This is a genomic window from Sphaerisporangium rhizosphaerae (assembly GCF_042665155.1).
GTDB classification, from domain to species: Bacteria; Actinomycetota; Actinomycetes; order Streptosporangiales; family Streptosporangiaceae; genus Sphaerisporangium; species Sphaerisporangium rhizosphaerae.
The window spans coordinates 226,972-284,642 of the sequence record NZ_JBHTCG010000008.1 but is presented as its reverse complement, the minus strand read 5'-3'; the positions used below and the strand labels follow the sequence as shown (position 1 = coordinate 284,642).

At 72.2% G+C, this 57,671-nt stretch carries 47 protein-coding genes and 1 pseudogene (1 of these 48 running past the window's edge); 31 read left to right on the top strand and 17 right to left on the bottom strand.

Features of this window, described 5'->3' with window-relative positions; genetic code table 11:
• A protein-coding gene (gene pgm / locus ACFQSB_RS15130; protein WP_380827045.1) for a phosphoglucomutase (alpha-D-glucose-1,6-bisphosphate-dependent) crosses the window boundary here: on the top strand, positions 1 to 1,647 show its 3' portion. It extends 3 nt beyond the left edge of the window; only the last 1,647 of its 1,650 coding nucleotides appear in the window; its start codon lies beyond the left edge, outside the window; its stop codon occupies positions 1,645 to 1,647.
• Positions 1,648 to 2,057: 410 nt separating this feature from the next.
• On the opposite strand, the gene ACFQSB_RS15125 is transcribed toward pgm, so the two are convergent.
• Entirely contained in the window at positions 2,058 to 2,705 is a 648-nt protein-coding gene (locus tag ACFQSB_RS15125) for a hypothetical protein (RefSeq protein WP_380827044.1), read from the bottom strand.
• A gap of 184 nt (positions 2,706 to 2,889) precedes the next feature.
• On the opposite strand from ACFQSB_RS15125, the gene ACFQSB_RS15120 reads away from it, so the two are divergent.
• Positions 2,890 to 3,609, top strand: a complete 720-nt coding sequence (locus ACFQSB_RS15120; protein WP_380827041.1) for a response regulator transcription factor — start codon at positions 2,890 to 2,892, stop codon at positions 3,607 to 3,609.
• Between the two features lie 10 nt (positions 3,610 to 3,619).
• A complete protein-coding gene (locus ACFQSB_RS15115; RefSeq protein WP_380827040.1) occupies positions 3,620 to 5,518 on the top strand; it encodes a HAMP domain-containing sensor histidine kinase in 1,899 nt (632 codons plus the stop codon).
• Positions 5,519 to 5,749: 231 nt separating this feature from the next.
• Here the strand turns inward: ACFQSB_RS15115 and ACFQSB_RS15110 are convergent, their stop codons facing one another.
• The 5 genes from ACFQSB_RS15110 to ACFQSB_RS15090 form a co-directional block, all read right to left on the bottom strand.
• Complete coding sequence (locus ACFQSB_RS15110; protein ID WP_354841707.1) at positions 5,750 to 6,427, bottom strand: uracil-DNA glycosylase; 678 nt, start codon at positions 6,425 to 6,427, stop codon at positions 5,750 to 5,752.
• A 103-nt stretch (positions 6,428 to 6,530) separates the two neighbouring features.
• Positions 6,531 to 7,433 carry a carbohydrate ABC transporter permease gene (locus tag ACFQSB_RS15105; protein WP_354841710.1) on the bottom strand — a complete coding sequence of 301 codons (903 nt, stop codon included), beginning with the start codon at positions 7,431 to 7,433 and terminating at the stop codon, positions 6,531 to 6,533.
• The gene (locus ACFQSB_RS15100; protein WP_380827137.1) at positions 7,430 to 8,806 is read right to left on the bottom strand and encodes a carbohydrate ABC transporter permease; all 1,377 of its coding nucleotides are present in this window, start codon (positions 8,804 to 8,806) and stop codon (positions 7,430 to 7,432) included. The genes ACFQSB_RS15105 and ACFQSB_RS15100 overlap by 4 nt, the downstream gene beginning before the upstream one ends.
• A gap of 197 nt (positions 8,807 to 9,003) precedes the next feature.
• Positions 9,004 to 10,329 (bottom strand): ABC transporter substrate-binding protein, encoded by a 1,326-nt coding sequence (locus ACFQSB_RS15095; protein ID WP_354916398.1) that lies wholly within the window; start codon positions 10,327 to 10,329, stop codon positions 9,004 to 9,006.
• 83 nt (positions 10,330 to 10,412) lie between these two features.
• Complete coding sequence (locus ACFQSB_RS15090; RefSeq protein WP_354841715.1) at positions 10,413 to 11,672, bottom strand: ABC transporter substrate-binding protein; 1,260 nt, start codon at positions 11,670 to 11,672, stop codon at positions 10,413 to 10,415.
• Positions 11,673 to 11,804: 132 nt separating this feature from the next.
• Between ACFQSB_RS15090 and ACFQSB_RS15085 the strand changes: the two genes are divergently transcribed.
• The 4 genes from ACFQSB_RS15085 to ACFQSB_RS15070 all read left to right on the top strand — a co-directional run bounded on the left by ACFQSB_RS15085 (position 11,805) and on the right by ACFQSB_RS15070 (position 16,603).
• Complete coding sequence (locus tag ACFQSB_RS15085) at positions 11,805 to 12,311, top strand: PadR family transcriptional regulator (RefSeq protein ID WP_354841717.1); 507 nt, start codon at positions 11,805 to 11,807, stop codon at positions 12,309 to 12,311.
• Between the two features lie 33 nt (positions 12,312 to 12,344).
• Entirely contained in the window at positions 12,345 to 13,115 is a 771-nt protein-coding gene (locus ACFQSB_RS15080; protein WP_354841720.1) for an ABC transporter ATP-binding protein, read from the top strand.
• Between the two features lie 203 nt (positions 13,116 to 13,318).
• Positions 13,319 to 15,583 carry an ABC transporter permease gene (locus ACFQSB_RS15075; RefSeq protein ID WP_380827037.1) on the top strand — a complete coding sequence of 755 codons (2,265 nt, stop codon included), beginning with the start codon at positions 13,319 to 13,321 and terminating at the stop codon, positions 15,581 to 15,583.
• Positions 15,584 to 15,748: 165 nt separating this feature from the next.
• Positions 15,749 to 16,603 (top strand): SAM-dependent methyltransferase, encoded by an 855-nt coding sequence (locus ACFQSB_RS15070; RefSeq protein WP_354841724.1) that lies wholly within the window; start codon positions 15,749 to 15,751, stop codon positions 16,601 to 16,603.
• A 160-nt stretch (positions 16,604 to 16,763) separates the two neighbouring features.
• Here ACFQSB_RS15070 and treS read toward each other — a convergent pair whose 3' ends face one another.
• Together treS and ACFQSB_RS15060 are read right to left on the bottom strand one after the other, a co-directional pair.
• Positions 16,764 to 18,452, bottom strand: coding sequence for a maltose alpha-D-glucosyltransferase (treS, locus tag ACFQSB_RS15065; protein ID WP_380827036.1), 1,689 nt, complete (start codon positions 18,450 to 18,452; stop codon positions 16,764 to 16,766).
• Between the two features lie 304 nt (positions 18,453 to 18,756).
• Complete coding sequence (locus ACFQSB_RS15060) at positions 18,757 to 20,496, bottom strand: asparagine synthetase B family protein (protein ID WP_380827035.1); 1,740 nt, start codon at positions 20,494 to 20,496, stop codon at positions 18,757 to 18,759.
• 114 nt (positions 20,497 to 20,610) lie between these two features.
• Here ACFQSB_RS15060 and ACFQSB_RS15055 point away from each other — a divergent pair, with 114 nt between their 5' ends.
• The gene (locus ACFQSB_RS15055; protein ID WP_380827034.1) at positions 20,611 to 22,749 is read left to right on the top strand and encodes a hypothetical protein; all 2,139 of its coding nucleotides are present in this window, start codon (positions 20,611 to 20,613) and stop codon (positions 22,747 to 22,749) included.
• 322 nt (positions 22,750 to 23,071) lie between these two features.
• On the opposite strand, the gene ACFQSB_RS15050 is transcribed toward ACFQSB_RS15055, so the two are convergent.
• On the bottom strand, positions 23,072 to 23,704 hold the full coding sequence (locus ACFQSB_RS15050) for a Uma2 family endonuclease (RefSeq protein ID WP_380827032.1): 633 nt from the start codon (positions 23,702 to 23,704) through the stop codon (positions 23,072 to 23,074).
• Between the two features lie 183 nt (positions 23,705 to 23,887).
• Here ACFQSB_RS15050 and ACFQSB_RS15045 point away from each other — a divergent pair, with 183 nt between their 5' ends.
• The 4 genes from ACFQSB_RS15045 (at position 23,888) to ACFQSB_RS15030 (ending at position 26,035) form a co-directional block, all read left to right on the top strand.
• Complete coding sequence (locus ACFQSB_RS15045) at positions 23,888 to 24,229, top strand: VOC family protein (RefSeq protein WP_380827031.1); 342 nt, start codon at positions 23,888 to 23,890, stop codon at positions 24,227 to 24,229.
• Between the two features lie 176 nt (positions 24,230 to 24,405).
• Positions 24,406 to 24,834: a hypothetical protein gene (locus ACFQSB_RS15040; RefSeq protein WP_380827029.1), complete on the top strand. Its 429-nt coding sequence runs from the start codon at positions 24,406 to 24,408 to the stop codon at positions 24,832 to 24,834.
• Positions 24,828 to 25,061: a helix-turn-helix transcriptional regulator gene (locus ACFQSB_RS15035; RefSeq protein WP_380827027.1), complete on the top strand. Its 234-nt coding sequence runs from the start codon at positions 24,828 to 24,830 to the stop codon at positions 25,059 to 25,061. Before ACFQSB_RS15040 ends, ACFQSB_RS15035 begins: the two co-directional genes overlap by 7 nt.
• Positions 25,058 to 26,035, top strand: a complete 978-nt coding sequence (locus ACFQSB_RS15030; protein ID WP_380827025.1) for an NAD(P)-dependent alcohol dehydrogenase — start codon at positions 25,058 to 25,060, stop codon at positions 26,033 to 26,035. Before ACFQSB_RS15035 ends, ACFQSB_RS15030 begins: the two co-directional genes overlap by 4 nt.
• 46 nt (positions 26,036 to 26,081) lie before the next feature.
• Here ACFQSB_RS15030 and ACFQSB_RS15025 read toward each other — a convergent pair whose 3' ends face one another.
• Positions 26,082 to 26,549: a VOC family protein gene (locus ACFQSB_RS15025; protein WP_380827024.1), complete on the bottom strand. Its 468-nt coding sequence runs from the start codon at positions 26,547 to 26,549 to the stop codon at positions 26,082 to 26,084.
• 361 nt (positions 26,550 to 26,910) lie between these two features.
• Here ACFQSB_RS15025 and ACFQSB_RS15020 point away from each other — a divergent pair, with 361 nt between their 5' ends.
• Complete coding sequence (locus ACFQSB_RS15020) at positions 26,911 to 27,750, top strand: helix-turn-helix domain-containing protein (RefSeq protein WP_380827023.1); 840 nt, start codon at positions 26,911 to 26,913, stop codon at positions 27,748 to 27,750.
• Positions 27,751 to 27,904: 154 nt separating this feature from the next.
• On the opposite strand, the gene ACFQSB_RS15015 is transcribed toward ACFQSB_RS15020, so the two are convergent.
• The 6 genes from ACFQSB_RS15015 to ACFQSB_RS14990 form a co-directional block, all read right to left on the bottom strand.
• Positions 27,905 to 31,588 carry a S8 family serine peptidase gene (locus tag ACFQSB_RS15015; protein ID WP_380827021.1) on the bottom strand — a complete coding sequence of 1,228 codons (3,684 nt, stop codon included), beginning with the start codon at positions 31,586 to 31,588 and terminating at the stop codon, positions 27,905 to 27,907.
• 278 nt (positions 31,589 to 31,866) lie between these two features.
• Positions 31,867 to 32,295, bottom strand: a complete 429-nt coding sequence (locus ACFQSB_RS15010; RefSeq protein ID WP_354841761.1) for a VOC family protein — start codon at positions 32,293 to 32,295, stop codon at positions 31,867 to 31,869.
• Positions 32,296 to 32,356: 61 nt separating this feature from the next.
• The gene (locus tag ACFQSB_RS15005) at positions 32,357 to 33,265 is read right to left on the bottom strand and encodes a hypothetical protein (RefSeq protein WP_380827019.1); all 909 of its coding nucleotides are present in this window, start codon (positions 33,263 to 33,265) and stop codon (positions 32,357 to 32,359) included.
• A gap of 164 nt (positions 33,266 to 33,429) precedes the next feature.
• On the bottom strand, positions 33,430 to 33,651 hold the full coding sequence (locus ACFQSB_RS15000; RefSeq protein WP_380827018.1) for an SDR family oxidoreductase: 222 nt from the start codon (positions 33,649 to 33,651) through the stop codon (positions 33,430 to 33,432).
• Positions 33,588 to 33,755 (bottom strand): SDR family NAD(P)-dependent oxidoreductase, encoded by a 168-nt coding sequence (locus tag ACFQSB_RS14995; protein ID WP_380827139.1) that lies wholly within the window; start codon positions 33,753 to 33,755, stop codon positions 33,588 to 33,590. Before ACFQSB_RS14995 ends, ACFQSB_RS15000 begins: the two co-directional genes overlap by 64 nt.
• A gap of 35 nt (positions 33,756 to 33,790) precedes the next feature.
• Positions 33,791 to 34,750: an NADP-dependent oxidoreductase gene (locus ACFQSB_RS14990; protein WP_380827017.1), complete on the bottom strand. Its 960-nt coding sequence runs from the start codon at positions 34,748 to 34,750 to the stop codon at positions 33,791 to 33,793.
• 159 nt (positions 34,751 to 34,909) lie between these two features.
• Here ACFQSB_RS14990 and ACFQSB_RS14985 point away from each other — a divergent pair, with 159 nt between their 5' ends.
• The 9 genes from ACFQSB_RS14985 (at position 34,910) to ACFQSB_RS14945 (ending at position 45,106) form a co-directional block, all read left to right on the top strand.
• Positions 34,910 to 35,293: a winged helix-turn-helix transcriptional regulator gene (locus ACFQSB_RS14985; RefSeq protein ID WP_380827015.1), complete on the top strand. Its 384-nt coding sequence runs from the start codon at positions 34,910 to 34,912 to the stop codon at positions 35,291 to 35,293.
• 145 nt (positions 35,294 to 35,438) lie between these two features.
• Positions 35,439 to 35,960: an SRPBCC domain-containing protein gene (locus ACFQSB_RS14980; RefSeq protein ID WP_380827013.1), complete on the top strand. Its 522-nt coding sequence runs from the start codon at positions 35,439 to 35,441 to the stop codon at positions 35,958 to 35,960.
• Between the two features lie 101 nt (positions 35,961 to 36,061).
• A complete protein-coding gene (locus ACFQSB_RS14975; protein ID WP_380827012.1) occupies positions 36,062 to 36,187 on the top strand; it encodes a hypothetical protein in 126 nt (41 codons plus the stop codon).
• 5 nt (positions 36,188 to 36,192) lie between these two features.
• Positions 36,193 to 36,951, top strand: coding sequence for an anticodon-binding protein (locus ACFQSB_RS14970; protein ID WP_380827010.1), 759 nt, complete (start codon positions 36,193 to 36,195; stop codon positions 36,949 to 36,951).
• A gap of 127 nt (positions 36,952 to 37,078) precedes the next feature.
• The gene (gene lysA, locus ACFQSB_RS14965) at positions 37,079 to 38,461 is read left to right on the top strand and encodes a diaminopimelate decarboxylase (RefSeq protein ID WP_380827009.1); all 1,383 of its coding nucleotides are present in this window, start codon (positions 37,079 to 37,081) and stop codon (positions 38,459 to 38,461) included.
• The gene (locus ACFQSB_RS14960) at positions 38,458 to 39,876 is read left to right on the top strand and encodes a homoserine dehydrogenase (protein ID WP_380827007.1); all 1,419 of its coding nucleotides are present in this window, start codon (positions 38,458 to 38,460) and stop codon (positions 39,874 to 39,876) included. The genes lysA and ACFQSB_RS14960 overlap by 4 nt, the downstream gene beginning before the upstream one ends.
• Before the next feature lie 136 nt (positions 39,877 to 40,012).
• Entirely contained in the window at positions 40,013 to 41,287 is a 1,275-nt protein-coding gene (locus ACFQSB_RS14955) for a family 2 glycosyl transferase (protein WP_380827004.1), read from the top strand.
• Between the two features lie 43 nt (positions 41,288 to 41,330).
• Positions 41,331 to 43,253, top strand: a complete 1,923-nt coding sequence (locus tag ACFQSB_RS14950; RefSeq protein WP_380827001.1) for a glycosyltransferase family 2 protein — start codon at positions 41,331 to 41,333, stop codon at positions 43,251 to 43,253.
• Between the two features lie 197 nt (positions 43,254 to 43,450).
• The gene (locus ACFQSB_RS14945; RefSeq protein ID WP_380827000.1) at positions 43,451 to 45,106 is read left to right on the top strand and encodes a glycosyltransferase; all 1,656 of its coding nucleotides are present in this window, start codon (positions 43,451 to 43,453) and stop codon (positions 45,104 to 45,106) included.
• A 45-nt stretch (positions 45,107 to 45,151) separates the two neighbouring features.
• On the opposite strand, the gene ACFQSB_RS14940 is transcribed toward ACFQSB_RS14945, so the two are convergent.
• The gene (locus ACFQSB_RS14940) at positions 45,152 to 46,180 is read right to left on the bottom strand and encodes a class I SAM-dependent methyltransferase (RefSeq protein ID WP_380826999.1); all 1,029 of its coding nucleotides are present in this window, start codon (positions 46,178 to 46,180) and stop codon (positions 45,152 to 45,154) included.
• A 302-nt stretch (positions 46,181 to 46,482) separates the two neighbouring features.
• On the opposite strand from ACFQSB_RS14940, the gene thrC reads away from it, so the two are divergent.
• From thrC to ACFQSB_RS14895, 9 genes and pseudogenes are all read left to right on the top strand, one after another.
• The gene (gene thrC, locus ACFQSB_RS14935; protein ID WP_354841803.1) at positions 46,483 to 47,541 is read left to right on the top strand and encodes a threonine synthase; all 1,059 of its coding nucleotides are present in this window, start codon (positions 46,483 to 46,485) and stop codon (positions 47,539 to 47,541) included.
• A gap of 240 nt (positions 47,542 to 47,781) precedes the next feature.
• On the top strand, positions 47,782 to 48,720 hold the full coding sequence (gene thrB, locus ACFQSB_RS14930; protein WP_380827135.1) for a homoserine kinase: 939 nt from the start codon (positions 47,782 to 47,784) through the stop codon (positions 48,718 to 48,720).
• 451 nt (positions 48,721 to 49,171) lie between these two features.
• Positions 49,172 to 51,217, top strand: coding sequence for a transcription termination factor Rho (gene rho / locus ACFQSB_RS14925; RefSeq protein ID WP_380826997.1), 2,046 nt, complete (start codon positions 49,172 to 49,174; stop codon positions 51,215 to 51,217).
• Between the two features lie 554 nt (positions 51,218 to 51,771).
• Positions 51,772 to 53,064 carry a sensor histidine kinase gene (locus ACFQSB_RS14920; RefSeq protein WP_380826996.1) on the top strand — a complete coding sequence of 431 codons (1,293 nt, stop codon included), beginning with the start codon at positions 51,772 to 51,774 and terminating at the stop codon, positions 53,062 to 53,064.
• 309 nt (positions 53,065 to 53,373) lie between these two features.
• On the top strand, positions 53,374 to 54,021 hold the full coding sequence (locus ACFQSB_RS14915) for a response regulator transcription factor (RefSeq protein WP_354916489.1): 648 nt from the start codon (positions 53,374 to 53,376) through the stop codon (positions 54,019 to 54,021).
• Positions 54,022 to 54,573: 552 nt separating this feature from the next.
• Positions 54,574 to 54,792: a 50S ribosomal protein L31 gene (rpmE, locus tag ACFQSB_RS14910; RefSeq protein WP_354841816.1), complete on the top strand. Its 219-nt coding sequence runs from the start codon at positions 54,574 to 54,576 to the stop codon at positions 54,790 to 54,792.
• Between the two features lie 120 nt (positions 54,793 to 54,912).
• Positions 54,913 to 55,965 carry a peptide chain release factor 1 gene (gene prfA / locus ACFQSB_RS14905; protein WP_380826995.1) on the top strand — a complete coding sequence of 351 codons (1,053 nt, stop codon included), beginning with the start codon at positions 54,913 to 54,915 and terminating at the stop codon, positions 55,963 to 55,965.
• Positions 55,966 to 56,048: 83 nt separating this feature from the next.
• Positions 56,049 to 56,903, top strand: a complete 855-nt coding sequence (gene prmC, locus ACFQSB_RS14900; RefSeq protein WP_380826993.1) for a peptide chain release factor N(5)-glutamine methyltransferase — start codon at positions 56,049 to 56,051, stop codon at positions 56,901 to 56,903.
• Between the two features lie 58 nt (positions 56,904 to 56,961).
• A pseudogene (locus ACFQSB_RS14895) lies at positions 56,962 to 57,588 on the top strand (L-threonylcarbamoyladenylate synthase); the annotation flags it as partial.
• Positions 57,589 to 57,671: the final 83 nt, after the last annotated feature.

Here is a 57,671-nt window from a genome sequence, read left to right as displayed (position 1 = left end):
GTGCACGAGCGCGCTGGGCAGCCGGCGCAGGCATCCGACCTGGTGGACGTGGCCCGTCTCGTGACGGCGTACTACAGCCTGCGCCCCGACCCCGGCCGCGCGGAGCAGCGGGTCTCCTTCGGCACCTCGGGTCACCGCGGGTCCTCACTGGCCACGGCCTTCAACGAGGAGCACATCCTGGCCACCAGCCAGGCCATCTGCGAGTACCGCGCGGCACAGGGCACCGACGGCCCGCTCTTCCTCGGCATCGACACCCACGCGCTCTCCGAGCCCGCCCGGGTCTCGGCCCTGGAGGTCTTCGCCGCCAACGGCGTGACCGTCCTGATCGACGACCGGGACGGCTACACCCCGACGCCCGCGGTGTCGCACGCCATCCTCACCCACAACCGCGGCCGCACCTCCGGCCTGGCCGACGGCGTGGTGGTCACTCCGTCCCACAACCCGCCCGCCGACGGCGGCTACAAGTACAACCCGCCGAGCGGCGGCCCCGCCGACACCGACGCCACCTCCTGGATCCAGGACCGGGCGAACGCCCTGATCGCCGACGGACTGAAGGAGGTCCGCAGGATCCCCTACACGCGGGCCCTGGCCGCCGACACCACCGGGCGGTACGACTTCCTCGGCGCGTACGTCGACGACCTGCCCTCGGTGATCGACGTCGAGGCGATCCGCGGCGCGTCGGTGCGCATCGGCGCCGACCCGCTGGGCGGCGCCAGCGTCGCGTACTGGGGCGAGATCGCCGAGAGGCACGGGCTCGACCTCACCGTGGTCAACCCCGTGGTCGACCCGGCCTGGCGGTTCATGACGCTCGACTGGGACGGCAAGATCCGCATGGACTGCTCGTCGCCGTACGCGATGGCCTCGCTCATCGCCGGCCGGACGGCCTTCCAGGTGTCGACCGGCAACGACGCCGACGCCGACCGGCACGGCATCGTGACCCCCGACGGCGGGCTGATGAACCCCAACCACTACCTGGCCGTCGCCATCTCCTACCTGTGGGCCCACCGTCCCGGATGGCCGTCGGGCGCGCGGGTCGGCAAGACCATGGTCAGCAGCGGCATGATCGACCGCGTGGTGGCCGACCTTGGCCGTGAACTGTACGAGGTGCCGGTCGGCTTCAAGTGGTTCGTCGGCGGGCTGCTCGACGGCTCGCTCGGCTTCGGCGGCGAGGAGAGCGCCGGCGCGTCCTTCCTGCGGCGCGACGGCTCGGTCTGGACCACCGACAAGGACGGCATCATCCTGGCGCTGCTGGCCTCGGAGATCGTCGCGGTGACCGGCCGGTCCCCGAGCGAGCACTACGCCGACCTGACCGCCCGGTTCGGCGACCCGGCGTACGCGCGGGTGGACGCGCCCGCCACCAGGGCGCAGAAGGCCGTGCTGGCCCGGCTGTCGGCCGGCGACGTCACGGCGGACACGCTCGCCGGCGCCCCCGTCACCGCCGTGCAGACCGCGGCCCCCGGCAACGGGGCCGCCCTCGGCGGGATCAAGGTCGCGACGGCCGACGCCTGGTTCGCCGCCCGCCCGTCGGGGACGGAGGACGTCTACAAGATCTACGCCGAGTCCTTCAAGGGCCCCGAGCACCTGGCCGAGGTCCAGGACGAGGCCCGCGCCCTGGTCGGCGCCGCCCTTACCGGCTCCTCCGGCTGAGCCGCGCCGCTCTTTTGTCCTGGCGCCCACCTTCCGCCATGCCACTGCGCCCCGCCCACCTGGCCGAGGTCCGGGAAGAGGCCCGCGCCCTGGTGGGCGCCGCCCTTACCGGCTCCTCCGGCTGAGCCGCGCCGCTCTTTTGTCCTGGCGCCCACCTTCCGCCATGCCACTGCGCCCCGCCCACCTGGCCGAGGTCCGGGAAGAGGCCCGCGCCCTGGTGGGCGCCGCCCTTACCGGGTCCCGGCGCCCACCCACTCCGCCCCGCCCACCTTTTTCGGCCGGATGCCGCCGCTTCCCCCGGCCATGGGGTGGTGGTGATCGGCGCCGGGTCGGCGGGATGTGGTGCGGTGGATTCGGCGCCGAGATACGGCGCCCGGCCGTCGGGTCACGGGGCCGGGCGCCGTGGTGGGTCAGGCCGGACCAGGAGTGATGGCCGCCCCGCCGCCGTAGGCCTTCACACGGCACTCGTTCTGGATCTTCTCGATGTCCACGTCGTCCCCGGGAAGGCTGTCGTAGGTCCAGGAGATCGTGTTCGGGTCCGAGGCCTGCGGCGGTATCAGGTGCACCTTGAACCCGTGTCCCTGCAGGCACTTCACCTCACGCCGGACCGCATCGGCGTAGTGGGGGTTCTTCTTCGGATCCATCTCGGGCGGCAGCAGCGGTACCTTGTCCGCGCACGCCCGGCGCGCGGCCTCGTAGGTGGACTTCTCGGCCGGGGTCGGCTTCTCGCCGGCCCACTCGCCGGAACCGTGCTCCTTCAGGCAGTCGGCGTACGCCTTCCGGTAGCGGTGCACCTCCTCCTCGGTGCTGTCGAGCCGAAGCTGGGGACTTCCCTCGTCCGCCGCCGTCCGCCCGTCGTCGACGGCGGGCGCAGCCGCGGCCGCGCCCGCCGGCGACGACGCGGCGACGGGAGCCGGGTTCTGGGATCCGGAGTCCTGGGCCGCCGCGGTGCCGCAGGCGGCCAGTGCGAAGGAGCCGGCGACGAGTGCGGCGGCGAGGCCGGAGCCGCGGAGCCGGGACGTTCGCCCGCATGGGTCGGGTGCTGTGCGAAGAATCATGGGGACGAAGATGCCCGGCGGATGTGAGGAACCTGTCAGGAAACGATCAGGTGTTCTTGGTCCCGGCACCGCCCGCGGTCGAATGTCAGGAACCCGTCAGGAAGTGGTCACCGTCCTGTGATCCCCTCTCGCCTGGGGAGGAAGCGGGCGAAGCCTCGCCGCCGGGCCGCCTACGCTCACCATTATGTGCGCTTATGTCGTGGTCGCGGAGGACGACGTCAAACAGGCCGAGCTGGTCCGCCGCTATCTCGAACACGAGGGCCACGAGGTCGTCGCCGTGCACGACGGCCGGGCCGCGCTGGACGCCGTCCGCGACCGTGCCCCCGACCTGCTCGTGCTGGACGTCATGATGCCAGGAGTCGACGGGCTCGACGTGTGCCGCGTGCTGCGCGCCGAGTCCGACCTGCCGGTGCTGATGCTGACCGCCCGCGCCACCGAGGACGACCTGCTCCTCGGCCTGGATCTCGGCGCCGACGACTACATGACCAAGCCGTACAGCCCGCGCGAGCTGATGGCCCGGGTCCGCACGCTGCTGCGGCGCACCCGGGCGGCGGCCGCCGCCGCGCCCTCGCCGGCCGCGCCGCTGCGCGCGGGCGGGCTCAGCGTGGACCCGGCCCGCCACGAGGTGCGCGTGGACGGCGCGCCCGTCGAGTGCACTCCCGGGGAGTTCCAGCTGCTGGAGCTGATGGCGTCCCAGCCGGACCGGGTGTTCACCCGGCAGCAGATCCTCGGCCACCTGCACGGGTTCGACCGCTACATCACCTCCCGCACGGTCGACGTGCACGTCATGAACCTGCGCAAGAAGATCGAGCCGAACCCGCGCGCGCCCGTGCGGCTGGTCACCGTCTACGGGGTCGGCTACAAGCTGGCCGCGGTGGGCGGGCGGTCACCGGGCGATGCCTGAGGCGCCCCGTGTGATCCGGCGAGGCGGCCGGGTGCCGCCGGAGGCGGGACGGGCCGCGCGTGAGGTGCCGTTGCGGCGGAGCCTGCTGGTGCGGCTGCTGGCCGTCTCGGTGCTGGTGTCGCTGTGCTCGATCGCGGCGACCGCCTGGCTCACCGTCCGCAGCACGAGCGTCGCGATCAGGCAGGAGCAGGGGCAGGCGCTGGCCGACGACGCGCGGGTGTACGACGCGCTGCTCGGTTACGCGGCCGGCCACACCTCCTGGGACGGCGCCAGGCCGACCGTGGCCCGTCTGGCGGCGCGCATCGGACGCCGGATCACGCTGACCACCGAGGACCGCAGGACCCTCCTGGACTCCGACCGCGGCCCGCTCACGCTGCCGGCCCGCCCGGCGGCCGTCATCGAGCCGCTCGCCATCGACACCGCCCTCGCCGACACCGCGCTCGCCGCCGGCGCGGAGTCGGGCCGCATCGACCCGCGCGTCGTCGGGCCGTTCCGGCTGCCCGCGGGGGAGCGGCGGCGGCTCCGTGCCGCGGCCGAGCAGCGGGTGAGCTGTCTGCGCACGGTGTTCGGCGCCCCCGCGGAGATCGTGTACGGGCCGGGCGGTCGCCCGCGCGTCGAGACCCACGACGCCGGACTCGGCCTCGGCACGCGGTGCGCCAGTCAGGCGCTGGACAGGCCCACTCCGACCGAGGCCGCGGCGCTCGGCCGGCTCACCAAGCTGGTCAACACCTGCCTGGCCCGGCGCCGGGCGCCGGAGGTGCGGCTGGGCCTGGACTTCACCTGGACCCCGCTGCCCGGCCCCGCCCCGCGGATCCCTCCCGCGCGGGTGGCGGCGGTCGCGCGCGCCGCGTCGAAGGCGGGCGCCGCCCCCGTATCGGGCGAGTACGTGCCCGGGTGCATCGCCGCGAGCCGCCGCGAGCAGCTCGCGCCGTACGTGGCGCCGACCGCCCTGCTGTTCGTCAGCAGCCGCGGCGCGGACGCCTCGACGATCTTCGATCTGTCCCCGGCCAACCAGACGCGCATCGCCGGGGTCGCCGCGCTGGTGCTGCTGACCACCGTGACCGTGACCGCGCTGGCCGGCGTCCGGCTCGTCCGGCCGCTGCGCGCGCTGACCGGAGCGGCGCGGCGCATGGAGGAGGGGGACGTCACCGCCCGCGTCGCGGTGACCGGCGGGGACGAGATCGGCGCGCTCGCGGCGGCCTTCAACGCCATGTCCGAGCGGCGCGAGCGGCTCGAGGAACTGCGCACGGCGATGGTCAGCGACGTCGCCCACGAGCTGCGCACCCCGCTGAGCAACATCCGCGGCTGGCTGGAGGCGACCCAGGACGGCATCGCCGACCCCGACGCGGCGCTGGTGTCCTCGCTGCTGGAGGAGGCCCTGCTGCTCCAGCACGTCATCGACGACCTGCGCGACCTCGCCGAGGCGGACGCCGGCGAGCTGACGCTGCACAAGGAGCCCGTCGAGCCGGCCGAACTGCTGGAGCAGGTGGCCACCATGCACCGGGAGACGGCGCGGGCGGCGGGCGTCACGCTGTCGGCCGAGGTGGACGGCGAGCCCACGCTGGTCGCCGACCCGGTGCGGCTGCGCCAGGCGGTCGGCAACCTGGTGTCCAACGCGGTGCGGCACACCCCCGCCGGGGGAACGGTCGGCCTGCGCGCCCGCGGCGGGGACGGGCAGGTGGTGATCGAGGTCGCCGACACCGGGTGCGGCATCGCGCCGGAGGACCTCGCGCGGGTGTTCGAGCGGTTCTGGCGCGCGGACAGGTCGCGCAACCGGCGCACCGGCGGCAGCGGGCTCGGCCTCGCCATCGTCCGCAAGCTCGCCGAGGCGCACGGCGGCTCGGCCACCGTCGTGAGCGAGCCGGGCGCCGGCTCGGTCTTCACCCTCCGGCTCCCGGCCGGCGGCTGACCCGGACGAACCCCCGCCCGCCGTGGCAGGCGGGACGGAGGTCACCCGGCCGGATGGCCGAGGGCAGGACGGTCAGGGGCGGGATCGCTGAGTTCAGGGCCGGTCAGGTGGCGGGATCGCTGAGTTCAGGGGCGGTCAGGTGGCGGGATCGCTGAGTTCAGGGGCGGTCAGGTGGCGGGATCGCTGAGTTCAGGGGCGGTCAGGGGGCGGGATCGCGGGAAGGCGTGGCCGTCAGGGGAGCTTCCACTCGACGGGGGTGGCGCCCTGCTGCTCCAGGAGCTGGTTGGCGCGGCTGAAGGGCCGGCTGCCGAAGAAGCCGTTGCGGGCCGACAGCGGGCTCGGATGCGCGGACTCCACGCACGGCACCGGGCCGAGCATCGGCTTGAGCGAGCGGGCGTCGCGGCCCCACAGGATGGCGACCAGCGGAGTGCCGCGGGCGACCAGGGCGTGGATGGCCTGCTCGGTGACCTGCTCCCAGCCCTTGCCCCGGTGGGAGGCGGGCTTGCCGGGGGCGACGGTGAGGACCCTGTTGAGCAGCAGCACCCCCTGCTCGGTCCAGGGCGTGAGGTCGCCGTTGGAGGGCTGCGGGTGGCCGAGGTCGGCGGTGTACTCCTTGAAGATGTTGACCAGGCTACCCGGGATCGGGCGCACGTCCGGGGCCACCGAGAAGCTCAGGCCGACGGGATGGCCCGGCGTCGGGTAGGGATCCTGTCCGACGATGAGCACGCGCACCTGGTCGAAGGGCTGCTGGAAGGCCCTGAGCACGTTCTGCCCGGCGGGGAGGTACTGCCGGCCCTCGGCGATCTCCTGGCGGAGGAAGTCGCCGAGCGTCGAGATGCGCTGGGCGACCGGCTCCAGGGCGGAGGCCCACCCGGACTCGACGACTTCGGTTAATGGACGAGCGGTCATGCCGGGATCTTAGCCGCGTGGCGGCGCCCCCGAGTGCCCTTCCCGGCCGACCGGCGAGCCCGGGTGCCCGTCTGCCCCCGCGAGACGGGCACCCGGAGGGCGGTCACTTCACCGAGCCGGCGAGCAGGCCCTGGACGAAGTACCGCTGGAAGGAGAAGAACAGCACCAACGGGATGATCAGCGACAGGAAGGCGCCCGGCGCGAGGATGTCGACGTTGGTCCCGAACTGCCGCATTTGCGACTGCAGCGCCTTGGTCATCGGCTGGGCGTCGGTGTCGGCGAAGACCAGCGCGACGAGCAGGTCGTTCCACACCCACAGGAACTGGAAGATGCCGAGGGAGGCGACCGCAGGCTTGGCCAGCGGGAACACCACCGTCGCGAAGATCTTCCACTCCGCCGCGCCGTCCATGCGCGCGGCCTCCAGCAGCTCCTTGGGGATGCCGACGAAGAAGTTGCGCAGCAGGAAGATGGCGAACGGCAGCCCGAACGCGACGTGGAACAGCACCACGCCCGGGATGGAGCCGAAGATGCCCACCGCCCCGTACATCTTGGCGATCGGGATCAGCGCGATCTGGATCGGCACCACCAGCAGGGCGATGACCACCATGAACAGCGCGTCGCGCCCGGGGAACTCGATCCAGGCGAACGCGTACCCCGCCATGGCGGCGAACCCGATGACCAGGATGGTCGCGGGCACCGTGATCGCCACGGTGTTCCAGAACGACGAGGTGAACCCGGTCGCCAGCAGGTTGCTGTAGTTCTCGAAGGTGAGCTGTGCGGGCTTGGTGAAGAAGGTCCACCATCCGCTGGAGTTGTTGTCGGTGTCGCCGCGCAGCGACACCACCAGCAGGCCCAGCGTGGGCAGCAGCCAGAACAGGGCCAGCACGATCAGGACGAGCTGGACCAGCCCGCCGCCGGCCCGGTCGATGATCCGGGAGAGCATCCCGCGCCGGAGCGCGCCGGCGTTGCTGGTCGTGCCAGGCTGGGACGCGGTGAGGGTCGTCATGCCTGCTCCCTCCGGAACCGCCGGATATTGATGATCATGAATGGCAGGACCAGCACGAGCAGGAAGATCGCCAGCGCGCTGCCCAGTCCCTGGTTCCCGCCGCCGCCGAAGGAGACCCGCCACATCTCCAGCGCGATGACGTTGGCGTTCGGCTGCACCGATCCCGGGGCGATGACGAAGACCAGGTCGAAGACCTTCAGGGTGTTGATGATCATCGTGACCAGGACGACGAGCAGCACCGGGGACAGCAGCGGGATGGTGATGCGGCGGAACACCTGCCACTCGGTCGCGCCGTCGATGCGGGCCGCCTCCAGGGCGTCACGCGGGATGGCCGACAGGCCCGCCGCGATCAGCACCATGGCGAACCCGGCCCACACCCAGATGAACGCGCCGATGATGGCCGGAGTGATCAGTGCGGGGCCGAGCCAGGTGAGCCCGCCGAACGGCTGGGCGAAGTTCGACTGCGGCAGTCGCACCTGGTAGGAGCCCGCGGGGAGCCCGGAGAAGTGGAAGGTGCCGTCGGCCGCCGTCGTGGCGGTGGCCTTGACCGCGCCGCCCGAGACCGCCTCGACGGTCACCTCGGGCATGCCCTTCTCGTTGCCGTCGATCTGGTTGACCGTCCCCCCGCCGGGGGTGAAGTCCAGCCAGACCGTGCCGGACAGCTCTCCGGGCGCGGCGGCGGCGGGCTTGGCCTTGGCGGCGCCCGCGGGCAGGGCGTCCGGCTTCATGCCCACCAGCGGGATGACGACCTGCTGCCCCGCCTGGGCGGGCTGCCGGGTGAGCACCGCGCCCTTGTCCGCCACCACCGGCGCCTGGTCGTTCTCCCGGGGACGCGCGCCGGGGTAGCCGCTGCTGGAGGCGAACACGTCGTGCACCGAGGTGATGATGGCGTTGGCGACGCCCTTGTCGGGGTCCTGCTCGTAGACCAGGCGGAAGATGACGCCGGAGGCGAGCAGCGACACCGCCATGGGCATGAACACGACCAGCTTGAACGCGGTCGCCCAGCGCACCCGCTCGGTCAGCACCGCGAAGATGAGGCCGAGGACGGTGACCAGGCTCGGGGCGACCACGACCCAGATCAGGTTGTTCCTGATCGTGGTGAGGGTGCCCGAGTCGCTGAAGATGGCGCCGTAGTTCGAAAGGCCGACGAACGTGCCGCCGTTGGCGTCGTACAGGCTGCGGATGATGGAGTAGATGATCGGGTAGACCACCCAGGCGCCGAGCAGGACGAACGCCGGGAGCAGGAACAGCGCGGCCGCCTTGGGCGAGGGGCCGAGGTTGCCCGAGCGGCCGTAGGCCACCTTGGGCGCGGCGCTGCCCGTGGCGAGCTCCGGCGGCGCGGCGCTCGTCGTGCCGTCCTCGCCGGAGGCCACGTCCTCGAGCGTGGGATGCGCTTTCCCGGCCGGCGCGGCGGGGCCGGTCAGGTCGTTCGCCGTGGTCGGTTCCGTGGTCTCTTCTGGGGTCTCTTCTGGGGTCTCTTCTGGTCCGGGGGAGGCCCCGCGGGCGACGACCTCGTCGTCGCCGCGCGGGGTCTGCGGGCCGTCCAACCGTTCGGTCACGGCCTGCGTCCCTACTTCTTCCAGGCCTTGGCGGCGTCGGCCTCGAGCTTCTCCTGCGCGCCCTTGATGTCCTTGGGGTCGCGCAGGAAGTCCTGCAGGTCCTTCCACTCGCCCTTGCCGTCTGTGCCGCCGAAGGCGCTCGGCGCCAGGTCGGACATGTCGTACCGGACGGCCTCGCCGGCCGAGATGATCGTCTGCGCGAGCTGCTTGGTCAGCGGGTCAGGGTAGTTGTCGGGCGAGACGTTGCGGTTCGGGGACAGGTAGCCGGGGTTCTTCGCCCAGATCGAGCCGCCCTCGGCGGAGGCGAGGTACTCCAGCAGCGCCATGGCGCCCTTGGAGTCCTTCATCGCCACCGCGACGTCGCCGCCGAGCACCACCGGGGCGGTGTCGCCGGCCTTCGGGAACGGCATGATCTTGGCGTCCTCGCCGACCTTGGCGCCGGACTGGACGGCCGAGGAGGCGACGAAGTCGGCCTCGATCACCATGGCGGCCTTCTTCTGGCCGTAGACCTGGGTGGCGCAGGTCGGGAAGTCGGTCTGCAGGGCGCCGGAGGAGCCGCCGAGCATGAACTCCTTCTTGCCGAAGATCTGCGCCATCTTCTCCAGCGCGGTGGTCACCGAGGCGTCGGTCCACGGGATCTCGTGCTTGGACAGCTTGTCGTAGTTGTCCGGGCCCGCGGTGGAGAGGTAGACGTTCTCGAACAGGTCGGTGAGCGTCCAGCCGGAGGCGGCGCACAGCGCGAACGGGGCGGTGCCGGAGTCCGCCAGCGTCTGGGCGGTCTTGGTGATCAGCTCGTCCCACGTGGTCGCGGGCTGGGCGCCGGCGTCGTCGAAGGCGGGGGCGCGGTACCAGATCATGGACTTGTGTGCGGCCTTGACCAGCACGCCGTACACCTGGCCGCCGGCCGAGCCGAGGCTCTTCCAGTACGGGGTGTAGTTCTGGTCGATCTGGGCCTGCACCTCGGTCGACAGCGGCTTCAGGGCCTTCTGGTCGGCGTACTGCTGCACCAGACCGGGCTGCGGCAGGACCGCGACGTCGGGCGGGTTGCCGCCCTGGATGCGCGGGCCGAGGTAGGCGCCGGTGTCCTCACCGGTCGAGGCGTAGGTCACCTTGGCGCCGGTCTTCTCCTCGAAGGCGGTGAGCACCTTCTGGAAGTACTTCTGCTCGTCGCCGGTCCACTTGGCCGCGATCTCGATCGTCGTCCCCGCGAGGGACTTGGCGGCCGGGGCGCTGCTGCCGCCGGCGCTGGCGGAAGGCGTGGTCTCGCCGGACTGACCGCCGCACGCGGTGGCCGCGAGCATGAGCCCGGCCACCACCGCAGTCGTCTTGGCACGCATGATGGTGCTACCTCCTGTTGAGGCCCAGAAAGCGAATATCGGATTTTTGGGATGAAGGGATGCGCGGGGGGATCGCCCTCGCTCTATGGGGTGCGAATGATCTCGCTGAGCTGTTGCTTCAGGGTCGCGACGGTCTCGTCGCTGGGTTTCCTGAGGTTGAGCGCGTCGGAGACGGCGCTCGAGATCACCAGGCTGACCTGGTCGTATTTGGAGGAGACCGGCCGGGGCCGGGCGGACATGATGCTCTGCTTGAGCACCGGGAGATACGGATAACGCCTGATGAGGGCCGGGTCGTCGTACAGCTCGGCCCACACCGGGGGGAAGGAGCCCTCGGTGAGCACGCTGCGCTCGTTGGCCAGGCCGGTGAAGTAGCGGATGAAGTCCAGCGCCGACTTCTGGTGCTTGGAGTAGGCGCTTATGGCCAGGTTGAGCCCGCCGAGCGTGCTCGACCCCGGCCCGTCGAGGCCGGGCAGCCGGGTCACCGCGAACTTGCCGGCGATGCCGGACCGGGTGGCCGGCCCGTACGCGTGCGGCCAGTTGCGGGCGAACAGCAGCTTGCCCTGCTGGAACGCCAGCCGGGACTCCTCCTCCTTGTAGGAGAGGGACTCCTGCGGGATCCAGCCCTGGCGCAGCCCGCCGACCAGGAAGTCCAGCCCGGTGGCGGCGGTGCGGAGGTCGAGGGTGACCCTGGTGCCGTCCGGGCTGAGGATCTCGCCGCCCGCCGACTGCACGGCTTCGGCGAAGTTGACGGTGAGGCCCTCGTAGGGCAGGAACTGGCCGGCGTAGCCGTCCAGCTTGTACTTCCTGCCGAGGCGGACGGCCTGCTCGCGCAGCTCGGCCCAGGTCTTCGGCGGCTTGAGGTGCTCGGCGGACAGGATGTCCTTGCGGTAGTAGAGCAGCCCCGCGTTGCTGGTGTAGGGCACCGCGTAGAGCTTGCCCTGGTACAGGGCGGTGTCCACGACCGGCTGCAGCAGCTTGTCCAGGGGGAACATGCTGCGGTCGAGCGGGACGATCCAGCCCGCGTCGGCGAACTCCGCCGTCCAGACCACGTCGAGCCCGAGCACGTCGTAGCGCTCGCTCCTGGCCTGGAGGTTGGCCACCATCTGGGCCCGCTGCTCGTCGGCGGCCTCGGGCAGTTCCAGGAGGCTGACCTGCTCCTTGGGGTGCTCCCGGTTCCACTTGTCGATGAGGGGCTGCATGTAGCCGGTGGTGTCGCGCCCGGTGGCGAAGGTCATCGGCCCGGTGCCGTCGGTGCCCCCGGTCTGCACCGCGTCGCCCTCGCCCAGCCCGGCGCAGCCGCTGACCAGCAGCGCTGCGACGAGTACGGGGGCCAGGCGGCGCAACGTGTCCTCCGGATGTTGATTGGGTTACATGCGTGTTATGTAGATGCATGCATGTTATGCATAGCGATAATGTGGACGTCAACGGATTGGTCCGTAACACATAGGTAACGCGAGGCCCGAGGGAGGTGGGGCGTGCGGCTCCAGCTGCTGGCGCTCCTGGCGAAGGAACCTGCCCACGGGTACGAGCTGAAACAGGCGCTCGAACAGATCTTCGGCACCGCCTACCCGTCGCCCAACATCGGGCAGATCTACGTCACCCTCGGCAGGCTCGAGAAGGACGGCCTGATCCGCAGCGTCGACGTCGAGCAGTCCAACCGCCCGAACAAGAAGGTCTACTACTGCACCGCCCAGGGCCGCGAGGCGCTGGACGAGTGGGTCGACTCGCCCACCGAGGGGCCGCGGGTGAGGGACGAGTTCTTCATGAAGCTCGTGCTCGCCCCCATGACCGGCATCGCCGACCGCATGGCGCTGATCAACCGGCAGCGCCGGCATTACCTCGCTATCATGCGCGATCTGGTAGAACTCGCCGAACAGACCGATCAGGACAACCGCCCGGCGCACCTGCTGATCGAAGGCGCCATGCTCCATCTCCAGGCGGATCTCGACTGGCTGGAGCGCTGCCAGGAGGATCTGCTCTGACGAAGTGAACCAAGGAAAAGTGGTGAGTGACCAGTGACCACCGCGCCCCCCGGCCCGCCCCACCCGGCGACGCCCGCGTTGCACACGGTCAACCTGGTGAAGATCTACCAGACCGGCGGCCTGCCGGTGCCCGCCGTACGGAGCGTCGACCTGCGGGTCGAGCGCGGGGAGTTCGTGGCCATCATGGGGCCGTCGGGCTCGGGCAAGTCGACGCTGGTCCACATGCTCGGCGGCCTGGACACCCGCACCAGCGGCGAGATCTGGATCGACGGCCAGCGCGCCGACACCCTCAACGAGAGCGCCTGGGCCATCCTGCGCCGCCAGAAGATCGGCTTCGTCTTCCAGTTCTTCAACCTCGTCGACAACATGACCGTCGCCGACAACGTCGAGCTTCCCGCCCTGCTGGCCGGCGCGTCCCCCAAGCACGCGCGCGAGCGCAGGGAGTACCTCCTGTGCGAGCTGAACCTCACCGACAAGGCCGACTCCGCGCCGGGCCGGCTGTCCGGCGGCGAGCAGCAGCGCGTCGCCCTCGCCCGCGCGCTCGCCAACCAGCCGCAGGTCCTGCTGGCCGACGAGCCCACCGGCAACCTCGACAGCCGCAACACCCGCGACGTGCTGCGCCTGCTCGGCCAGGTCCACCGGCAGGGCCAGACGATCGTCATGGTCACCCATGACGCCCGCGTCGCCGGCCTGGCCGACCGGGTCGTCACCCTCCTGGACGGCCAGGTCGTCGACGACGGCGCCATCGCCCCGGTGCGCCGCCGCAAGGGCGGCCCCGGCGACGTAGTGGAGCTGCGCGGATGAGGCGTGCTCATGGCGCTCGCTGCGCTCGCGCGGGGCGAAGCCGCCCTTCAGCCGGCGCTCTTCAGTCGTCAGCCGGAAGCGCTCGTTCCTCGCACTTCCGGCTTCCTCCCTCAGAGCACCGGCGCGGCTTCGCCCGAGTGGGCGAGCGATATGAACACGGCTGAGGGGCGATCGCGCTCGCTTCGCCCGAGTGAGCCGGTGCTATGAATACTGCCGAGAGGCGGTGGATCAGGGCCGATCTGCGGGCGCGGCGGGCGCAGGCGGTGCTCACCGTGCTGGTGGTCGCCGGCATCGTCACCGCGCTGATCACCGCGGCCACGCTGCTGGAGGACGGCACCAACCCCTGGCGGGGCCTGTTCACGCGGGGCAACGGCGCGCACGTCTGGCTGCACACCAGGGACGCCCCGGACCCGGCGGCGCTCAAGGCGCTGGACGGCGTCACCGACGTGGCGGGCCCGTACCGCAGCGCGCCCGCGACGCTCGTCCAGGGAGGGAAGAAGACGCCCGTCGCCCTGCAGGAGATGAGCGCCGTCCTGCCCTCGGTGGGCCGGCCCGTCCTGCGGGAGGGCCGCTGGCTCGACCCGGGAGACGCCAACGGCGTGGTCGTCGAACGCTCCTTCGCCCGCGCGGCCGGGCTGCGCACCGGCGGCCCGTTCACGGTCATCGGCCTGAACGGCGCCACGCACGGCCTGCGGGTGATCGGGCTGGCCGAGAGCGGCGACCAGGGCTTCTACCCCGAATGGACGCCGGGCGTCGCCTGGACCCTGGCCGCGACGCTGGAGCAGGTCGAGCCGGCGCTCGGCCGCAGCGAGTCGGTGACCGGTCTTCGCCTGGCCGACCCGGACGACACCTCGCTCATCGTCCAGCGCACGATCACCAAGCTGGCCGGCCAGGTGCAACGCGTGTCTACCTGGCGCGAGGTGCAGGCGTCGATGGAACTGGACAACCGGCTGCTGGGCGTGCTGCTGGCGCTGTTCGGCGTCGCCGGGCTGGTGGCGGCGGCGCTCGCCATCGCGAACGCGACCGGCGCGCGGGTGCTCACCCAGCGGCGCGACATCGCGACGCTCAAATCCCTCGGGTTCACCCGCCGCCAGGTGGTCCGCATGCTCGTCGTCGAGCACGGCACGCTGGGGATGGCCGGCATCGCGGCCGGGGTGCTGATCGGCCGGCTGATCACCGCCTACGCGCTGGCGGACACGGTGGTGGTGCCGCTGTCCTCGGCGCCGCTGCTGGCGATCGCCTTCGGCACGGCGCTGGTGGTGCTGGTCGCGGTCTGGCTGCCCGCCTGGCGCGGCGGCCGCACGCCGCCGCTCCCGGCCGCGCCGGTGACCCCGCCGCGCGGCCATCTGTCGCGCATGGCCCGCCTGGCGCTGCTGGTACGGCTGCCGCCGGCGCTGGTGCTCGGAGCCAGGGACGCCTTCACCCGCAGGCTGCCGGCGCTGCTGACGGCGTTCGGGCTGGCCATCCCGATGATGCTGATCACCATCGGCCTCGGCGTCTGGGCGACGCTGGACGGCTTCAAGGCCCATCCGGAACAGGTCGGCCAGGCCGCCGTCCTGACCGTCCGGCCGGGGAGCGTGCCCGCGACGGACGCCGGCCGGCGCGCGCTGGCCGACGCCGACGTGGTGGCCGCCTATCCGGGGACGGAGGTCGACGCGCTGGTCCCCGGGCAGACGCGCACGGTGCGCACCCGCGCGCTCGGCACGGTCACCGACCCCTACCCGTACTCGGTGGTCGAGGGCCGGCTGTACCGCGACCGGGGCGAGGCCGTGGCCGGGCAGGGCCTGCTCGACCTGCTGCACGTGCGCATCGGCGACCGCACCCGGCTGACCATCGGCGGCACCCCGCTGATCGTCCGCATCGTCGGGCGGGTGCTGGAGCCCGAGCAGGACGGCGAGGTGCTCTCGGTGCCGCTGGACACCCTGGCGCCCAAGGACGCGCTGCCGCCGCAGTACTACAGCCTGGCACTGCGGCACGGCGCCGACCCGGCCGGCGTGCGCGCCCGCCTGCAGGAACAGGGGCTTGAGGTGTCGCAGGCGGTGAACCCGGCCGACCGGCTGTCGGTGATCCGGGTGATCATCGTGGCGCTCGTCGCGGTGCTGGCGTTGCTGGGGCTGGCCAACCTGCTGACGGCGAGCGCCGTGGGGCTGCGCGACCACGCCCGGGACCTGGCGGTGCTGAAGGCCATGGGCCTGACCCCACGCCAGGTCATGGGCACGCTGGTGACCGGCACGGGGCTGCTGGTGGCGCTCGGCGTCGGCGTGGGCGCGGCGGCGGGGGCACTGGTCTCCTCCGGCCTCATCGACCTGCAGGGCGCGGCCAGCGGCATCGGCGCGGGCATCGGACGGGCGCCCGGGCCGGCGACGCTGCTGCTGGCCATGGTCACGGCCATCGGGGCGTCCCTGCTGGTGGCCCTGATCCCCGCCCGTAAGGCCGCCCGCGCCAGGGTGCCGGTGACCCCGCGTTAGAGCGGGTCCCGCGATTCGACCGCCGGTGGCCATCCATTCTTCCCCGACGCCAGGGCGTTATCGGTGACTCAGTGGCGATATCCAGATAAATCTGGTTGTGCGCGCTAACATATGCCTCGATCCCGGTGCGTTTCGCGGGCCGGTGGAGACAGGGTGGGGATGAGCGTGTCCGATCGTGAAGACTGGAACTGGGCCAAGAGCGACGATGCCGGGCTGCCGCCCGAAATAGACACCTCTAAGCCGAGTATCGCCCGTGTTTACGATTTCTTCCTGGGCGGCAAGGACAACTTCGCCGTCGACCGGCAGATCGGCGAGATGACGCTGAGCATCGTCCCCGACGCCAAGGAGGCCGGCCAGGCCAACCGGCGGTTCCTGCGACGGGCCGTGCACTACTTGGCCGCAGAAGAGGGCATCCGCCAGTTCATCGATCTCGGATCCGGGCTGCCGACCCAGGGCAACGTCCACCAGATCGCCCAGGAGGTCGACCCGGCGGCGCGCGTGGTCTACGTGGACAACGACCCGATCGTCCTCGCGCACGGCCGGGCACTGCTGGCCACCAACGACACCACCACCGTCATCCAGGCCGACGTCCGTGAGCCGGAGGCGATCTACGCCAACGCCACGCTGCAAAGGTTCATCGACTTCAGCGAACCGGTCGGCTTGCTGCTGTTCAGCATCCTGCACCACCTGAACGACGACGAGGACCCGTGGAGCATCGCCGCCCGGCTGCGCGACCCGCTCCCGTCGGGCAGCTTCCTGGCCATGTCGAACTTCTTCGACGCGCAGGACGAGCACCCTGAGTCGCACAAGCAGGCCGAGGTCATGGAGAAGGTCTTCAACGAGCACCTGGGCACCGGAAGGTGGCGCACCCGCGAGGAGCTCATGGGCTTCATCGGCGACTTCGAGCTGCTGGAGCCCGGCCTGGTGCCGCTCGCGGACTGGCGCGCCGACCCCGGGGAGTCCTGGGAGCGCTCGGCCACCTACTACACCTTCAGCGGCGCCGTCGCCCGCAAGCCGTAACCCGCCGCATCCTGGGACGAAGCCGGCGCCCTCGCGCCGGCTTTCTTCTTCGACGATCGCGGGGCCGGAGCCGTCACCCCGCGGGCCCGGCGCCCGAGGCCGGTCCGCCTCGGAGTGGGAGAAGCCGTCGGCGCTTCCCCCACTCTTCCAGGGCCGTCCTCTAGGGGCGGGTGAGCGAGAACCAGTAGAAGCCGTGCCCGGGCAGCGTCAGCAGGTAGGGCAGCTCGCCGATGACCGGGAAGCTCACCCCGCCCCGGCACTCGACCGGCGTCATGCCCGTGAACCGGCGCAGGTCCAGCTCGACCGGCTGAGGGTGCTTGGAGAGGTTGTTCACGCACAGCATGCGGTCGTCGCCCTCCTCGCGCACGAAGGCCAGCACGCTGTAGTTCGGCGACCACAGCTCGGTGTAGGCGCCGGTGCCGAACACCGGGTGCTCCCGCCGCACCGCCAGCATCTTCCTGGTGAAGTGCAGCAGTGACGAGCCGCTCTTCATCTGGGCCTCGACGTTGACGGCCTGGTAGCCGTAGATCGGGTCCATGACGGCCGGCAGGTACAGCCGTCCGGGGTCACCGCCGGAGAAGCCGGCGTTGCGGTCCGGGCTCCACTGCATCGGCGTGCGGACCGAGTCGCGGTCCTCCAGCCAGATGTTGTCGCCCATGCCGATCTCGTCGCCGTAGTACATGACGGGGGAGCCCGGCATGGACAGCAGCAGCGCGGTGAACAGCTCGATCTGGTCGCGGTCGTTCTCCAGCAGCGGCGCGAGGCGGCGGCGGATGCCCAGGTAGGCGCGCATGCGCGGGTCCTTGGCGTACTCCGCGTGCATGTAGTCGCGCTCTTCCTCGGTCACCGTCTCGAGGGTCAGCTCGTCGTGGTTGCGGAGGAAGATGCCCCACTGGGCGTTCTCCGGGAGCTTGGGGGTGCGCGACATGATCTCGGAGATCGGCTCGCGCGACTCGCGGCGCACCGCCATGAAGATGCGCGGCATCAGCGGGAAGTGGAAGGCCATGTGGCACTCGTCGCCGCCGGTCGTCGGGTCGCCGAAGTACTCCACGACGTCCTCGGGCCAGCCGTTGGCCTCGGCCAGCAGCACCCGGTCGGGGTACAGGCGGTCCACCTCGGCCCTGACGCGCCTGAGGTAGGCGTGGGTCTCGGGCAGGCCGGAGCAGGCGGTGCCCTCGCGCTCGAACAGGTAGGGCACCGCGTCCAGGCGGAAGCCGTCGATGCCCAGGTCGAGCCAGAACCGCAGGACCTCCAGCATGGCGTCCTGGACGGCGGGGTTCTCGTAGTTCAGGTCGGGCTGGTGGTGGAAGAACCGGTGCCAGTAGTACTGCCCGCGCACCGGGTCGTAGGTCCAGTTGGACTCCTCGGCCCCGACGAAGATGATCGGCGCGTCGGGGTAGCGCGTGGGGTCGTCCGACCAGACGTAGAAGTCGCCGTAGGGGCCGGTGGGGTCGTGCCGGGACGCCTGGAACCAGGGGTGCTTGTCGCTGGTGTGGTTCATCACCAGGTCGGTGATGATGCGCAGGCCCCGCTTGTGCGCCTGCTCGATCAACTCCACGAAGTCGGCCAGGTCGCCGAACTCCTGGAGGATCTTCATGTAGTCGGCGATGTCATAGCCGCCGTCGCGCAGCGGCGACTCGTACAGCGGCAACAGCCACAGGCAATCGACGCCCAGCCACTGCAGGTAGTCGAGTTTCTCGATCAACCCGCGCAGGTCGCCGGTGCCGTCACCGTTGGAGTCACGGAAGCCGCGGACCAGAACCTCGTAGAAGACGGCTCTCTTGTACCACCGGGGGTCGGATGAGATGAAGTCTTCGGAAACGGATTCCGGGCATGGTGAAGCGCTCATAGGTATCGCTCGCATCAAGGGAGTAGGGCGGTACAACACAGGGGCTCGCGCCGACGGAGCCGTCATCCCTGCGGCTCCCGCCCGACGCCGTCACCGAAGGGGTGGCTCGGTGCTCAGCGTGTTTCGGCGCTGTTTCGCCGAAGACTAGCAGGCCATTAGGGTCCCTCGAAGTCGATCAGTGGAGGTCACCCAGCGTGCCAACCGCGTAATCGACCGCACTCCCTCGAATGCTCGCGTATTTCGGCCGCCACCCTCCGTGTCCCCGCTGATGGGACGCGGAATTCGCCGGTATTAGGGAAACGGTTCACAATGTCTGCGCCCACGGTGGCGTGAGGTCGCCCAGCGCGTCTTCGTAGTCGGTCAGCCAGGAACCGAAAAGCACCAATCCACGGAGCCAGAACCGCGAGTTCCACGACCCGAACGCCGTCAGGGCGTCCGGGCCCCGCTCGACCGCCTCCAGCATCGGACCCGACATCAGCCCGGGCACCGTCGCGGCCTTCACCAGCATGCGGTGGTTCCACTCGCGCGCGGCCGGGCCGTTCGAGCGCAGCGGCACCCGCCGGTGCGGCAGCGCCCCGTTGGTCGACGGCAGGGCGGCGACCCGCCGGTTGGCCGCCGTCAGGATCTCCCGGTAGAACCGCCCGCCCTCCTTGCGGTCCACCGGCACCGACAGGGCGGCGTCGAAGAACTCCGGGTGCAGGAACGGGAAGACCGGGGTGATCTCCGGGCCCACCAGGTTCACCGGGGAACGGGCGATGCCGCGCGCGGTGCGGGTGTGCAGCACGCTCAGCGGCAGCTCCGAGCGGTGCCCGCGCAGCATGGACGTCGCCTGGCCGAACGCCGCGCCCACCCGGTCGTCCACGAAGGCCAGCGCCCGGTCCGACAGCATCGGGACGTGCGGCTCGCCGGTCGCCAGCGCCGACAGCAGGGCGGCCTGCCGGTCGGCCGAGGTGCCCGCTCCCACGGCGTCGGCGGTGATGAGGAAGTTCTTCATCAGCGGCCCGCCCGCCAGCCCGTCCACGACCGCCCGTCCCGCCCGGTGCACCTCGCGGGCGAAGGGGGAGTACCAGGCGTGGTGGCTGGTCAGGTACTCCAGCCTGCGCGCCGCCCACCGCGCCTCGCCGGGGTAGGCCGCGGCGTCCTGCGGGACGACCCGGTGCGGGATGCCGAGCTCGCGGGTGACGTGGCGGGCGAAGTCGATGTCGTTGTCCAGCCCGTCGTCCGGGCTCGTCGTCCAGGACACCACGTCCATCTTGCGGGCCACCGCCACCGAGGCGAGCAGCCGCGAGTCGTACCCGCCGCTCACCGGCACCAGCAGCGGCCGGTCGTCGAAGGGCTTGAGCGCCTCGTGCAGCAGCGCGACGATGTCCCCTCCGGTGACGCCCCGGTCGAAGGGCTCCTCGCGCACCCAGCGGGGGGCGCGCCTGTCCACGCCGATCCTGCGCGCGGAGCGGGACCACACCAGGGCGGTCGCGCCGGGCAGCCGCCTGACCTGCCGGTAGGGGGTGTCCTCAAGCAGCGGGTAGGTCAGCTTGAAGATGGCCGCCCAGGCGTCCCAGTTCACCTCGTGCGGCCGGCGGGCCAGGGCCAGCAGCGGCTCGATGTTGCCCGCGAAGTAGACGGCGTCGCCCTCCGGGCCCGGCTCGGTCAGGTAGTACACGTCGATCAGCCCGAAGGCGCCGGTGTGCAGGGTCACTGTGTCGGGCTCGTCGATCAGGCCGGGCGTCTCCCACGTCTCGGCCACCGCCCACCACGGCATGGCGCCGGACGGCCGGCCCTCCGCCCACGCGAACCGCGCCCCGCCGCTCGCCGGGTGTCCGAGGGCGGCGTCCTGGCCGGCGTCGTGGTCGGTGGGCGGTCTCGGCGGGGCCGCGTAGGGGGCCACGGGGGCCGAGCTCAGCAGGGCGGCCCCGGCGGCCCGGTAGACCTCGCGCACGGCCGGGCCCGCACCGGCGAGCAGTCGCAGCCGGTCGGGGTCGTAGGCGCCGATGGCGCCGCAGACGTACGGCCGCGCGGCGTACTCCGGCCACTTCCCGTTGCGCACTGTGACGTCTCCCCTCAGCGAGTACCTGCCGAGTGTACGGACTTGCGGCGGTTCGAGATGGTCGGGCCGGATCTGCGATTATTCTTGCTCGACGTCTGGGGACACGGTGATGGCATGAGTGAAGAGTTGGAGAGCACCCGTCGGGCCCTCGAAGCGGCCGTGGCGGCGGCTTCGGGCGCGGCCGAGCTCACCCGCCTGCTGGCCGACTACCAGGAACGGCTCGCCCGCGCCGCCGTCTCGGAGGCCGAGGCGCTCACCCGCCTGCGCGAGACCGAGGCCAGGCTGAAGACCGCCGAGCGGCAGGTCGCCCAGCTCGCCAAGAACCTCGCCGAGCAGCGGTACCAGACCGAGGTCGCCCAGTGGCGCCTTGAGTCGGTGCAGGCCAGCCGGTGGTCCAAGCTCGGCGACGCCATCCACACCAAGAACCCCGGCGAGGTCGCCCGCACCCTGCGCGCCCCCGTCGGCAAGCGTCCCGCGCCCAGGCGCTCCGACTTCGCCCCCACCCCGCCCGCCGTCGAAACCGCGCCGGTGGCGGCCGTCACGCCGCAGACCGCCGGCCCCGAGGTCTCCACGGCGATGGCCGAGGGCTTCGTCGTGCCCAAGGGCCCGCTGACCCGGCCGTACCTGACCGTCGCCGCCATCGTGGACCGGCAGTCGGAGGCCCTGTTCCGGTACGAGTGGCGGCAGGTCACCAACTTCGGCCCGGACAACTGGCAGGCCATGCTCGACCAGCACCGGCCGCACCTGCTGTTCGTGGAGTCCGTTCAGGCCGGGCCGCGCCAGGGCAACGGCGGCCGGTGGCTGGAGGAGCTCGCCGGGCGCTCCCGCGGGCTGCGCGACCTGGTCGAGGAGTGCTCCCGCCGGGGCATCCGCACGATCTTCTGGCACTCCGGCGGCCCCGTCTCGACCGCCGTCCCGATGGCCTCCTACTTCGACCACGTGCTCGCCACCTCCGAGGCCAGGGCGCGCGAATGGCGCGCCGCGCTGCGCCACGACCGCGTCGGCATCCTGCCGCACGCCGTGCAGCCGCGCGTCCACAACCAGATCCCCGCCGCCGAGGGACGGCACGGGGTAGGCCTGCTCGGCACGGCCACGCAGGCCGCGGAGGTGCCGCCGGAGGCCGGGTGGCGGCCGCTGGTCACCCCCAAGGCCACCTACGACGACCTGCTGACGGCCTACCGTTCCGTCTCGATGGTGCTCGCCGGGCCGGACGCCGACGCGCGGACCGTCGAGGAGGTCTCCGCCTGCGGTACGCCGATCATGCAGCTCACCGCCCCGGTCGACCAGGCGTCACTGCCGGCGGCGCTCGATTCCGTCCGCGACTACCTCGCCGCCGAGGCCGAGTGCGCCTCCGAGGCCCACCTGGCCTGGCGCTCCACCGTGCCGGTGACCCCGCTGCTCGACCCGATCCTGGACACCGCCGGGCTCGCCTCGGTGCGCAACTCCGCCGCCGTCACCGCCATCGCCGCCGTCTTCGGCGCGGCCGAACTGGACAACCTGCTGGCCCAGCTCGAACGCCAGGCCCACGCCCCCGGTCAGCTCGTCATCGTCACCGACGGCCTGGACACCGCCGTCGTGGAAAAGGCCGTCCGCGACCGCCTCTCCGGCATCCAGCGGCCCGGCCACCCCTTCGGAGACCCCCCGGTGACCGGCTCTCCCGAGACGGCGCACTCGCCCGCAAAGACGGGCCTGTCCGAAACGGCCCACTCACTCGGAAAGACGGGCCTGTCCGGGGTGGCCGGCTCGCCGGGATTCGAGGACCTGATCGTCCGTGCGGCCGGCTCGCCCCTGACCCGGGGCGCCGCGCTCGACCGCGCACTGCGTCTGGCGGACGGCGACCTGGTGGCCGTCCTGGACCCTCGCGACCTGTACGGCGAGCACTACCTGGCCGACCTGTCGCGGTACTTCGCCGCCGTCGACGCCGAGATCGTCGGCAAGGCGTCCTTCTACGCGCACATCGCCGACACCGGCGCCACCCTGCTGCGCCAGCCCGGAGCCGAGCACCGCTTCCTGCCCGAACTCGGCGGCGCCACCCTGCTCGCCCGCCGTCCCGCCCTGGTCGAGCTCGGCATCGCCGACATGTCAGAGGAATGGGACGAGGTCCTCATGCGGCAGTGCCGCACCGACGGCGTCCGCGTCTACTCCGCCGACCGCTTCTCCTACCTCTGCCGCCGCCCCTCCACCGAAGGCCGCCTCCTCACCTCCGCCCACTTCGAAGGCTACGTCCAACCCCACCCCCTGGCCCTGATCTAGCCGCTTCCAGGCAAAGGTTCTCGCCCACGCGCGCTGCGCGCACTCCGGCTCGGCCTGTGCTCCCCAGGGGGCTCCGCCCCCTTCGACCCCCGATCGAGGGGCTCCGCCCCTCGAGCTCCCCCGACCGGGAGCCTGTGAGGCGGATCCGCGCTCCGATCGCATGGCGTCATGCTGGGCCTTGAGAGGATGACGTCGTGCTGCAAGCCGTGCGTCAGAGCTCAGTGCCGCCGCCGGCGGTCGCAGCAGGGGCGACGGTCGGCGGAGTTCCGCCCACTTCGAAGGCTACGTCCAACCCCCGGCGGGTACGGTCGTCGTCCTGGCTTCAGAACTGGAGGTCCGTCCAGTTGATGACCATGGGGATGGGGTTGGTCACCCTAGGAGCCTCGCCGAACTCGGACTCGTCCTTCATGAAGGTGCCGACGTGCTTGTACAGCATGGCCGCGCGGTCCAGGCGGTAGCGTTCGATGATCGATACGCCCGTTCGGTCCAGGCGGACGATCCAGTAGTGGGGAATACCTGCTTTGGCGTACTCACCCAGCTTGTCGGTCGTGTCCTGAGTCTCCGATCCGGGAGACACGATCTCCACGACGAGTAGGGCATGGTCGGCGCGCAGCCGTTCGCCCCGCTCTCTGTCGAGGCACCTGTAGAGCGCGACGTCAGGCCGCCGATTGAGCAGTGGCAGATCACGCAGGCGTAGATCCACGTCATTGTTCACGGTCAGGCACTCGTAGCCCGCGTCCATCGCGGATTTGGCGTGACGTTCCAGCAGGTTGACCAATCGCCTGCCGGCGGTCTGGTGATCAGGCGTCGGCGCCGCGCAGTAGACCACGTAGCCGTCGACGATCTCGATGGCTCGGGCGATCTCTTCGGGCACCGCGTCGTACTCTTCAGCGGTGACCCGCGCTGGTTGCGGGCGGATGCTGAGAAGCCAACTGTCCTCCGGCAGGGCTGTCATCCGGCGTCTCCTCGTCACTGTCCGCATCTGACGACGCAAGCCTACGGGTAGGTGCCGACACCGTCCTCGGCAACGGACGACGACCCCGCTTCCGCGTCGCTCCGCCGCGAAGCAGGGACCGCCGAGTTCGGCCGTGATCCTCAAGGGGGACGGGATGTCGTAGTCGGTTCGTACCATCGCGGCATGGCTCTCGACTTGTTCGCCGGAATCCCGGTCACCCACTACGCGGCGGCGCTGGAGTGGTACGAGCGACTGCTGGGTTCCCCGCCGGCGTTCTTCCCGAACGACACCGAGGCCGTGTGGGAACTGGCGGAACATCGCTACGTGTACATCGAGGTCCGCCCGGAGCACGCCGGGCACGCCAGGAACACGCTGTTCGTCGGCGACCTCGACGCGCGCGTCGCCCAGATCGCCGGACGCGGGCTCGATCCCACGGCCCGGGAGACCTACTCCAACGGTGTCCGCAAGATCACCTATCGCGACCCGGACGGCAACGAAACAGCCTTCGGCGGCGCCTCCACCTGAACGACCGGACCACTGGGCGGCGGGGCGAGGCGCTCTCGGCGAGTCGCCATCCTTGCGACTCTTCACGCATCTGCCAGGGTCGGTGCGGGTCTCGTGTGTAAAAAATTCTGTACATGAAGTCTAGAATGGCTTACATTGGAGGTGTCAAAGATTCTTAACATCTGGGAGGGCTGATCATGACACTCGAGGAGAAGCGCGCGTGGATCCGGTTGTTCGCCGCCGTGATCTCGTACGCCGTGTACCTGGTCGTCGTACTGGGACGCGTGGACGGGCGCGCCTTACCCGACGTTCCTTACGCCACCGTCCTGCTGTGGACCGTGGGCGCGGGCATCGCCGGGGCGATCGTGGCCGAGATCGTCCTCGGCGCCCTGAGGCCGGGCGCGTCACGCGCCAAGGACGTGCGCGACCGCGAGATCGGCCATCGCGGTGACCACATCGGCCAGTCGTTCGTCGTCATCGGCGGGGTCGCGGCGATGCTCATGGCGATGGCCGGATGGCACCAGTTCTGGATCGCCAACGTCATCTACCTCTGCTTCGTCCTCTCGGCCGTCCTCGGCAACATCGCCAAGATCGGCCTGTACCGCGGGGGTTTCCCCCAATGGTGAAGGCGACCCGTGTCACCAACCGCATCCGCGCGCTGCGCTTCGAGCACGGCGAGATGACCCAGGCCCAGCTCGCCGAGCGCATCGGCGTGACGCGGCAGACCATCCTCGCCATCGAGCAGGGCCGCTACTCGCCGTCCCTGGAGATGGCGTTCCTGATCGCGCGGGCGTTCGGTGTTCCGCTCGACGACGTGTTCCAGTACCCCGACTCTCCGGAGGAGACGTCATGAAGGCGATCACCCAGGACGTGTACGGCTCGGCCGACGTGCTGGAACTGCGTGACATCGACCGCCCGTCGCCCGCCGGGGACGAGGTGCTCGTCCAGGTGCGTGCCGCCGGCGTGGACCCGGGCGTGTGGGTCTGCATGACGGGCAGGCCCTACGCCGCGCGTGCGGCGTTCGGGCTGCGCGCCCCCAAGGTCGGGGTGCGGGGTCTCGCCGTGGCCGGGGTGGTGACGGCGGCCGGTTCCGGCGTCACGCGATTCCGGCCCGGACAGGAGGTGTTCGGCACCTGCCGCAGCGGCTCGTTCGCCGAGTACGCGACCGCGAGTTGCGGACGGCTGGCCGCCAAGCCGCCGGGCATGTCGTTCGAGCAGGCGGCGGCGGTGCCCATCTCGGGGATGACGGCACTGCAGGGTGTGCGCGACGCCGCCGCCGTGCGACCGGGGCAGCGGGTGATGGTCATCGGTGCGGCGGGCGGCATCGGGTCGTTCGCGGTGCAGATCGCCAAGGCGTTCGGCGCGCGGGTGACCGGCGTGTGCGGCGCCTCGAAGGCCGACCTGGTCCGCTCCCTGGGCGCCGACGACGTCATCGACTACACGCGTGAGGAGGTCGACCGCGACGGTCCGCGGTACGACGCCATCATCGACACCGCCGGATGCCGGCCGCTGTCGCTGCTGTGCCGCGCCCTCACGGCGCGCGGGACGCTCGTGCTGGCCGGCGGCGGCCACGACGCCGGCGGGCTGCTGGGCGGCTACACGCGTCAGCTCCGCGCGCCGCTGGTGTCGGTGTTCACCCGCCGGCGGCTACGCGGCCTGATCTCCAAGGAGCGCGCCGAGGACCTCGCGGAGCTGGCACGTCTCATCGAGTCCGGTGCGGTCACCCCGGTCATCGACCGCACCTACCCCCTCCCCGGCGCCCCCGACGCCATCCGCTACCTCGCCCAGGGGCATCCGGCGGGGAAGGTCGTGGTCACCGTCCCCTGATCGCCGGCCCGTGACGATCACTCCGCTTCGGTGGAGCCCGCCGGGGTCAGGCTCCGGCGCCGGGCAGTGTCTCCGACAACTCGAACATGTTGCCCCACGGGTCGCGGAAGAACGCCAGGCGGCGGCTGATCTCCTCCACCACGAACGGTTCGCCGACCAGGTCGACGCCTCGGCGGGCCAACTCCGCACGGGTCTGGTCGACGCTGTCGACGTGGAGGCACACGTGCTGGTAGCCGCCGTGCCTCAAGCTCACTTCCAGGTCGTCGAGGATCTCTTTGGGGAACTGGACCGGCCCCGCGAGGATCTCGACATGGAAGTCGTCGTCGTTCGGCGGGCTCAGGTAGGCCAGGCGAAGCTCGCCGTACGGCCACTCGTGCAGGACGCGGAAGTCCAGTTTCTCGGTGTACCAGGTCTTGGCGGCGTCGAAGTCCGGCACCCGGATCCCGACGTGGTGGCCCCCAAGTGAGGCGAAGGGGCTGGTGGGGGCTTTCGGCGGGTTGACCGGCATCGGCATGACGAACTCCTGGAGCCTTCGAGTGAGGGAGATCCCGTCCCGCGGCGGTGCGATCCGTTCGGCGGATCAGGCGGTCGACGGGGGCATGTGCCAGTCAATGGCAGCCGTTCCGCGGTGACAACGGAGTACCTGGCCCCGCTCGGCCCAGTTCTGCCCGACCTGGTTCTGGCGGGACCACCCTCGCGCGCGATGCCTCCCCATGCGCGTGCGGCGCGGTGCGGATCACGCCGCCACACCGTGACAGCGGCGGGCGCCTGCCAGAGAGCGGCGATCTGGCGGGCGGTGGGAGTGGTTTCAACCTAGATCGCCCGAATCCTAGGCCTCTCGGTCCTGTGGGGGGAGGAGTCCCGGATAATGAGGTGTGGCCACTACTGCGGAGCTTCGCGAGTTCCTGCGCTCCCGGCGTGCCCGTCTCAGTCCCGCCGATGTGAACCTGCCGGTGCGGGACGAGCGTCGGCGCGTGCAAGGTCTGCGCCGCGAGGAACTCGCCCTGCTGGCCGGCGTGAGCGTGGACTACTACACCCGGCTGGAACAAGGTCGTGCCTCCAACGTCTCCAGCCAGGTGCTGGCCGCCGTCGCGGAGGCCCTCCACCTCGATCCGCTGGAGCGGCGGCACCTGTTCGACCTGGTCAGGACCGCCTCCGGGCCCGCCGTCGATCTCGGCTCGGCCGAACGCCCACGAGCCCGGCCTGCGCTGCGCATGATGCTCGACGCCCTCGATCCCGTTCCCGCCGTGCTCCATGGTCCCTGTCTGGACGTCGTCGCGATCAACCGCATGGGCAAGGTCCTGCTGGACGACTTCACGGCTCCGGACGTCGGCCGCAACATGCTCCGCTGGATGTTCCTCAACCCCAAGGCCCGGCAGGTCTACCCGGACTGGGCGACCATCGCCGAGCAGATGGTCGCGATCCTGCGCGTCGCCGCCGGTCAGGGCATGCACGACCCGTACCTCGGCCGGTTGGTCGACGACCTCGGCAGCCGGTCGCCGGAGTTCGCCCGATTCTGGGCGGACTACAGGGTCTACCAGCACACCCACGGGACGAAACGCATGCACCACCCACACGTGGGCATCATGACCCTCAACTACGAGTCGCTGGTTCCGCCGACGGACCCGGGCATGTGGCTGATCCTCTACTCGGCGGCCACCGGCTCCCCCTCAGAGGACAAACTCAAGTCCCTCTCCGAGTGGGCGGCCAGCTGACGATCCAATAGGTCCCACCCCGCGTCCCGGGGGCGCTCACGCTTCCGTCATCGGTCTATCGCGTTCCGTGCAGCCGCCTTGGGCGGTCGGATCGGATGGCGGGCAGGCAGGGCCCGCCTTCGGGGGATGGCGGGCCCTGCCTGTGTGCCAGGCGTCAGTGGAGGCCGGTGGCTCGGGTGATGGTCTGGGTGATGGCGTTGCCGGCGGAGTCTTTCGCGCCGGCTCTGAGGGACATGAAGGACGCGGTCCTGGGGGCGGACAGGCGGTAGCGGCCGTCGTGGTCGCAGGTGACGCGGTGCCAGGTCCGGCCGTCGTCGTAGGACAGTTCCAGGGTGACCGAACCGATGCGCCCGGCTCCGGCGGCGCGCGGCAGTGCGGTGGCGGAGACGGACAGCGTGGCGTTACGCGCCGCCCTGCCGGCGTCGTCGGTGGCGATCTCGTAGTCGAGCTGGATCAGCGGCAGGACCGCCTGGGCGTCCTGCCGCGCGGGGGCCTGCGAGGTGAAGGTCCAGTCGGTGTGGGTGGTGGAGGAGTACGGGCTGAACGCCGCGTCGCGGCTGTTGTCCACGACGAGCCGGTAGGGCAGCAGGCCGTCCGCGGGCGCCGTCCCGCCGACGACGGTGCCCGTCCCCTGAGCCAGCCGGGTCTCGCCCTGGTAGAGGGTGAGGGTCTGCCGGCTGAGCTGGTAGTCCATGGACATGCCGACGTGGTCCGCGCCGCCGTAGCCGGGGACGTCCAGGCTGAGCCGGTTCCCGCTGCGGCTGGGGAGCTTGTAGTTGTCGTTGAGGTGGGGACGCTCGATCGGCTTGAACCACTCCTGCGACCGGGTGCTGCCCGGCCGGTAGGTGGCCCGAGGCTCGATCTCGTAGATCAGCCCGTCGACGTACGCCTCCTGTCCCCAGGCGTTCGCGGCGCCGGTGGAGACCCAGTCGACGCGCCGCCCCTTGACCGGTTCGCGCATGGTGGTGCCGATGCCCCACTCGGAGTAGGACGGCCAGTCGAAGCGGTACTCGCCGCCTCCCCGCTCCGGGCCGGGCCCGGCGAAGGTGACGTCCACTCTGGCCAGGTTCTTCGGGCCGCCCTGCACGACCAGGTCGGAGGGGATCTCGTTGTGCCAGGTGCGCATGAGGTCGTACACGTACGGGCTGACCGGCCGCGACTCGACCGTGAGCGTCGCCCTGCCGTCGCGGACCTGCTGGATGAGCCTGTCCCCTTCGTCGGTGCTGAGTAGCGCGACGTCGATCGGGGCCGGGGTGAGCGGATCGGCGTTGTAGGGACGGACACGCCGGCCCGGCTCGTCGTTGCGGACGAGCAGGAGCCTCGCGCCCGCGCGCGCGGCGGCCGCCGCCTGGTCGGCGTCGGCGACCGCGCTGGTGCGGCGCACCACCACGGCCTTGCCGCGCGCGTCGAGGCCGGCGTAGTCGGCGCTCGCGCCGTCACCGGCGTAGACGGCGGGCAGCTTGTAGCGGCCCTCGGGCAGCGGGGTGACCGAGTCCTGCCGCAGCACGTCGGTGAAGTCGGTCGTACGGCTGGAGACGCTCAGCGCGGGCAGTTCCTTGCGCCACCGGGCGGCCAGGTAGAAGTCGCCGTGGGTGACCTCGTCGGTCGTCGGCTGGGCCCAGAGGCTGTCGTAGCTGGTCTGGACCTCCATGTAGTCGCGCCACGACCAGCCGCCCATGGAGCGGAAGTACTCAAGGCGCTGGTAGGTCACCTCCGCCTTCTGCGGGGTGGTCATGTCCACCCGGCGGATCTTCCCCGCGTCGAGGGTGACGGTGGTGTCCCGGTCCATCTTGACCTCGGGATCGCCGAGCAGCGCCATGCCCTGCGAGCTCGGGCCGTGCACGCCCTGGACGGCCTTGAAGGCCAGCACCGAGTACACGTCGTTGGGCAGGTACGTCTCGGCCGTGCCGGATTCGTCGATGACCCAGAACTCGGGGAAGTCCTGGCCCGACCTGAGAAGCTGGACCACCCCCGGCATCGGCTCGCCGTGCGCGTCCTTGAGGACCATGGTGAGCTTGTGCGCCACGTCGCCCAGGGACACGGCGGTGTGCGCGGCCACGTGCCCGTCCGCGCCGGTCGCCAGCACCTGGCCGCTGTAGCGCTCGTCGCCGCTCGCCCGCGAGCCGTCGATCGTGACCGTGACCGCGGCGGTTCCGTGCGCGGGCACGACCACCCGGCCGGCCGACAGCCGGAACATGCCATCGGGGGCGCTCGGCGCCGCGACGGCGAGATCGAGGGTGACCGGGGTCGCGGTGGTGTTGGTGTAGGTCACCGGACGGTCCACCGCGCCGGATGCCCCGGCCTTGACCTGCCCGGCGAAGGCGGTGGCCGAGGCGAAGACGCCCCCGTGCGCGGCCGCCGCGACGTCCAGCCGGCCGCTGCCGCCCTGGAACGCGTCGTACGACGGGGTCGGCCGGGAGGTGCTGGTGAGCAGGTCCTTCAACTGGCGGCCGTCCAGCTCCGGGTGGGCGGCGGCCAGCAGGGCCGCGGCGCCCGCCGCGTGCGGCGTGGCCATGGAGGTCCCGCTGAGCGTCTGGTAGTCGCCCTCGCCCTCGGAGGCGTACCGCGAACGCGCCGCCAGGACGTCGACGCCGGGGGCGGTGATCTCGGGCTTCAGGGCCCCGTCGCCGACGCGCGGACCCTGGCTGGAGAAGGACGCCACCGCGTCGGTGGAGTCGACCGCGCCGACGGTCAGCGCCGCGTCCGCCGCTCCAGGGCCGCTGATGCTGTAAGGGGCGCCGGTGTTGCCGGCGGCGACCACGAACAGCGCCCCGGTCTGGGCGCTGAGGCGGTCGACCGCCGCGCTCAGCGGGTCGGTGCCGTCGGAGGGGACGTCCGAGCCGAGGCTCATGTTGATCACCTTGGCGTGCTGGTCGACCGCGGCCCACTCCATGCCGGCCAGCACCCAGGAGTCCATCCCCGAGCCGCCGTTGGACAGCACCTTGCCGATGTGGAGCTCGGCGCCGGGCGCCACGCCCTTCTCCCGGCCGTCGGAGGCGGCGCCGGTGCCGGCCACGGTGGAGGCGACATGCGTGCCGTGCCCGTTGTGGTCCTCCACGTCCTCCTCCGGCACGAAACTGCGCGTGGCGGCCAGGCGGCCGGCCAGGTCGGGGTGGCCGGTGTCGACGCCGGTGTCCAGGACGGCGACGTCCACGCCCTGCCCGGTGTCACCGCCCGCCCACACCTCGGGGGCGCCGATCTGGGCGGTGGTGTCGGCGAGATCGGCCTTCACCACGCCGTCCAGCCAGATGCGCGTGATGCCGCCGGCGAAGGGCGAGCTCGCACGCGCGGCCTTGGGGGCGGCGGTGACCGCACTCCAGAAGTCGGCCGAGCGGGCGCGGTCCTGCGAGAGCGCGGCGCCCTGGACGCCGGCGAGGTCCCGCACCCGGGTGGCGCCCGGAGGCGGGCCGCTCGCGCGAAGACCGGAGGCGTCCTGCGCGTAGGCGACGATCAGCGGCAACCGCGGCCGGTGCGCGTCGTCGTAGCCGTCGGCGACCAGGTCGGTGATGTTGAACAGCCGCCGGTCCAGGATTCCGCCGGCCACGTACGGAAGGGCGGACTCGGGGTAGACGTAGAGGTCGCCCCCCGACTCCGTGACCCGGGCCTGAGCGGGGGACCCGCCGGGGCCGCGGACGACGACCGTGCCGCCGGACCGTCCAGGCTCCGGGGACGGGCGGGTGGTGACGACGTCCCCGGTGATCAGCGTGACCGAGTGGGCGCCCGGCGGCACACCCTCGGAGATCGTGCCGGTGGCGGAGGAGGGGGCGCGGGAGGCGTCCGCCGAAGCGGTGACCGGGCTCGACAGCGCCAGAACGGACACGGCGGCGATCGCCGGCACGCTCCAGTGTCGATGTGGTTGTTTCAAGGGGGTCCCTGCAGTTGATCAACAGTGCGGGGACGATTGTCTCTAATGACCAGGCATCACACCATATGTGGATAATGCCGGATTTTTCGGTGTTTCCCCCCCAGTTCCCTGACTGTTGGTCGGGCAGGCGTGACGCCGGTTCGGCCCGACGTGGTCGGCATGGTCCTCCTCGACCGCCATGGGACCGCCCGAAGATCACGGCACGACAGGCGACAGGTCTCCGCCGGAGGGCGCGAGCGTCGACGGGCGGCTCAGGTGACCTGGAGGGAGCCGTCGTCGTTGAAGGGGAAGGCGCCCCAGGCGACCTCCCACAGGTAGCCGTCGGGGTCGGTGAAGTAGCCGGAGTAGCCGCCCCAGAAGGTGTCCTCCGCCGGTTTGACGATCTCGGCGCCGGCGGCCGCGGCGAGGGCCAGCACCTCGTCGACCTGGTGGCGCTCGCGGACGTTGTGCGCCAGCGTGATGCCGGAGAACTTCGACCGCGGCACCTCCCAGCCTGGGCCGACGTCCTTGGCCAGCTCGTCGTACGGGAAGAGCGCGAGCGTCGCCCCCGAGGTCCGGAAGAAGACGATGCCCTCTTCGGGCGTGCGACTCGTCGGCAGGCCCAGGCCGTCCTTGTAGAACCGGTAGGACCGCGCGAGGTCGGCGACGCCGAGGGTGATGAGAGAGATCCGGGCTTCCATGCACCGCAGTATGCCCACCGCCACCGACAACTCCGCCCCCGGGCGGCGCTCGCCCGCCTCGTCACTCGGAGGGGAGGAGGTATCGCCAGGAGAGGGCGTAGGTGTGGTCGTGGTGGTCGCGGTAGAGGGGCCAGGCGCCCTTCTTGGGGTCGCGGTGGACGAGGCGCACCACGGCGCGGGCCTTCGCGCCGGACAGGTGCCTGATGGCGATCGATTCGTTCGTGGCCGAGGGCTGGGGGACGGGACCCGGCCACGGCGCGCCGCTCTCGCCCGGACGGGGCTGGGCCACCAGCAGGACCCGGCCGGCGGTGTAGGGCGACGACGTGCGGGCCACCCGGGCCGCCAGGCCGTTCATCGTGTCGAGCGCGCGGTAGAGGGCGGCCGGATAGCCGTGCTGGGAGCGGGTCTCCTGCAGGGCGTAGGCGGTGACCGACCGCATGGTGCCGCCGCTGCGGACCGCCAGCACCGTCGTCATGGCGTCGGAGACGCGCGGGCCCGCGGTGGGGGACGGGGTGGCGGCCTGGCCGCCGAGATCGCGGCGAAGGGTGCGCACCAGGGCGGTCACCTCGGCCGGCTTCACGGTCACCCGCCGCTCGGCGCCGGCGACCACCAGCCCGTCGCCGTAGACCGCGATCTTGGGCGGGGTGAGGTCCCTGCGGGTGCCCGCGAACCCTCCGAACGACTCCCACTGCGCCACCAGCCGGCGGGGCCGGCCCTTGGAGTCGATGGAGGCGGCGTCCCGGCCGCCGGTCGAGGAAGATCCGCCGGTCCTGGAGGCGCCGACTGTGCCTGAAGTGCCGGTGGCCGCGGCAGAGCCGTCCGGGGGAGAGGGGGACCCGCCCTGCGGGCCGTCCGCGGGGTACGGCGCTGATGAGCGCGGGGCGGCGGGCATGGGGACGGCACTGGCGGCGGCTCCGGTCGTGGTGGCGCCGCATCCGGCGAGGGCCGCCGCCAGGAGGGCGGCCGGCATGACGGACGCCGTTCTCGTGAGCGGGCATCTCATCGCGACCACTCCTTGTCCCCGGCTCCAGGCACGAGGCTATCGCGGCGGCGCCGAGGGGTCCCCTGTCTCCCCGGCCAGGGTCGGGACCCGCGCCCGCCAGGTCTCCCACAGGCTCGGACTTCCCGGGCGGTTCACGAAAGGACGCCGGCCGCTCCCCGCCGATCTTCCGGTTCTCCCGGAAAGGCGGTCCCGCGCTTGCGCGGCGGACGGCGGGACGTCCCCGTCAGCCCGCGGTCATCCCCCCCGTCGATCGCGAGCGCGGCTCCGGTGATGAATCGCGCTTCGTCGCTCAGCGGGAACGCCGCGAGCGCCGCGACCTCCTCGGGTCGGGCGATCCGTCCGGCCGGGTGCATCCGACCTTCGCGCCCTCGGACGCGACCCGCTCGGCGAGGGCACGCCCCATGCCGGAGGTGCCCCCGGTGATCAGGATGACCTTCTCCGCGAAACGTGCGGACATGGTGGAACTCCTTTGTCGGTGAGAGTCGGCGGAGGTCAGAAGGTGAGCACGAGCCGGCCGCGGACACCGCCGGCCTCCAGCGACCGGTGCGCGTCGGCGGCCTGGGCGGCGGGGAGGGTCGCCGCGACCCTCGGGGTCAGCACACCCGACTCGGCGAGCCGGCGGATCTGGTGCAGTTTGTCGGTCCGCCCCGCGTAGTCGGGGACGAAGACCGCCCGCACGGAGACCGCACCGCCGTCGTCGAACCGGTGCCCGCCGGGTTCGTCGCCGCTGCGGAACCGGGCGTAGGCGCCACCGTCCCGTACGGCGTCCAGCAGGCGCGGGCCGACCAGCGCCGTGTCCGCCACGGCGTCCACGCCATCGGGGTACCGGGCTCGGATGCGTTCGGCGACATCGGCCCCCCTGGCCACGACGTCGGCCGCGCCGGACCGGCGGACCAGGGCCTCGTCGGCGGGCGCGGCGTCGGCGACCACGGTCAGCCCCGCGTGCCTGCCCATCTGGACCAGGTACCCGCCGAGGGTGCCGGCGGCCCCGGTGACCGCCAGGACCGAGCCGGGGGCCAGTGCCAGCAGGTCGAGCGCCAGCAGCGCGGTGAGCCCGTTCATCGGCAGCGTCGCGGCCGCCGGGTGGCCGACGCCCGCCGGTGCGGGGACGACCCAGCCGGCGGGCAGGACCACGTACTCGGCATAGCCGCCCGCGGCCGGCGGCAGTGGATCCACCATCGCCATCACCGGCTCGCCCATGGACAGGCTGGTCGGGGTCCCTGGGCCGATCTCGTCGATCACGCCGGCGATGTCCATCCCGAGGACGTACGGGGCCGGCGTTCCGGCGAACGCCCCCGCGTGCACGCCCGAGCGCAGCAGCGTGTCCGCGGGGTTCACCGCGGCGGCGTGCACCCGTACCCGGACCTGACCGGGCCCGGCATGTGGTTCCGCCAGGTCGACGACCCGCAGCACGTCGGGTCCCCCGAACTCGTACACCCCGATCGCTCGCAAAGTCCCAGCTCCCTTATGGTTCTCGATGTATACCTGGTCTGCTATTCGTACCGTTGCATCGATGTGGCGAAGGCGGCAAGAAGGCACTTCGCCATGACCTGGTATCGCCGGGAGAACCGTTCAGGAGCGGAACCTGGTACCTCTCGTATACTGCTGGTCATGCCACATCCGATCACCCGGGCGGACGACGCCGCCCTGTCCGAGCACACCCGCCGCGCCTTGATCCGCGACGTGCTCGAACGGATCGGCGACAAGTGGTCGGTCGTGGTCATCTGCCAGCTCGGCGACACCACCCGGCGGTTCAACGAGCTGAGCCGGATGAGCGAACCCATCACCAAACGCATGCTCAGCGCGACACTCCAGGGGCTGGAGCGCGACGGCCTGGTGACGCGGACCGTCTACGACACCAAACCCCCGCGGGTCGACTACGCGCTGACCGCGCGCGGGCACAGCCTGCTCGAGGTCGTCCGCACCCTTGCCGGGTGGGCGGAGGACAACGCCTCCGGCATCCTTGAGTCGAGGACGGCCTACGACGCCCGATGACCCCGGTCACGGGTTCGCCGTGCGGCCGGTCACGGCGGCCGGCATCAGTGGAGATCCGGCCGGTCCACGACAGGTGGGCCGACAAGTACACCGGGCGTCAGGTGACGGCGCTCGTCGATCCCAACGCGGAACCGGAGGACCGGGCATGACCACCCCCACGCCCGGCGCGGCGGACACCCAGGTCTACCGCGTCTACATCAAGGCCACCCCCGAGCGCATCTGGGAGGCCATCACCAGGCCCGAATGGACCGCCCGGTACGGCTACACCGGCCTGGCCGACTACGACCTGCGCCCCGGCGGCGCGTACAAGGTGCGCGCCACCGAGCAGTTCAAGGCGGCGGGCGCGGCCGGCGGCCGGGAGGTCCCCGACGTGGTCATCGAGGGGGAGGTCGTGTCGGCCGACCCGCCCCGCAAGCTCGTCACCACCTTCCGCATGCTGATGGACCCAGAGATCGCCGGCGAGCGCGCCACCGTGATCACTCATGAGATCAAGGAACTGCCGGGCGGGGTCTGCTCCCTGACCCTCACCCACGAACTGGCGGGCGCCCCCAGGCTCGCGGCGCTGGTCGCCGGCCAGTGGGAGGACCACGGCGCGGGCGGCGGCCACGCCTGGGTCCTCAGCGAACTCAAGACCCTCCTGGAAACCGGCAAGACCTTCGCCGAGTGACCGGCCCGCCGCGCCGTCCGGCGGGCGCCGCGCCCCGATATTCGGTCGCCGTGCGGGCGGGGAGAAGGTCAGACTGGCCGGATGGGACGGACGGTCAGCGCGTGGGTGACCTCGGGCGCGACCCGGCCGCGGTGATCCGCAAGGCGTTGCGCCTGGCGGCGGCGTCCGCCACGGACGCCCCGGCGGCGGCGGTGGCGGGGAGCGCCGGTGGCGGCCCCGTAGCCTGAGCTCTGTGCGACCTATCGTGGCGGCGCTGCGTGCCGTGCTCGGCACTCCACCCGTGCCTGAAGGGTCCTGGGAGCGCGAGGCGGTGTACGTCTCGACGGCGGCGCTCCGGCGGGCGGCGGGGCGGCCCGTGCCGGAGGTGGCAGCGGGGCTGGCGGCGGAGCTGCGGTCGGTGCCGGGCGTGCGGGCGGTCCAGGCCCGGCCGAACGGCTTCCTGGTGATCGAGCTGGCGGTGCCCGGGATGATCGTCCCGGAGATCCTGGCCGAGCCGCCGCCCCCGGCGCCTGCGCATGGCGGTCCGCTGACGGCGCCGTGGCCGGACCGGCCGCGCGGCTGGAGCAATCCCGGCTTCGCCGTCCGGTACGCCTACGTGCGCGCGGGCTCCGTCCAGCGCTGGGCCCGCGACCTCGGCCTGGACGCCGCCCTGTGGCCGGAGCCGGGCCTTGCGGGGGTGCCGGGGGGAAGTCAGGGGGCGCCGGCGGCTTTCCGGGGTGAGTCGCTCGACGATCGGCGTGACCGGGCGGTGCTGCGGGTGCTGGCGGAGCTGCCGAGCAGGCGGGCGGGGCGCCACTCCGGCCGGCCGGCGTACCTGGAACGGCTGGCGTGGGCCTACCACGAGGCGTTCGAGCACGCTCCGGCGATCCCGATGGGCGACCAGGCGCCGACCGGCACGCATGTCGCGCGGCTGTGGATGGCGCGAGCCGTCCGCAAGGTGCTCGGGGAGGAGCTCGCGGAACTCGGGCAGACCCCACCGGGCAAAATATGACTAAAAGCGGCAAATGGCCGGAAGTGGTACGCCTTGCGGCCTGCCGCGCGGAAGATCTTCCTTATCGCCGTCTCGCCAGGTGGGCACAGGGCGCGGTGGGATCACAGGGTCGGATAGCCTCGTTCGGGTGAGTCGATTCGCCCATCCCGCCGGTGACCGGCACGCCGAAGTGCTGCCCGAGGAGCGCCCTCCGCAGGCCCCCGCCGACCTGAACACGCTCGCCCCCACCATCTGGCCGCGAACGTCCGGCCGCGCGGACGGGGCCGTCACGATCGCCGGCGTGGACGTCCGCGACCTGGCCCGTGAGTACGGCACCCCTCTCTACATCGTGGACGAGGACGACTTCCGCTCCCGGTGCCGCGACTACAAGGCGGCCTTCCCCGGCGACGACGTCTACTACGCGGGCAAGGCGTTCCTGTGCAAAGAGGTCGCCCGCTGGGTCGACCAGGAGGGCCTGGGCCTGGACGTCTGCAGCGGCGGCGAACTGGCCGTGGCGCTCAGCGTCGGCTTCCCGCCCGAGCGCATCGCCCTGCACGGCAACAACAAGTCCTACGCCGAGCTCAAGCGGGCGCTGTCGGCGGGCGTCGGGCACATCGTCGTCGACTCCTTCCAGGAGATCGCCCGCGTCGGCTACCTCGCCGAGGAGCTGGGCGTCCGTCCCAAGATCCAGATCCGGGTCACCACGGGCGTCGAGGCGCACACGCACGAGTTCATCGCCACCGCCCACGACGACCAGAAGTTCGGCCTGTCGCTCAACAGCGGCGCGGCGGCCGAGGCCGTCCGCCGCATCCTGGCGCTGCCGCAGCTCGAACTGGTCGGCCTGCACTCCCACATCGGCTCCCAGATCTTCGACACGGCGGGCTTCGAGGTGGCGGCCCGGCGCCTGGCCATGCTCCTGACGCAGATCAAGGAAGAGCACGGCGTCGTCCTGCCCGAGCTCGACCTCGGCGGCGGCTACGGCATCGCCTACGTCGACGGCGACGACGCGCCCGACATCAAGGTCGTGGCCGACAACCTGCGCATGATCGTGACCCGGGTCTGCGAGGACGCCGGCCTGCCCGTCCCCCGGCTCACCGTCGAGCCGGGGCGGGCCATCTCAGGGCCGGGCGGCATCACGGTCTACGAGGTCGGCACGGTCAAGGACGTCGAAGGGCTGCGGTCCTACGTCAGCGTCGACGGCGGCATGAGCGACAACCTGCGCACCGCCCTGTACGGGGCCGAGTACACCTGCGTGCTCGCCTCGCGCGCCAGTGACGCGGCCCCCATGCTGTCGCGCGTGGTCGGCAAGCACTGCGAGAGCGGCGACATCGTGGTGCGCGACGTGTGGCTGCCGAAGGACGTCGCCGCCGGCGACCTGCTCGCGGTGCCGGCGACCGGCGCGTACTGCCGCTCGCTCGCGCACAACTACAACTACCTCCTCAAGCCCGCCGTGGTGGCGGTCAAGGACGGCGAGTCACGCGTCATCATGCACAGGGAGACCGAGGACGACCTGCTGAGGGGGCAAGTATGAAACCGGTCGAGCCCGAGGGGCCACAGGGATCCGGCGCGGCGGCCACGCCCGGCGCGGAGGTCCCGGCCGCCCCGGGGGCCCGGGGCAGGCACGAGAGGCCGGGCGATCCCGGCGAGCCGCGCACGCCGCTGAAGGTCGCGCTGCTCGGCTGCGGCGTCGTCGGCTCCCAGGTGGTGCGGCTGATGCACGAGCAGGCCGACGACCTCGCCGCCCGCATCGGCGCGCCGCTCGAGCTGGCGGGCGTCGCGGTCCGGCGGCTCGCCCGCAAGCGCGACGGCGACGTCGACCCCACCCTGCTCACCACCGACGCCGAGACCCTGGTGGCCAGGGACGACATCGACATCGTCGTGGAGGTGATCGGCGGCATCGAGCCGGCCCGGTCGCTGATGCTGGCCGCCATGTCCGGCGGCAAGTCGATCGTCACCGCCAACAAGGCCCTGCTCGCCGAGGACGGCGCCACCCTCCACGGCGCGGCCGGGCGGCACGGCGTCGACCTGTACTACGAGGCCAGCGTGGCCGGGGCGATCCCGCTGCTCCGGCCGCTGCGCGAGTCCATGGCGGGCGACCACGTCCGCCGCGTGCTCGGCATCGTCAACGGCACCACCAACTACATCCTCGACAAGATGGACTCCACGGGCGCCTCGTTCAGCGACGCCCTGGACGAGGCCCAGTCGCTCGGGTACGCCGAGGCCGACCCGACCGCCGACGTCGAGGGCTTCGACGCCGCCGCCAAGGCCGCCATCCTGGCCGAGCTGGCCTTCCACAGCCGCGTGACGGCCGCCGACGTGCACCGCGAGGGCATCACCGAGATCACCGCGACCGACGTCGCGAGCGCCAAGGCCATGGGCTACGTCATCAAGTTGCTGGCGATCTGCGCCAGGTCCGACGACGGCCGCTCGGTCGGCGTGCGGGTGCACCCGGCGATGATCCCGAGGAGCCACCCGCTCGCCGGGGTACGCGAGGCCTACAACGCGGTCTTCGTGGAGGCGCGCTCCGCCGGGCAGCTCATGTTCTACGGCAAGGGCGCGGGCGGCGCGCCGACGGCGTCGGCGGTGCTCGGAGACCTGGTCGCCGTGGCCCGCAACCGCCTGGCCGGCACCCACGGCCCCCAGGCGTCCACCTACGCCGACCTGCCGGTCCATCCGATGGGCGAGACGGTCACCCGCTACCACGTGTCGCTGGACGTCGCCGACAAGCCCGGCGTGCTCGCCACGGTCGCCGACATGTTCGCCAAGCACGACGTGTCCATCCAGACCGTGCGCCAGGAGGGGCACGGCGACGACGCCCAGCTCGTCCTGGTCACCCATCGGGCCAGTGACGCCGCGCTTTCGGCCACAATAGACGGGCTGCGCGAGCTCGACATCGTCAGAGGCGTGACGAGCGTGATGCGCGTCGAGGGCGACGACACGCCCTGACCCGGGCCCGCCCGGGGACGCCGCTCCGCGCATCCTCGCGGGACCTCGGCGCCGTTCGGCGCCCCTGTCCCGCGCGGTCCTGGGCGTCTTTCCCCCCGCCGCCCCCCGGCGGGGCCGGCAGTTGAAAGGTGAGGCCTTGGCAGAGGGCGACCCGACACCGCTCGGCTACGTGCGGACGCCGACGGCCGATCCCGGCGAGCTGTCGTTCTCGGGGGCCCGGCCGGTCCTCGCCGGACGGCCCGCCGACGCGCCGCTGACCGCGGCCGACATCGTGCCGCTCCGCGCCCTCCCGGGCCTGCGCGTCCGCTGGCCGCAGGTCGTGGGCACCGCGGAGGCGTCCGCGACGGGCCCGGCCACGGCGTCCGGGCCGCCGGGCGCGACCGAGGCCGCGGGAGTGCTGGAGACGATCCGCGCGCTGGCCCGCGCGGGCGTGCCCCTCCACGCGGACGACGCGCCCGCCTGGATGAAGCAGGCCGATCCCGGCCTCGCCGCGCTGCTCGCCTCCTGGGCGCCGGGCCCGCGCGACCCCTCGGTGGGCTCGGTGAGCGATCTGCGCAGGGAGGAGCACAGCCTCCGCCTGCGGCGCCACGCCCTGCGCCACGGCAACGACGGGACGGCGGGGGCGCGCGGCTCCGCGCCCACGGCGCCGGCCACGCCGGCCGTCCCCGCGTTGCCGCCCGCGCCGGCCGTCCCTGCAGCGACGACCGCGTCGGCTCTGCCGACAGTGAGCGTCGTGATGTCGAGCAAGCGGCCCGCCCTGCTCGCCTCCGCGCTCGCCCAGATCGCGCGTCAGCGGCACGTCCAGGTCGAGGTCCTGCTGGGGCTGCACGGCGTCCCCGCCTCCCACCAGGACGTGCGCCGCGCCGTCGCCGGGTTCCCCCTGCCGCTGACCCTGGTGGAGGCCGACGAGGCCACGCCGTTCGGCCAGGTGCTGCACGAGGTGGCGGCCAAGGCGGGCGGCGACGACATCGCCAAGTGGGACGACGACGACTGGTACTCCCCGGAGCACCTCGCCGACCTGCTCATGGCCCGCGCCTACAGCGGGGCCGACATCGTGGGCACCGCCGCCGAGTTCTTCTACCTGGAGCCGCTGAAGGTCACCGTGCGCCGCACCGACTACACCAGCGAGGTCTGGTCGGACCACGTGGCCGGCGGTACCATCTTCCTCGCTCGTGAGAAGTACCACGAGATCGGCGGGTTCGAGGGGGTGTCGCGGGGGGTGGACGCCCAGCTCCTCAAGACCGCCCACGCCGCCGGAGCCCGCATCTACCGCACCCAGGGGCTCGGCTACGTCCTGCGCCGCGCGCTCGCCGCCGGCCACACCTGGCAGCTGCCCCTCGCGCACTTCCTGCGCGTCTCGGCGAACCAATGGCGCGGCTTCCGGCCGAGCCGCATCCTGGAGACGCAGTGACCCGTCCCGGCGGCCCCGTGCCCCGCCACTTCCTGGGAACCCGATGAGCGGCCAGACCCTGCGCCCCGACGACACGGCGCCCGCGGCGGCCGGTCCGGCGGTCCCGCGCGTCCACGGCAACGACTACACCGTGCTCGACCCGCCCGCGCTCGGCGCGTGGACGCCGAGCCTTCGCGTCAGCGTCGTCGTGCCCGCCTACAACGGCCAGGACAAGCTCGATCTCGTCCTCGCCGGGCTGGCCGCGCAGACCTACCCCGGCGAGCTCACCGAGGTCGTCGTGGTGGACAACGGCAGCAGCCCGCCGCTGCGCCTGCCGGAGATCCGTCCGGCCGCCACCCGGCTGGTCGTCTGCGAGGTCCCCGGCCGGGCCGACGCCCGCAACGCCGGCCTGGCCGCCGCCACCGGCGACGTCGTCCACTGGCTCGACTCCGATGTGGTCCCGGACCGGCACGAGGTGGAGGCGCACATGCGCTGGCACCATCTCGCCCCCTACCTCGTCGTCACCAGCTACCTCAGGTTCACCACGGCCCCGCTGCCCGATCCCGGGGCGGTGGCGGCCACCGCCGACCTGTCCGCCCTGTTCGAGCCCGCCGAGCCGCACGAGTGGCTGGTCGATCTGGTGCAGCGCACCAACGGGCTCACCGACACCCCCAACCGGGCCTTCAGCCTGCACGTCGGCGGGGCGACCTCGGTGGCCCGCCGGCTGATCGACGCGGCCGGCCCCATGGACGAGGAGCTCATCCTCGGCCAGGACACCGAGATGGGATACCGCCTCGCGCAGGCCGGCGCGGTGTTCGTCCCCGAGCCGCTCGCCCGGGGCTACCACCTCGGCCCGTCGATGCGCATGCGCGACAAGCAGCCCATCGACCGGGTCAGCCACGCCCTGATCGGCGACCGCATCCCGCAGTACCGCTGGCTCCGCGCCCACCCCGCGCGCCAGTGGAAGGTGCCGTACCTGGAGGTCGTGGTCGAGGCCGCCGGGTACGAGGACACCCGCGCCACCGTGGACGCCGTCCTGTCCGGCACCCTGCCGGACGTGTCGGTGCTGGTCACCGGGCCGTGGGACACGCTGGAGCCCGAGCGTCGCGCGCCGCTCACCGATCCCCGCCTGGACCTCGCGCTCATCCTCGGCCACTACGCCCATGACGGCCGCGTGCGGTTCGCCTCGGGCGGCGCCCCGCGGGTGGCGCCGTTCCGGCTGTGCCTGCCGGCCGGGTGGGTGCCGGAGGAGGACACGCTGGCCAAGCTGCTCGACCTGGCGGTGGACGACGGGCACGGCCTGGTCGGAGTGCTGCTCGCCGAGACCCCCGAAGAGCTGGCCACGGCCCGCCTGGAGCGCCGCGCCGCCTTCGCCCGCGCCGCGCTCGTCCTGGCCGCCGAGCCCTCCTCCACCCTCGCGGGTCCCGCCATGGACGACCCGGTGGACGACCCGGTGGACGACGTGGTGGACGAGGTCTACGGCGCGCTGTGGATCGACGGCGAGACGCTCGGGTTCGTCCCCGCGTCCCAGGCCGTGCCCGCCAAGGGACGCCGGATGGCCTACCGCGCCCGGCTGGAGGCCGAGGCCGAGGTGGTCAGGCTGACCAAGGAGGCCGAGCGGCTGCGCGGGCAGGTCGCCAAGTGGCGCGAGGAGGCGGGGCGCTGGCGCAAGAGCGCCGTCGACCTGCGCAGGGAGGTCGGCGGGCTGCGCCGGGAGGTGGCCAGGCTCAAGGCGGGCCGGCTGCGCACCATGATCAAGCGCATCTCCGTGCGCCGCACCGCCCAGGCCCCGAGCGAGCCGCTGAACGGCCCGTCGTCGTCCGTGACGATCCCCGACGAGCCCGCGAACGGCACGGGGAGCGGACAGGCGGGCGGGGCTTCGGGCGTGCGGGGGAAGACCGATGGCGTTCCTGGCACAGGCGTGAAGGCGAACGGCGCCGCGGATGCGAGCGGCAAGGCGGACGGCGCCGCAGGCGCGGGCGGGTAGGCGGACGGCGCTTCGCAGGTCCACTCGGAGGCGGCCGGCGCGGTAAGGGCGCATGTCAGATGGCGCGAGGCGCGCATGATCCGCGCAGGCGGGGAAGACCGGCAGGTGACCGCGCCACGGGCCTCTCATGAACCTCCCAGCTTGTTTGGGTAATGTCGGCTCCGGCGGCGAACGGAACCGACGAAGGAGCGATCATCTTGACCGCCTCCACGAACGCGACCGGTGATGGCGGCGAAGGCCCGGCCTCCCCGAACGGCGCCGGCGGTCCCGCGCGGCCGGTGATCCGGCACAACGACTACTCGCCGCTCATCCCGCCGCCGCTCGGCGCGTGGACGCCGTCCCTGCCCGTGAGCGTGGTCATCCCCGCGTACGGCGGGCAGCACCGGCTCGATCTGACGCTCGCCGCCCTGGCCGCGCAGACCTACCCCTCCCACCTGATGGAGGTCGTCGTCGTCGACGACGGCAGCGAGCCGCCGCTGCGCCTGCCCGGCATCCGCCCCGAGCGCACCCGCCTGGTGCCCGGCGCGCCCGGCGGATGGGGCATCGCGCACGCCATCAACACCGGCGCGCGCCTGGCCGAGGGCGAGATCGTCCAGCGCCTCGACTCCGACATGGTGATCTGCCGCGAGCACATCGAGGCGCTCATGCGCTGGCACCATCTGGCCGACTACGTGGTCACCATCGGCGCCAAGGTCTTCGTCGAGGAGCAGGCGCGCACCCCCGAGCAGGTGCACGCCGCCGTGCGCGACGGCGACTTCGACGGGCTGTTCGACCTGTCCACGGCCGTCCCGAGCTCCACGGAGGCGACGATCAGGCGGCTGGACGGGCTGCGGACCAGCAAGAACCCCTATCACGTCTGCACCGGGCCCACCGTCTCCTTCCGTCGCGCGTTGTTCGCGCGGGCCGGGGGTTTCGACGCGCGGGTCCTCAGGGGCGAGGACACCGAGTTCGCCTACCGGCTCGCCATGACCGGCGCCGTGTTCGTGCCCGACATGGAGGCGCGCGCCGTCCACCTGGGGCTGCCGGCCCAGCGCGTCGACACCGACACGATCGTCCGCGTCGTGGCCCCCTATCTGGCCCAGCGGGTCCCGCTGCGCCGCGACCTGCGCAAGGAGCCGGGCCGGCGCTGGCTGGTGCCCTACGTCGAGGTCGTCCTCCAGGCCGAGGGGCACGCCGAGCCGCGGGTGCGGGCCGCCGTGGCCGCGGCGCTCGGCGGCAGCCTGCCGGACGTGCGGGTCACGCTCGTCGCGCCGTGGGACCGGCTGACCGAGGGCCGCCACCGCGTGCTCGACGACCCCGACCTGGAGCTGCGGCTGGTCCAGGAGCAGTTCCGGCACGACGAGGGGGTGCTCCTCGCGCCGGCCCCGGCGCGGGACGCCGCGCCTGTCCCGTTCCGCTACACCGGGCCGGTGGAGGTGCCGCTGCACCGCCGCTCGCTCGAGGTCATGATCAGGATGATCAACGACAAGCGGGCCGGGCTGCTGGTCGTGGAGTTCCCCGACGGGAGAACGGCGCGCTTGGAGCGCACCGACGCCGTCAACCGCGCCCGCCTGCTCGCCGGCCCCGGCGACGACCTCGACGCGGTGATCGAGCGGACGCACGGCGTGCATCGCGCTCCCGCGGCCAAGTTCTGGCCTCCGGCGTCGGCCGATCGGCCGAGGACGCAACCCGGGAAGGCGGCCCCTTCGAGCGTCCCGGCGGACTCGTCCGCCCCGGCGTCATCGCCGTCGTCCCCTTCCGGGCCCCTGCCTTCGCAGGCCGCCGAGAAGCCGCCGTCCGGCGCTCCGCCGTCGTCCCCGCCTCCGGCCGCGCGGAAGCTCGTCAACCGCATCCGGTCGCTCCGCGGCCGATGAGATCTTCGGCGCGGGGGACGCCGGCCCGCGGACGCGCGGTACGGCTCAGGGTTCCGTCCGGCCGGGCAGGGCGCGCCGGGCGGACGGGGGAGAGCCGATCGCCACGGGGTGCTGCGAGGCCGGCGGGGCCTCGCGAACCGAGGAGTAACGCACCCGCCGGTAGGCCGTGATCAGGCGCCACGCCCGCGAGCGGCGCAGGCGCGCGATCAGTTCGCGGTACTCGGCGAGGCGGCCTTCCAGATGCCGCATCCGCTGCAGCAGGCGCGTCGCCTCGGCGCGCAACTGGGCGTTGCGGCCGAGCAACTCCTGCCCGGCGCGGGTCAGGGTGGCCTCGCGGTCGCTCAGTTCGGCGCACAGGGCGCGCAACTCGGCGATCTCGCCGTGCAGGTGCCGCTCGCGCTGGAGGAACGCGGTCTCGGCCCGGCTCAGCGCGAACCCCGGGGTGCCGCGCGGTTCGTCCCTGCGGACGGCGACCCCGGCGAGGTGGTGGCGCAGCACGGTCAGCTCGCGGATCTCGAACAGCGGTTCCACCAGGTGGCGCAGGCTGCCGTGGTAGAAGACCCGCCGCCGCTCGGCCTCGTCCTCACCGGTGTCGCCCGGGTCCTCGGCGTGGTCGCCGACGGCGCGGGCGAGGCGCAGGACGGCCTCGTTCACGCCGTAGGGCACCGTGAAGACGAGCGTCGCGGCCGGGCGGAGGGTGCGGTGAAGGGCTTCGAGCACCTGGACGGGGTCACCGACGCGGTCGAGGATCTCCCCGGCCACGGCCGCGTCGAAGCTCTCGTCGGGAACGCCGTCCAGCGCGTGCCCGTCCCCGACCTCGAACTCGACGCGCGCGGCGACGTCGGCGGACAGCCGGCCGGCGTGCCGGCGCGCTTCGGCGACCAGTCGCGGGTCACGGTCGACGCCGGTCACCTTGTCGCCCCGCTCGGCGAGCAGGAACGACAGCTCGCCCTCGGCGCAGCCCAGGTCGAGGACGGAGACCGGGCGGCCGGGACGGCTCGCGGGCAGGTGGTCCAGGAGCCAGTGCAGGCGGTCGCGGTCGTCCCCGGCCCGGATTCTGCTCGCGGCGGTCACGGCGGCGTTTTCCTTCCGGCATGGCGGGTCTTGCCCCAATTGTGAGGCAAAAGAGGTTAAAGAGACAGTGAGCTTTCCGGGGTTCTTCAGGGATGCGATATTGACCGCTACCCGGTGTATCCCAGGCGTACCTTGCCCGAGTATGGAAAGTGCGGCCGCCGGAGTGGTCCACCCTGTGGACAACAGGCGCGGGGGCGCCCGGCGCCTGCGTAGACTCGGTGCCTGATACCGCTGGTAGCGGGACCCCATGGTTACGCGCCGTCGTGCCCGCTCGACCCGGGCCGGGCGCGGGAGGAGTGACGATGCTCAGGGCTTGGCGTGGCCTTATCGAGGAATACCGTGACCGGCTCCCCGTGACCACGACGACGCCCGTCGTCACCCTGCTGGAGGGCGGCACGCCGCTGGTCCCGGCCAGGCGCGTCTCCGCGCTCACCGGCTGCGAGGTGTATCTCAAGGTCGAGGGCCTCAATCCCACCGGCAGCTTCAAAGACCGCGGTATGACCGTGGCCATCAGCAAGGCCCTCGAAGAGGGCGCCAAGGCCGTCATCTGCGCCTCCACCGGCAACACCAGCGCCTCCGCGGCCGCCTACGCCGTCCGGGCCGGGCTCACCTGCGCGGTGCTCGTGCCGCGCGGCAAGATCGCCATGGGCAAGCTGGCGCAGGCCCTCGTGCACGGCGCCCGGCTGCTCCAGGTCGACGGCTCCTTCGACGACTGCCTCGAGATGACGTGCAAGCTCGCAGAGAACTACCCGATCGCCCTGGTCAACTCGGTCAACCCGCACCGCCTCCAGGGGCAGAAGACCGCGGCGTTCGAGATCGTGGACGCCCTCGGCGACGCGCCGGACGTCCACTGCATCCCGGTGGGCAACGCCGGCAACATCTCCGCCTACTGGATGGGCTACCGCGAGTACGCCGAGAGCTCGGCGGCCACCCACACCCCGCGCATGCTGGGCTTCCAGGCCAAGGGGGCGGCGCCCATCGTCGATGGCGCCCCGGTCACCCATCCGCAGACGATCGCCACGGCCATCCGCATCGGCAACCCGGCCTCCTGGCATCTCGCAGAGGCCGCGCGCGACGAGTCCGGGGGCGACATCCAGGCCGTCACCGACCGCCAGATCGCCGCCGCGTACAAACTGCTCGCCCAGGAGGAAGGCGTGTTCGTCGAGCTCGCCTCGGCGACGAGCGTCGCGGGCCTGCTGCAGGCCCACGAGCAGGGGCTGGTCCGCCCGGGCCAGCGCGTCGTGTGCACCGTCACCGGCAACGGCCTGAAGGACCCCGACTGGGCGATCTCCGGCGCGCCCACCCCGCTCACCATCCCGGTCGACGCCTTCGCGGCGGCCGCCGCGCTCGAACTCGCCTGACACACCGGGCGCCGCCCCGAGACCCACCCGCCGGTGATCCGGCGGGTGGACTCTTCCGCCTACGTGGACCGGCCCCGCGAAGGGGCCGTTCCCATGCGACCCGCCGGGCGGTGACCGCACGGCCGCCCCGGCGGCGACCCGGCGGCGACCCGGCGGCGACCCCGCGGCGGCCCCGCGGCGCATGACGCGCGGCGCGGTCGTATGATCGGCCGAGATCGACCCCATCCCTTGAGGAAACGCATGTCACCGAGCAGCACCGTCGTGGTCCGCGTGCCCGCCACCAGCGCGAACCTCGGGCCGGGCTTCGACTCTCTGGGGCTCGCCCTGACCCTGTACGACGAGGTCGAGGTCTCGATCCTCGACGACGCGCCGGGCGCCGAGGGGAACGGCCCGGGCGTCGAGGTCCACGTCGAGGGCGAGGGCGCGGGCGAGCTGGACACCGGCGAGGGCCATCTGATCGTCAGGGCCGTCCGTGCCACGCTCGATCTCGCGGGCGCGTCGCAGCCGCGGCGCCTGAGATTGCGGTGTCACAACCGCATCCCGCACGCGCGCGGCCTCGGATCCTCCTCGGCGGCCATCTGCGCCGGCATCCTCGCCGCCCGTGCGCTCGCCGCGCCCTCGCTCTCCGACGACGACGTCTTCACGCTGGCCACGCGCATGGAGGGGCATCCCGACAACGTCGCGCCCTGCCTGTCCGGAGGACTCACGATCGCGTGGAGCGACTTGTCCGGAACACCGCATAAGCTGGAACTGAGCCCGCATGGGGGCGTCCGACCTGTGGTGTGCGTGCCGAGAACCCGGCTCTCCACCGAGGAGGCGCGCGGGCTTCTGCCGAAGGACGTGCCGCACGCCGACGCGGCGGCCAACGCCGGACGCGCGGCCCTGCTGATCGCGGCGCTCACCCAGCGACCCGAGAGCGGGCTGTTGCTCGCCGCCACCGAAGACCGTCTCCACCAGGCCTACCGCGCGCCTGCGATGCCGGGCACCGCTGATCTGGTAGAACGTCTCCGCGTGGCAGGGGTTCCCGCCGTCGTCTCCGGAGCCGGTCCTACGGTTCTGGTGTTCGGAACGGCGGATACCCATGATTTGATCGCGTCGGAAGTGGGTAGTGACTGGCACATCCAGCCATTGGACGTCGATCGGTCCGGCGCGAGCGTTGAATCTCCCGAGACACGCTGATGCATCTTCGACCTTCAGGGAATAGCAGTGTGCGCTGGTGATGTTAGGCTGATAGCCGCACCAGATGCCCCCGTTGCGGGTGCGTGCTTGTCAGCCATACATCGCTGGATCGCGCCTTGGGTCGCAAGACACAGGCCGCACAGCGGGCTTCCCGAATTCATCGCCTCCGGTTGCTCCACATCCGGTTGGTGCGTCGAGGAGCGGCGTAATCGGGGACATGCGCGTTCGACTGACATCGACATCTGGTCGGCGGTAACCAGCCGGGGGGCGACCCCCGGGCCCCCAACGGCTCACGAATCTCGACGGTGACGGCCACGGGCCGGTTCGACGCACCGGTTTACCGACACCTTAGAGCTTCGTCCAGCCCGACCCGGTCTGTCCCGCCGGGTCGCACCACCGGGACGCCTGGCTGATCGTGGCCGACGCCCGACCCCTGGGAAGGACCTTTTAGTTGAGCGACACCACCGAACTCCTCTCCGACGCCCCCGGCGCAGCGCCGTCGGCCGCCGGCGACACCCCCACCCGCGCCGCGGCCAGGCCGCGCCGTCGCTCCGGCACCGGCCTCGCGGCCATGGTGCTGCCCGAGCTGCAGGCTCTCGCGTCGAGCCTGGGCATCAGCGGGACCGGACGGATGCGCAAGAGCCAGCTGATCGCGGCCATCCAGGAGAAGCAGGGCGTATCTGCTGACGGTGCCTCCACCTCCGCCCCTGCCGCCCCCGCCGAGCCTGTCGCCGCCCCGGCTCCCGCGGTCGCCGCCGAGCCGGTGGCCGAGCGCCCGGCCCGTACCCGTCGGGAACGTTCCCGCCCCGCGCCGGTCGAGGCCGTCGTCGAGACCCGCGAAGAGCGCGCTCCCGCGGCCGAGACGCAGGCTCCCGAGCAGGCCCCGGCCGCCCCGGCCGCCGTCTCCACGCCGGTCGAGGCTCCGCAGGCCGAGGGCCGTCCCGAGCGCGGCGAGTCCCGTCGTGAGCGCGGCGAGCGCCGCGGCCGTGGCGCCGACCGTCGTGACCGCGGGGACAACCGTCCCGACAACCGCAACGACAACAGCCGTCCCGAGCAGCGCGCCGCAGACGCGGGTGACGCCCAGGGCCGCCGCGAGCAGACCCGCGATCAGGGGCGCGACCGCGACCAGACCCGCGACCGCGACCAGTCTCGTGACCGTGACCAGCCCCGGGGTGACCGCGACCAGGGACGTCAGCAGACGCGCGACCAGGGCCGTGACCAGGGCCGTGACCAGGGCCGTGACCAGGACCGTGACCTGCAGGGCGACGACGACCGCCGCGGACGCCGCGGACGGTTCCGCGAGCGCAACCGCCGCGGGCGCGACCGTTTCGACAGCAACGAGCCCGTGATCGGCGACGACGACGTCCTGATCCCGATCGCCGGCATCCTCGACATCCTGGACAACTACGCGTTCGTCCGCACCAGCGGTTACCTGCCGGGCGCCAACGACGTGTACGTCTCGCTCGCGCAGATCCGCCGCAACGGCCTGCGCAAGGGTGACGTCATCACCGGAGCGGTGCGCCAGCCCCGCGATGGCGAGCGCCGTGAGAAGTTCAACGCCCTGGTGCGGCTCGACACCGTCAACGGCATGGACCCGGAGCAGTCGCGCAACCGCCCCGACTTCTCCAAGCTCACGCCGCTCTACCCGCAGGAGCGCCTGCGGCTGGAGACCGATGCCAACATCCTGACGACGCGCATCATCGACCTGGTGGCGCCCATCGGCAAGGGCCAGCGTGGTCTCATCGTCTCCCCGCCGAAGGCCGGCAAGACGATGGTGCTCCAGGCGATCGCCAACGCGATCACCCGGAACAACCCTGAGTGCCACCTGATGGTCGTCCTGGTGGACGAGCGTCCGGAAGAGGTCACCGACATGCAGCGGTCGGTGAAGGGCGAGGTCATCCACTCGACCTTCGACCGTCCCGCCGAGGACCACACCACCGTCGCCGAGCTCGCCATCGAGCGCGCCAAGCGGCTGGTGGAGCTGGGCCACGACGTGGTCGTCCTGCTCGACTCCATCACCCGCCTCGGCCGCGCCTACAACCTGGCGGCCCCGGCGTCCGGGCGCATCCTGTCCGGTGGTGTCGACTCCACCGCCCTGTACCCGCCCAAGCGGTTCTTCGGCGCCGCCCGCAACATCGAGAACGGCGGCTCGCTGACGATCCTCGCCACGGCGCTGGTCGAGACCGGCTCCAAGATGGACGAGGTCATCTTCGAGGAGTTCAAGGGCACCGGCAACGCCGAGCTGAAGCTCAACCGCTCCCTGGCCGACAAGCGCATCTTCCCCGCGGTGGACGTCGACGCGTCCGGCACCCGCAAGGAAGAGATCCTGATGTCCAGGGACGAGCTGCAGATCGTCTGGAAGCTGCGCCGCGTGCTGCACGCCCTCGACATGCAGCAGGCTCTGGAACTGCTGCTGGAGAAGATGCGCGAGACGCAGTCCAACGCCGAGTTCCTGCTCCAGGTCCAGAAGACCACGGTCAGCTCCGACCGCGACTGACCCGGCCCGCCCCGCCCGGGGCACGCCCACGTCACAGCCCGTCCCTGTCCGGCCCCGGCCGGAAGGACCGGCCTGCCGACCAGGGCCTCCCAGGGCGGGCGCGGCAGCCGGCCGGACCACCCCACCTCCGCCGCCCCGGAAACCTTCCGAGGGCGGCGGTGGTGTCGCCCCGCTCCCTCCGGTCCGTGCCGGTACCCGGTCACCCGAGGGCGGTGGTGGTGTCGCCTCGCTCGGTCCGTGGCGGTGACCCGGTCAACCCGTCAGCCGAGGATGGCGGTGGTGTTCCCCGCTCCCTCCGGTCGTACCGGCTATCCGGTCCGCCCCTCAGCCCGAGGATCGCGGTCGTGGTCTCCGGGTCCTCCGCCCATGCCGGTACCGGCTCGCCCGTCCGCCTTATCGCCGATCGGCGCTCAGGTGCAGGGCCGAAGGTAGGGCTGGCCACACCCCACTCCTGGTGCCATCTCCATGGCGCCGAGCCCGCGGGCTTGGCAGGCTCTTTCCGTACGGCCGGACGGGCCGTCGCCGACGACGCGATTCGGATCGGAGGGCATGCCATGGCCGGCGAGACGGCGTCCGGGCGCCCGCCGTTGCGGCTGAGGGTGCCGCTCGGCGCGCGTGGCCCGCTCGGGCTGCTCGTCGATCCCATCACCTGGCGCGCGGTGCCCTATCTGCTGCTCAGCATGTTCTGGGGCGTCACCTGGTTCGTCATCCTCCTGACCGGTCTGGCGCTCTCCTTCGCCACGGTGGCCATCTGGGTCGGCCTGCCACTGCTGGTGCTCACCATGCTCGTCTGGCGGGGCGGTGCCATGCTCGAACGGCGGCTGCTCCGCCTGGCGTTCGGCGTGACCATCCGCGATCCCTACCAGCCCATGGCCGGCGGTGGCGTCCTGGCTCGTCTGCGCCGGCTCTTCGCCGACCCCGCCACCTACAAAGATCTCGGCTATCTGTTCCTGCTGTTGCCCCTCGGGCTGGTCGAGTCGCTGGCGACGTTCACGCTGGGCGTCGTCTCCAGTGTGCTGATCACGCAGCCGATCCTGGTGCTGTTCGGCGTGCCCACCCGCGTCAGCGAGCGCCTTCTGATCGACACCCTGCCCGAGGCGCTGCCCTGGGTGCCGGCCGGGCTCGCCCTGCTCTGCGTGACGCTGTACGTCGTGCGGGGCATGGCGTGGATCCACGGCATGCTGGCCGGGGCGCTGCTCGGCGCGGGCGACGAGGCGCGGGTCAGGCACCTGCAGGCCAGCCGGGCCAGAGGCGTGGACGCCGCCGAGGCCGAGCGCCGCCGCATCGAGCGCGATCTGCACGACGGCGCCCAGCAGCGGCTGCTGGCGGTGGTGCTCGATCTCGGCAGGGCGCAGGCGAAGTTCGACACCGAGCCCGACGAGGCACGCGGGCTGCTCGCGCAGGCCCACGCGGGCACCAAGGCCGCCATCGCCGAGTTGCGCGACCTGGCGCGCGGCATCTATCCGGCCATCCTCACCGACAGAGGGCTGGACGCCGCGCTGTCGGCGCTGGCCGCCCGGGCCCCGGTGCGGGTGACGGTCTCGGTGGACATCGCCGATCGCCCGCCCGCGGCCGTCGAGAGCATCGCCTACTTCATCGTCGCCGAGTCCCTGGCGAACATCGCCAAGCACTCGATGGCGACGGAGGCGTCGGTCTGGGTGGGGCGTCAGGAGCAGCGGGTTGTGGTCGAGGTGCGCGACAACGGAGTGGGCGGTGCCGGGGCGCGGCCGGGCGGTGGCCTCGCGGGCCTGGCCGACCGCGCGGCCACCATCGACGGCACGCTGACCGTCGAAAGCCCGCCGGGCGGCCCCACTCTCGTCCGCGCGGCCTTACCCTGCGAATGGTGACCTCCCCACCGATCAGTGCGGTCCACCGATCAGTGCGGTGCACCGATCGGCGCGGTGCACCGCGATCAATGCGGTGCACCGACCGGCGCTGTGCACCGGCCCACGCGGTCCGGTGGCCGGCGCACCGGCGCCGGCAGAGCCGGGTGGTACGTCACGAAGCGGACGCACGGGTTCGGCGCGGCGGGCCGGCCGGCATGGCGGTGCGGGCCACTGCGGTGATCTCGGCTGCGGCGCCGCCAGGGCCGCCGCGGCCGCCGCCCCTTGAGGGGTCGTGCGGCCTGAGGTGAGGGTGAGGATGGAGGTGGACGGGTGCGGGTGGTGATCGCGGAGGACTCCGTGCTGCTGCGGGAAGGCCTGGTCAGGCTGCTCGGTGACGGCGGCATCGAGACCGTGGCCGCCGTGGGCGACGGGCCCGGGCTGGTCGAGGCGGTGCGCGCGCACCGGCCCGATCTCGCGGTGGTCGATGTCCGCATGCCGCCGAGCCACACCGACGAGGGCCTGCGCGCGGCGCTGGAGGCCCGGTCCGTGCTGCCTCGTCTTCCGGTGCTCGTGCTGTCGCAGTACGTCGAGGAGCGGTACGCCGCCGAGCTCATCGGGCGGAACGCCGCCGCGGTGGGCTATCTGCTCAAGGAGCGGGTCGCCGATGTGACCGAGTTCCTCGAGGCCGTCCGCCGGGTGGCGGGCGGCGGGACGGTCATCGACCCGGAGGTCGTGATCCAGTTGCTGAGCCGCCGGGGCGGCCACGAGCCCCTGGACTCCCTCACCGCCAGGGAGTCGGAGGTGCTGGCGCTGATGGCGGAGGGCCGGTCGAACAACGCGATCGCCGCGCGTCTCGGCATCAGCGACGGTGCGGTCGAGAAGCACATCTCCGGCATCTTCGGCAAGCTGGGACTCGATCCCGCCCCCGATGACCATCGCCGCGTCCTCGCCGTCCTCGCCTACCTCCGCCGCGTCTGATCCCGGCGACCACCGCCACGCCGCTGCCGTGCTCGCCTTCTCTCGCGGGTTCCACGCCGGTGATCCGCCGCCGTACTCGGCCACTCCTCTGATCCCGGCGGCCGCCGCCATGCTGCTGCCGTGCTCGCCTTCTCCTGCGGGTCCGATGCCGGTGATCCGCCGCCGTGTCTTCGGCCACTCCTTACCTTGGGCGGACCTCATCCTGGCGGTCACATTTCTCTTCGTCCGACTGTCTTCGTCGTGTCCGAGGCCCAGGTGCGAGGGGTGATAAGGGGCTGCGCTCGGCACTGTTACCGAACTTTTGCGGTCCTGTGGGGGATTTGTGGGCAGTGGCGGTGTCCTGGGGCCTAGGCTCGGCGAGTCACCTGGGCCGCCCGGGGACAGGTGCCGGGTCCGGCCCTCGCCGGGGAATGCGCGATGGCCTGGCGAGGTTGGAGGATCTGGCACACTGGTAGCCGACCCAGTTCGGCGGTTCCGGTTCCCGCCCGTCCGCGTGTCACCTGACCGCGTGAGACCAAGGCGACCCGGCGGCCGCGCCAGAGAGGATTACAGATGAAGCCCGACATTCACCCGGACTATGTCACCACCCAGGTGACGTGCAGCTGTGGCAACAGCTTCACCACCCGCAGCACCGCCAAGAACGGCGTGATCCACGCCGACGTGTGCTCGGCCTGCCACCCCTTCTACACGGGCAAGCAGAAGATCCTGGACACCGGTGGCCGGGTGGCCCGCTTCGAGAAGCGTTTCGGCAAGAAGCCCGCGAGCAAGTAGCTCCGCGCCCGACGCCGGCTCGGCATCGCTCCCGCTCGCGGGAGCGATGCCCGGGTCGGCGTTCTTGGTAGAGGGCCCAGGTGGTGCAGCAAGCCGGTGGTGAAGGAAGAAGGACGCACGGTGAATCTCGACGAGTTGCTCAACGAGTATGCGGAGCTTGAGCAGAGGCTCGCCGATCCCGCTGTGCACGCCGACCAGAACCAGGCGCGCACCCTCGGCAAGCGCTACGCGCAGCTGACCCCCATCGTGTCGGCCTACCGCGAGCTCGAGAGCGTCCGCGACGACCTGCAGGCGGCCAAGGAACTCGCCGCCGAGGACGCCGCGTTCGCCGAGGAGGCCGTGCAACTGGAGGGCCGCGTCGCCCCGCTCGAAGAGCGGCTCAAACACCTGCTCATCCCGCGTGATCCCAACGATGACAAGGACATCATCATGGAGATCAAGGCGGGGGAGGGCGGCGAGGAGTCGGCGCTTTTCGCCGGCGACCTGCTCCGCATGTACCTGCGGTACGCCGAGCGCATCGGGTGGAAGGCCGAGATCATCGACGCCCAGCACTCCGATCTCGGCGGCTACAAGGACGTCACGGTCGCGGTGAAGGGCAAGGGCTCCGACGGCGTCTGGTCCCGTCTGAAGTACGAGGGCGGCGTCCATCGGGTCCAGCGAGTGCCGGTCACCGAGTCGCAGGGCCGCATCCACACCTCCGCGGCCGGCGTCCTGGTGTACCCGGAGGCGGAGGAGGTCGACGTCCAGATCGACCCCAACGACCTGCGCATCGACGTGTTCCGCAGCTCCGGCCCCGGAGGCCAGAGCGTCAACACCACCGACTCCGCGGTGCGCATCACCCACGTGCCGACCGGTGTGGTCGTCTCCTGCCAGAACGAGAAGAGCCAGCTCCAGAACAAGGAGTCCGCGCTGCGCATCCTGCGGGCGCGGCTGCTGGCGATCGCACAGGAGGAGGCCGACGCCGCGGCCTCGGCCGAGCGCAAGTCGCAGGTGCGCACGGTCGACCGCTCCGAGCGCGTCCGCACCTACAACTATCCCGAGAACCGCATCTCCGACCACCGCGTAGGTTTCAAGGCGTACAACCTCGACCAGGTGCTGGACGGTGACCTCTCCGCGGTCATCCAGGCCCTCACCGACGCCGAGATGGCCGAGAAGCTCGCGGCGCACTCCTGAGCCACGTGACCTCGCCCGCCCCGCCCCCCGGCACGCAGCCGGACGCGACCACGACACCGCCGACGCCCTTCACGAAAACTCCCATGACGCTGCTGATGGACGAGATAGCCCTCGCCACCGCCCGGCTCGCCGAGGCGGGGGTGCCCTCACCGCGCACCGACGCCGAGGAGATCGCCGCGTTCGTCCACGGCGTGCGGCGCGGCCAGCTCCACACGGTGCCCGATTCGGAGTTCGACGCGCTCTTCTGGGAGGGCATCGCGCGGCGTGAGGCCCGCGAGCCGCTTCAGCACATCACCGGCCGGGCCTACTTCCGCTACCTGTCGCTTGAGGTGGGCCCAGGGGTGTTCGTGCCGCGTCCCGAGACCGAGGTGGTGGCGGGCTGGGCCATCGACCGGCTCCGCGAGATGGACGTGGCATCGCCTCTCGTCGTCGACCTCGGCACGGGGTCGGGCGCCATCGCCCTGTCGATCGCCCAGGAGGTCGCCCTCGCGCAGGTGCACGCCGTCGAGGTCGATCCCGTGGCCTACGGGTGGGCGAAGCGCAACATCGTCGAGCACGGGCTGGGACGGGTCTCCCTGCACCCGGAGGACCTCGCCGACTGCCTTCCCGAGCTGAACGGCCAGGTGGATCTGGTGGTCTCCAACCCGCCTTACATCCCGCCGGGGGCTGTGCCGCGCGACCCCGAGGTGCGCGACTACGACCCCTCGCGGGCCCTGTACGGCTCGGGGGAGGACGGGCTGGACGAGGTCCGCGCGGTCGAGCGCACGGCCCGGCGCCTGCTGCGGCCGGGTGGCCTGGTCGCGGTGGAGCACGCCGACCAGCAGGGCTCGGCCGTCTATCTGGTGTTCTCGGAAGACCGCGGCTGGCGGGACGCGCGCGACCACGCCGACCTGGCCGGCCGCGACCGGTTCGTCACGGCCCGCTACGGCCAGGAATGATTGCGGGGCGGGGGAGCCCGGCTCGGACCGGCCCGCCCACGTGGGAGGATGACAAGTCGTGAGCCGACGTTATGACTGTTCCACCGCCGAGCAGCGCGCCGCGGGCATCGCCGACGCCGCGTCCGCCATCCGGGCCGGTGAGCTGGTGGTGATCCCGACGGACACCGTCTACGGCATCGGGGCCGACGCCTTCACGCCCTTTGCCGTCAACGCCCTCCTCGAGGCCAAGGGCCGCGGCAGGGACATGCCCGTTCCCGTCCTGGTCGGCACCGTACGCGCCGCCACCGCCCTCATCGAGGACCTCGGCACCTACGGGCAGGACCTCATCGACACCTTCTGGCCCGGGCCCCTGACGATCATCTGCCGGGCGAGCCGCTCCCTCAACTGGGACCTCGGCGAGACCAAGGGCACCGTGGCGGTGCGCATGCCGCTGCACGTCGTCGCCCTTGAGCTGCTCAAGGAGACCGGTCCGATGGCGGTCAGCAGCGCCAACCGGTCGGGCGCGCCGCCCGCGACGACCGCCGCCGACGCCGAGGAGCAGCTCGGGGAGTCCGTCGCGGTCTATCTCGACGGCGGCGCCTGCGCCGACACCACGCCCTCGACGATCATCGACCTGACGACGGCCGTCCCGCGGGTGCTGCGCCAGGGCGCCATCCCGGTGGAGAAGCTGCGCGGCGTCATCGGGTACGTCGCCACCGACGCGGCCCCTGACACCGACGTCTCCGGCCTGACGGGCGCGCGGCAGGCCCTCGCCGAGGCCGCCGAGCC

Coding starts and splice junctions, on each gene's coding strand:
- ACFQSB_RS15125 (WP_380827044.1), bottom strand. CDS start 2,705: ATGATTCTTCGCACAGCACCCGACCCATGCGGGCGAACGTCCCGGCTC.
- ACFQSB_RS15120 (WP_380827041.1), top strand. CDS start 2,890: ATGTGCGCTTATGTCGTGGTCGCGGAGGACGACGTCAAACAGGCCGAG.
- ACFQSB_RS15110 (WP_354841707.1), bottom strand. CDS start 6,427: ATGACCGCTCGTCCATTAACCGAAGTCGTCGAGTCCGGGTGGGCCTCC.
- ACFQSB_RS15105 (WP_354841710.1), bottom strand. CDS start 7,433: ATGACGACCCTCACCGCGTCCCAGCCTGGCACGACCAGCAACGCCGGC.
- ACFQSB_RS15095 (WP_354916398.1), bottom strand. CDS start 10,329: ATGCGTGCCAAGACGACTGCGGTGGTGGCCGGGCTCATGCTCGCGGCC.
- ACFQSB_RS15075 (WP_380827037.1), top strand. CDS start 13,319: ATGAATACTGCCGAGAGGCGGTGGATCAGGGCCGATCTGCGGGCGCGG.
- treS (WP_380827036.1), bottom strand. CDS start 18,452: ATGAGCGCTTCACCATGCCCGGAATCCGTTTCCGAAGACTTCATCTCA.
- ACFQSB_RS15055 (WP_380827034.1), top strand. CDS start 20,611: ATGAGTGAAGAGTTGGAGAGCACCCGTCGGGCCCTCGAAGCGGCCGTG.
- ACFQSB_RS15050 (WP_380827032.1), bottom strand. CDS start 23,704: ATGACAGCCCTGCCGGAGGACAGTTGGCTTCTCAGCATCCGCCCGCAA.
- ACFQSB_RS15045 (WP_380827031.1), top strand. CDS start 23,888: ATGGCTCTCGACTTGTTCGCCGGAATCCCGGTCACCCACTACGCGGCG.
- ACFQSB_RS15040 (WP_380827029.1), top strand. CDS start 24,406: ATGACACTCGAGGAGAAGCGCGCGTGGATCCGGTTGTTCGCCGCCGTG.
- ACFQSB_RS15035 (WP_380827027.1), top strand. CDS start 24,828: ATGGTGAAGGCGACCCGTGTCACCAACCGCATCCGCGCGCTGCGCTTC.
- ACFQSB_RS15030 (WP_380827025.1), top strand. CDS start 25,058: ATGAAGGCGATCACCCAGGACGTGTACGGCTCGGCCGACGTGCTGGAA.
- ACFQSB_RS15025 (WP_380827024.1), bottom strand. CDS start 26,549: ATGCCGATGCCGGTCAACCCGCCGAAAGCCCCCACCAGCCCCTTCGCC.
- ACFQSB_RS15010 (WP_354841761.1), bottom strand. CDS start 32,295: ATGGAAGCCCGGATCTCTCTCATCACCCTCGGCGTCGCCGACCTCGCG.
- ACFQSB_RS15005 (WP_380827019.1), bottom strand. CDS start 33,265: ATGCCGGCCGCCCTCCTGGCGGCGGCCCTCGCCGGATGCGGCGCCACC.
- ACFQSB_RS15000 (WP_380827018.1), bottom strand. CDS start 33,651: ATGCACCCGGCCGGACGGATCGCCCGACCCGAGGAGGTCGCGGCGCTC.
- ACFQSB_RS14995 (WP_380827139.1), bottom strand. CDS start 33,755: ATGTCCGCACGTTTCGCGGAGAAGGTCATCCTGATCACCGGGGGCACC.
- ACFQSB_RS14985 (WP_380827015.1), top strand. CDS start 34,910: ATGCCACATCCGATCACCCGGGCGGACGACGCCGCCCTGTCCGAGCAC.
- ACFQSB_RS14980 (WP_380827013.1), top strand. CDS start 35,439: ATGACCACCCCCACGCCCGGCGCGGCGGACACCCAGGTCTACCGCGTC.
- ACFQSB_RS14960 (WP_380827007.1), top strand. CDS start 38,458: ATGAAACCGGTCGAGCCCGAGGGGCCACAGGGATCCGGCGCGGCGGCC.
- ACFQSB_RS14950 (WP_380827001.1), top strand. CDS start 41,331: ATGAGCGGCCAGACCCTGCGCCCCGACGACACGGCGCCCGCGGCGGCC.
- thrC (WP_354841803.1), top strand. CDS start 46,483: ATGCTCAGGGCTTGGCGTGGCCTTATCGAGGAATACCGTGACCGGCTC.
- thrB (WP_380827135.1), top strand. CDS start 47,782: ATGTCACCGAGCAGCACCGTCGTGGTCCGCGTGCCCGCCACCAGCGCG.
- ACFQSB_RS14920 (WP_380826996.1), top strand. CDS start 51,772: ATGGCCGGCGAGACGGCGTCCGGGCGCCCGCCGTTGCGGCTGAGGGTG.
- rpmE (WP_354841816.1), top strand. CDS start 54,574: ATGAAGCCCGACATTCACCCGGACTATGTCACCACCCAGGTGACGTGC.
- prmC (WP_380826993.1), top strand. CDS start 56,049: ATGACGCTGCTGATGGACGAGATAGCCCTCGCCACCGCCCGGCTCGCC.